This window comes from Haloferula sp. A504 (genome assembly GCF_044385805.1).
In the GTDB taxonomy this organism is placed as follows: Bacteria; Verrucomicrobiota; Verrucomicrobiia; order Verrucomicrobiales; family Akkermansiaceae; genus Haloferula.
Map to the genome: position 1 here is coordinate 1 of NZ_JBISBU010000030.1, position 57,671 is coordinate 57,671.

Below are 57,671 nucleotides of genomic sequence, written 5' to 3' on the forward strand. Positions count from 1 at the left end.
ACGGATTACGCAGATTTTCTGGACTCTTAAAATCTGCGTAATCCCCTTAATCTGCGGTTCCAAAAACTACCAATCTGTTGGACGGGCTACACTAGTGAATCCGCGTACGGCTGCTAGGCGGGCCCGGGCACGCCGGCATGGAACGCCCGCTGATTTACCGGACCGCACCCAGCTGCCATCGTCGTTATCCTGAGTCGCCGGGGCGGCGAATCTGTCGCGGCGCATTCCGGCCCCGCGCCTGCCCGCGGTCCCGACAAGGCCGGAACATCCCGTTCAATACCTCCCCACCATCCTATGTCCACACCCCACACCGTCACCATCGAGGAGATCGAATCGCTCACGCCGGACGTCGGACGCTTCGTGACCACGAAACCCGAAAACTTCGAGTTCAAGCCCGGCCAAGCCACGGAGGTCTCGATCCCGAAGGACCACTGGAAGGACGAAAAGCGCCCGTTCACCTTCTCCTCCCTCCCGGAGGATCCGAAGCTGGAGTTCACGATCAAGATCTACCCCGAACGCGACGGAGTCACCGACCGCCTCGCCGAGCTGGAAGTCGGCGAGGAGTTGGAAATTGGAGACCCGTGGGGCGCGATCACCTACCAGGGGCCCGGGGTCTTCATCGCGGGGGGCGCGGGAGTGACGCCCTTCCTGGCCATTCTGCGCGACCTCCACCATCGCGGCGAGCTCGACGGCAACCGGCTGATCTTCTCCAACGACACGGAAAGCGACATTATCCTCGCCGGAGAACTGAAGCGCTTGCTTGGAGACCGGGCGCTTTTCCTGGTGACCGACGAGAAGAGCGCCACCTACCCGACGCGCCGGATCGACAAGGAACTGCTGGCCGAGCAGATCGACGACTTCGAACAATATTTCTACGTCTGCGGTCCTCCGGACATGGTGGAAGACGTCACCACCGCGCTCCGCGAGCTCGGCGTGGAGGAAGAGCGGATCGTCACCGAGGAATGAGCCGTCCGAAACTCCGACGCCCGCTGAGCGCCAAGCGATCCGGCTTCGACTCTGGATCGGCGGACTGTCTCAGCGCGCGCGTCCGCGGCCGCTCGTGACCCGGGCTCAGAGGAGAAACGCCTGGCTGACATGCCCGAATGGTTCACCCAACTTTCTCCATGGGTCCAAGCGCTGCTGGCAGGAGGCTTTACGTGGGTGATGACCCTGCTGGGGGCCACCCTGGTTCTTTTCAAGCGCAGCCTCCCGCCCGCCCTCGACGACGCCATGCTGGGTTTCGCTGGAGGCGTGATGATCGCCGCCAGTTTTTGGTCGTTGCTCGCTCCGGGCATCGAGATTGCGAAAAGCTCGGCGGGCCCGCCCGCATGGCTGGTGGCGGCGGGTGGATTCCTGCTGGGGGCTGCGGTGCTGCGGGGACTGGACGCTCTGGTGCCCCATCTCCATCCGGCGCTGCAGCACTCCGAGGGACCGCGAAGCAAGCTCAAGCAGAGCACGCTCCTCTTTCTGGCGATGACCATCCACAACATCCCCGAGGGACTGGCGGTGGGCGTCGCGTTCGGTGCCGCAGCCGGCGGCGCGGATTTCGCGTTGGGAGGCAACTACGCCTCGGCCATCGCGCTGGCAGCCGGCATCGGGATCCAGAACCTCCCGGAAGGGATCTCGGTGGCGATGCCCATGCGACGGGCCGGACTGTCGCGATGGAAGTGCTTTCACGTCGGGCACCTGTCGGCGATCGTCGAGCCGGTGGCGGCGCTCCTGGGGGCATGGTTGGTGACGCAGGTCGGGATCATCCTGCCTTGGGCTTTGTGTTTTGCGGCCGGCGCGATGATTTTCGTCGTGATCGAGGAGCTGATCCCCGAATCCCAAGCGAACCGACGGATCGACCTCTCCACCCTGTCCTGCATCGTCGGCTTCACCTTGATGATGATTCTCGACGTGGCGCTGGGATGATTCCCACTGACAACAGGGCCCACATCCGCCCGGACAATGGGCCCGAGTTCGTGACCCGCAGACGGGGCGACTGGCTCGGTGAGCGGGACACTCAGACCGTCTACATCGTGCCGGGCAGTCCGTGGCACAACGGGGAATGTGGGTCCCTGAAACCGAACCACTGTGAAGGGTAGCTTCTTGGGCTGATCCAGTACCGGACGATGAAGAGAAAGAGAGGGTCTCCGCGGACCCTTGGGATCCTTGTCCGACCCACTGTGATGGTGCGCACGAGAGGAATCGAACCTCCACGTCCTTGCGGACACATGAACCTGAATCATGCGCGTCTACCAATTCCGCCACGTGCGCGTTTTGGGTCGAGTAGAACGACGGGCGGCGAAAACAGCATGCCGCCCCCCGTTTGGCAATAGGAATTCTCGGATCCAAAGCGGCCACGGAACGGGATTCGGCGTTGCCAGCCCCCCGCGCCCTCGTCACCGTCCGGCCATGAGGAATCCCGCTCCCATCGTCCTGACCCTGCTGCTGGCCGTCGCCGCGCTGGTCGTCATGATCACCCGGCCGGAAACCGAACCCGGCGAACCCAAGGAATCGCCGAAGGAGACACCCTCTTCCGAAGCGGCGGCCGGCACCAGGCAGCCCAGCCTTTCGGACCCCCAGAGCGTCGCCTGGCCTCACGACGAAAGCGACCTCCCGACCGACCCGAAGGCGGTCTTCGGCAATCTGGAGAACGGCATGCGCTACATCATTCTGCCCCATGGCGAGCCACCCGAGCGGGTCAGCATCCGGCTCCACATCAAGGCGGGCTCGCTGATGGAAAGGAAGGACCAGCGCGGACTGGCGCACTTCCTCGAGCACATGGTCTTCAACGGCTCGAAGAACTTCACCCCCGAAGAGCTGATCCCCCGCATGCAGCGGCTCGGCATCGCCTTCGGCGCGCACGTCAATGCCTACACGTCCTTCGATGAGACCGTCTACATGCTCGATCTTCCCGACCTCAGTGATGAGATGCTGGGCCTCGGCTTCACGGTGATGCGCGACTTCGCCGATGGCGCGCTGCTCAAGACCGACGAGATCGACAAGGAACGCGGTGTGATTCTCGCCGAGAAGACCTCGCGGGACTCGGTGGACTACCGTCTCATGCTGAAGCAGTTCGAGACCCTGATGCCCGACTCGCTGCTGACCAAACGCTTCCCGATCGGCGTCGAGGAGGTCATCCGCGACGCGCCACGGGAGCGCTTCGTCGAATTCTACGAAAGCTACTACGCGCCGGAGCGCATGACCTTCGTGGTGGTGGGAGACATCGATCCCGGGGACGCGAAACGGCGGATTGAAGAAGCCTTCGGATCGCTGACCAATCCGGAGAGCCCCGGCACCGATCCAAAGCTGGGTGAGATTCGCGAAGCCGAGGGCGTCGAGGCCTTTGTCTTCGCCGACAAGGAGGTCTCCGCCACCGAGCTCGGACTGCTGACCATCGAGGCCTACACGCCGCTGCCGGATCGCCGGGAGACACGGGTCGAAAAGCTCCGCCTGGCACTCGCCCACTCGATGCTCGGCACCCGCTTCGACCGGCTGGCCAAGAAGGAGGGCTCGCCCATCCTCGGCGGCTCCGCCTCCCGCTCGGACCTCTTCAACTACGTCACGCTGGGGAGCATCGATGTCGCCGTGGCGGATGATCGCTGGCCCGATGCCACGGCCGTGCTCGAGCAGGAGTTCCGCCGCGCGCTTGAACACGGCTTCACCGCCGCCGAGTTCGCGGAAGCCCGCGCGAACACCCTCAACCGCTACGAGCAGGCGGTCGAATCGAAGGACAGCCGCCAGTCGGGCGATCTCGCCACCGGCATTACCCGCTCGATCAATGACGGACGCGTCCTGACCGATCCGGCGACCGACCTCGAGGTCGTCGCCACCGCGCTCGATGAACTCACCGCGGCCGATTGTCACGCCGCCTTCCGCGGATTCTGGGCCGACAAGGGCGTCTATCTCATCCTGACCACGAAAGAGGAACCCGATGGTGCCCGGGAGGCCCTTCTCGAGGCCTACCGCGCGGCCGCGGAAGTCCCCGTCGAGGCACCCGAAGAAGCCGAGGTGAAGAGCTTCGCCTACACCGATTTCGGCGACGCCGGAAAGATCGCCTCGCAGCAGGAAATCGAGGGTCTCGGGATCACCCGGCTGGTGCTGGGCAACGGGGTCACGGTGAACTTCAAGCCGACCGACTTCGAGAAGAACCGGATCCAGTTGAAGGCCCGGATCGGTTACGGGCGCCTGACCGCCCCGAGCGACAAGCCCGGGCTTGCGGACTTCGCCACGGCGGTCGTGAACGAGGCCGGGGTCGGGGTCCATTCGGCGGACGAACTCCAGCAGATCTTCGCCGGCAGGAACGTCAGCGCCGGCTTCTCGGTGCAGGAGGACCACTTCTCGATCTCGGGCGGCACGACCCCCGACGACCTCGAAGCCCAGCTTCAGTTGATGACCGCCCGGCTGCTCCACCCGGCCTACCGCGACGAAGCCATCGAGCAATTTCGGAAGGCGGTCCCGATGCTTTTCCAGCAACTCAAGCACACCCCGAGCGGTCCGATGCAGGAAATGTCCTCATGGCTTCGTGGCGGAGATCCGCGATTCTCGTTTCCGGGGGAGCCGGAAGTTTTCCTCGCCTACGAGGCGTCCGATCTCGAGCCATGGCTGGGCAGCGACTTCACGCCCGCCTCCGTCGAACTCAACGTGGTGGGCGACTTCGATCCCGACTCCCTGATCCCGGCGATCCTCGCAACCTTCGGCGCCATCGAGCAGCGTCCCGATCGTTGGCAGGCCCCGGCCCTCGACCGGAGTGTGGAGTTTCCGGAAGCGCCCCAGACGAAGACCTTCACCTTCGAAAGCAAGATTCCGCAAGGCCAGGCGGCCATCGTCTGGAAGTGCCCCGGCCCGCGGGAGGATCGCCGCCGGTTCCGCCGGCTTCAGATCCTTGCCGACATTCTCGGCGATCGCCTTCGCGAGGAGATCCGGGAAGAACTAGGAGCATCGTACAGTCCGCAGGCCGGAGCCAGCGGGTCCACCGCACTTGAGGACTTCGGTTTCCTGATGGCCCTGAGCCGCGGCACTCCGGAAAACATCCCGCAACTCACCGCCGTGAGCGTGAACCTCGCCGACGAACTCGCCACGGGCGGGGCCACCGAGGACGAGCTCGACCGCGCACGCAACCCGGCGCTGGCCGACATCGAGAAGTCGCTTCGGGACAACAGCTACTGGCTCGGAAACGTGATGTCGGGAAGCACCATCGAAGCGGAGATGTTCGAACTCGCCCGCGATCGCGAGGAGGACATCGCCTCGATCACCCTGGAGGAGATCAATCAACTGGCCACGGACTACTTCGGGAAGGACCGGGCGATCCAGGTCCTGATCCGGCCGGATGCTCCCGAGGACGCCGGGGATGACGGAAAAGAGGAAGAGGACTGAGCCCGATGCGCTGCCCCTACTGCGACACCGCCCTTGAGGAGACCAGCCCGGACTGCCCCGGCTGCCGGCTCGATCTGCGGCGGGCGGCGCAACTGCTGGGGCCGGTGCCGAGGATCGAGCCGGAAGTGTGCGACAGCAGCGGGGCGCTCACTCCCGCTGAGAGCAAGCGGCTTCGCCGGCAGGTCGATGAGATCGCCCAACGTTTTCCGCAGGTCCGGGTTCAGCTGGTCTTCCGGCATTTCACCGACGGACATCCCATCCGGCTCCATGCCTTCTGGATGTTCAACCTCGGTGCCTTCGCCACCGAGACTGAAAAACTCGGTGGCAACCGGCGCATCCTGCTGCTGGTCGATCCGGTCGCCGCGAATGCCGCCCTCACGCTCGGCTACGGCCTCGAGCCATTCATCGCCGACGATGAACTCGATGACCTCCTCGAAATGGCCGAAGACCGGTGGCGCAACAAGGAATGGCATGCCGGGGCGATGACGCTCCTCGACGGACTCGACTCCCTTCTGGAACGCGCCGCCCTGCGGACCGCCGATGCTCTCGGCCGATCCGCCCGCGAGTTGCCGGGTGCCTCGTAGCTCTCCGCCGCAGACTCGGACTTCACGATAAGAAGGAAGCGGAAAGCCCGAACCATTCCCCCGTGAACAGCTTGAGTCCGATGGGGCCAGGCTCCTTGGTCCGGAGCTCCGAACCATTCTTAAAATTCCGGAATCTCAAAGACCACTTGAAACTTGGCCCGATCCCCGGCGTAACTATTCGATTGGACCTCTTCATTTGCCCATGAAACCCGATTGCCCCGGCAACCCCCTCGAAAACTACAGCTCCCGTCGCGAGTTCCTCTACGTCGGCCTGATGGGCGGACTCGGTCTGTCGCTGCCCGGCTTCCTCCGCCAGCAGGCGATGGGTGCCCAGAAGTTCTACGAGACGAAGGAGGGGCCGGCCAAGGGGATCATCCACATCTTCCTGCCGGGCGGCATGTCGCACCAGGAATCCTTCGACCCGAAACCCCACGCGCCCAGCGAGTACCGCGGCCCCTTCGGGGCGATCGACACCGCACTGCCGGGGGTTCAGTTCGGTGCCAGGATTCCGCAACTCGCGAAGCTGGCGGACCGGTTCACGGTGATCCGCTCCATGTCCCATGGCGAGGCCGCCCACGAGCGCGGCACCCACAACATGTTCACCGGCTACCGGCCTTCTCCGGCCCTCGAATACCCGTCGATCGGCTCGGTCATCTCCCACGAACTCGGGCCGCGCAACGACCTGCCCCCGTACGTATGCGTCCCCAACGTGCCCAACGAGTTCGCCAACTCCGGCTACCTTTCCTCCGCCTACGGACCGTTCGGACTGGGATCGGATCCCTCGAACGAAAACTTCCAGGTCCGCGACCTGAACCTGCCCGGCGACGTGTCGGAGGAGCGTTTCCATCGGAGGCGATCGATGCTGGAAACCGTCGACTCGCATTTCCGGGAGTTGGAGAAGTCCGACGCCCTGGACTCGATGGACGCCTTCTACCAGCACGCCTACAAGCTGATCTCGTCACAGACCGCCCGCGAGGCCTTCAACCTCGCAGCCGAGGATGACAAGACCAAGGATCGCTACGGGCGCGGCGAGGCGGGCCAGCGGATGCTGCTTGCCCGACGCCTGATCGAGGGCGGGGTGCGCTTCGTCTCGCTGACCGCCGGCCGCTGGGACCACCACGACAACATCCGCGGCGGCATCGACGGCAATCTTCCCCCCGTGGACAAGGCCGTCGCCGCCCTGATCACCGACCTCGAAGAACGCGGAATGCTCGACGAAACGCTGGTGTGCCTGACGTCCGAGTTCGGGCGGACCCCGAAGATCAACCCGACCGGGGGCCGCGATCACTGGCCGCGCGTGTTCTCGGTGATGCTCGCCGGGGGCGGGGTGAAACGCGGCCACGTTCACGGCTCGTCCGACGCGCTCGGCGGCGAAGTCGACACCGACGGGGTGACGGTCCAGGACCTCGCGACCACGATCTACCACCAGATCGGGATCACCGCCGACAAGGAGCTGATGGCCCCCGGCAACCGCCCGATCGAGATCGTCGATGGCGGCAAGGTGCTCGACTCGATTCTCGCCTGACCTTCCGCCATGAAAAAGATCGCCTTCGCCCTGGTCCTGCTCGTTGTCGTCTATTTCGGTGCCTACTTCCTGCTCATGGAGCCGGGCACGGCGCTGAACCCGGACACCATGCTTCCTGAATACAAATCGATCTCGAAGTTCGCCGAGGGGATCCGGATCAGCGGGCCGGTCGAGATCAAGGTCACCGAGTCGCACTGGATGAACCCGGTCTTCGAGCCGCTGGATCGCCTCTTCCGATGAAAGCCTTGCCGCTCTGGCTCGTCCTCGCCGCCGCGGCTTCCGCCGCCTTCACGCCGGATCTCCGCCACGTCCAGCCCCGCGGTGCCCAGCGCGGCGGCGAACTCGTGATCCGCCTCCATGGCGAACGTCTCCGCGAGCCTCGGGAACTTCTCCTGCAGAGGCCGGGAATCGAGGTTCTCTCGCTCGAAGAACGGGTCATCACCGAGGACAAAGAGGGAGGGAAGAAGCAGGTTCGCGATGGCAGGACCGTGCTCGCCCGCATCCGCATCTCCCCCAATGCCCCGCTCGGCGAGCATCCGCTGCGACTCCGCACCGATGGCGGGGTGAGCTACCTGCGCAGTTTCTGGATCGGCCCCTTCCCCACGCTGCCGGAAGTGGAGCCGAACAACGATTTCGACGACCCCCAGGAGATCAACCGCAACGTGACGGTGCACGGCGTGATCAAGACGGAGGACGAGGACATCTTCGCGGTGGCCTTGAAGAAGGAAGAGCCTCTTTCCGTCGAGGTCGAGGCGATGCGGCTCGGGCGCGTGTTCTTCGATGCCCGGGTGGCGATCCTCGATCCGGACGGCTTCGAAATCGCGTCCTGCGACGATGCCACGCTGCTCCGTACCGACGCCTTCGTCTCGATGCTCGCACCGAAGGACGGGCTCTACCGCATTTCGGTACGGGAAGCGGCGTACCAAGGGAGTGATGCCTCCCAGTACCGGCTCCATGTCGGCAGCTTCCCCCGCCCCTCGACCGTCGTTCCTCCGGCTGCGCGGCCCGGGGAAACCATCGACTTCCGCTTCCTCGGCGACCCTTTGGGCGAGATCACCCGGACAATCACGATCCCTGCCGATGCCTCGGGGCTTTTTCCCGTCTTCGCGGAACGCGATGGGATCCCCTCCCCGTCGCCGAATTGGATCGAGGTTTCATCCCTCCCCCATCTCGCCGAGACCGAACCCAACAACGGCCCTAAGCAGGCACCCGTGCCTCTGGTTCCGCCCTGTGCCGTCCACGGCGCGATCGGCACTCCGAAGGACACCGATTGGTTCCGCTTCGAAGCGAAGAAGAATCGCAACTACGAGATCCGGGTGCTGGCCCGCCATCTGCGCTCACCGCTGGATGCCGTCATCGGCCTCCGCGGACCCGACGGCAAGGGGATCGAAAGCAACGACGACCAGGACGGGCCCGACTCCGTGATCCGCTGGAAGTGCCCGGCGGACGGCATTTACGAACTGTATCTGCGCGACAAGCTCGCCCGTTCCGGTCCCGACTACGTCTATCGGCTCGAAGTGCGCCATCGGGCTCCGGCGATTTCCGCAGGCCTTCCCGTGGCCCGGCGCAACGACTCGCAGGCCCGAAAGATGGTCGTCATTCCCCGAGGCAACCTCTGCGCCACACCGGTCAACATCACCCGCACCAACCTCGGTTGCGCGGCGGAGTTCGAGGCGGTTTCGCTCCCTGTGGGCGTCAGCATCGAAGTGCCCGAAATCCCGCGCTCACTGAACAGCTTCCCGCTGCTGTTCCGCGCCGCGGCGGACGCCCCGATCGAAGGCGGCTTTCACCGCTTCCGCATCCGCTCGACCGGTGAGGGCACCCCGGAGGTGGACGGAGCCCTCGAAGAGACCATTCATCACATCGAGATCAACAACCAGGGCCCCTATCACAGCTGGCACTCCGGGGACATCGCCGTCGCGGTGATCAAGGAAGCCCCGTTTCACGTCCGCCTGGATCCGCCCGGTGCCCCCGTCGTTCCCCGCGGAACGGTGAAGCTCGGGGTCGGCATCGATCGCCATGGTTGCGACGGCAAGGTCACCCTGCGCCTGCTCTGGCGCCCGCCCGGGATCGGCGCTCCCGAAGTGGTGCCGCTTGCCGCCAAGGAAAACGGGGCGCTGTATGAGATCAACGCAACCGAAGACGCCCCGGTCGGCGAGTGGAAGCTTGCGGTGCTCGGTGAAGCCCCGACGCCAGAGGGGCCGGTCATCGTCTCGTCGGAATTCGTCACCCTGCGGGTCGTCGAACCGTGGCTGAGCGCCTCGATCGCACTGGGAGCCACCGAGCAGGGCAGAAACACCTCGGTGCTTTGCCAGTTGGAACACGCTCGGGAATTCGTCGGCGAGGCGCGGGCCGAACTCATCGGCCTGCCACACGGTGCCACCAGCGCCCCGCTGACCTTCACTCACGAGACCTCGAGCCTCACCTTCCCGGTCACCGTTTCGAAGGATGCGGTGGTGGGAAAGCACTCCGGCCTGTTTCTCCGGATCCACATTCCGCATGGCGATGGCGAGGTCCTTCACCAATGCGCCCAGGGCGGCGTGCTCCGCATCGACAAGCCCCGTCCCCAGGTCGCCGCGAAACCCGCGACGCCTGATCCGAAACCCGGGCCCGCCAAGCCCACCGCCAAACCACTCTCCCGGCTCGAACAACTCCGCAGGCAGGCCGAGGAGCAGTAGCCCGGATGCCTCACGGGAGGTGGGATTCGATGACATGCCCGGCGGCGCATGCCCGTAGAACTTCATCATCCCGGATCCGCCACTGGTCATCGAAAACTCCGAACCCATCCCACACGTCATGTCTGAATTGCCCGCCCGCACCCCGCGCCGCGATTTTCTCGCCACCGCCGGCCTCGCCACCGCCGCCGTCTCCCTTGGCGGCACGGCACAGGCGCAGTCATCCGGCGGCGCCAAGCTGCGCGTCGGCATCATTGGCTGCGGCGGACGCTGCAACACCGTGGCGAAGATGGCGGTCAAGGACGGCCGCTTCGAAATTGCCGCCCTGGCGGATTATTTCCAGGCGGCCGTGGATGATAAGGGCGAGCAGTTCGGGGTCCCGGCCGAGCGTCGCTTCACGGGTCTCGACTGCTTCAAGCGAATGCTCGATGCCGGAGGGATCGACATCGTCGCCGTGCTTTCGCCCCCCTACTTCCATCCCGAGCAGGTCGAGGCCGCGGTCGATGCCGGCCATCACGTCTGGCTGGCGAAGCCGATCGCGGTCGATGCCCCCGGCGTGGCACGCATCGAGGCGGCGGCCCGGAAGGCGGCCGAAAACAAGCGCTGCTTCCTGATCGACTTCCAGACCCGCGCTCTCGATCACTACCACGAGGCCGCCCGGCGCGTGGCCGCCGGAGATCTCGGCACCTTGGGCTATGGCGAGATCGAGGGCACCTGTCCGGCCTTCGAGATCCGGACGCCCACGGGGCCCAAGGAGGCCAAGCTCAAGAACTGGCTCCAGTGGAAGGAACTGTGCGGCGAATCCCTCATCGAGTTCAGCATTCACGCGATCGACATGGCGAGCCTGATGGTCGGGCGCCCGCCGGTCTCGGCCACCGGCCACACCGGCCGGGTGCTTCTCGACAAGCTCCCCGAACCACGCCCCGGGGACGTCCAGGACCGCTGGGTCGCCACCTACGACTACGGCGAAGGGTTCACGGTGGAACTCCGGGCCAAGCGCTTCGAGGGCCACGGCCTGCCGCAGCACCACGGCATCTGGGTCAAGCTCCACGGCAGCCGCGGCAGCCTGAGCGCCGACTACTCGGGCGAAGTCTTCATCCGCGGTGAGAAGTCCTTCAACGGCGACAGCTTCATGAAGGAAAAGATCCGGGGCCTCTACGAACGCGGCGTCGCCAACAACTGGAAGACCTTCCATGACGACATCACCAAGGGCAACTACGCCCAGGAGACCGTCGCGCCCAGCGTGCAGAGCCACTACCTCGCCCTGCTCGCCCGCGAGGCCTGCTACCGCGGTGGCGAGACGGTGACTTGGGACGAGGTCGTGAAGTCGACCCAGGCCTACGAGTTCGACACGACCGGACTAACCGTCTGATCCACCCGGTCGCTTCCATTCAGCCGAGGACTTCCTTCCATTCCGCTTCTCGAAAGCCGTTCACCGCCACGTCCTTCCCGATGAGGAAAGGCCGCTTCACCAGGTTGCCGGTTTCGTGGAGGATCGCGAAGGCCTCCTTCTCGCTCATGCCCTCGAGCCGGTCCTTCAGGCCAGCATCGCGATAGTCCTGGCTCGAGGTGTTGAAGAGCCGTCGCAGGTCCCCGCCCCGCGCCTTCAGCATCGTTCGGAGTTCGGTCGATGTCGGCGGTGTTTCCCGAATGGGCCGCTCCTCGAATTCGATGCCGCGTTCCTCCAGCCACTTGGTCGCCTTGCGGCAAGTGCTGCACTTTTTGTAGGTGTAGATCTTGAGCACCCCCCGATCTTGCCGCGCTCGCTTTTCCACGCAAGACTCCGCCTCGCCCATGGGAGCCAAATCGAAACTGCTGGATCTCGTCCGCCAGGAGCTGCGCAAGCATCTCGAGCGCTTGAGTGAGGCCGCCCAGGAGGCCCATGCGGCGGCCACCGATCCGGACAGCCGGGCCGAGGGCAAATACGACACGCGGAGCCTCGAAGCTTCCTACCTCGCCGAGGGTCAGGCCAGGCAGGTGGAAGGTCTTGCCGAGGCGATCCGACAGTTGGGCTCGTTCGAGGCTCATGACCTCGACCTGACCGAGCCCATCGTCTGCGGAGCACTGGTCGAGACCGAGCGGGACGGCGAAACGGAGTGGTTCCTCCTCCTGCCGGCCGGTGGCGGCCACGAAGTCGAGCACGAGGGACGCACCGTCACCTTGCTCGGCCCGGAGAGCCCGCTTTATCGGAACCTGATCGGGAAAACACTCGGGGACTCCGTGGGCGAGACCGGAATGACGGTCACCGAAATTGGCTGAAAGGACTCGTTCTTTTTATTTAACTAATCCGTAATAAAAGCCGCAACCAAGTCAATCCGCGGCCCGGCAAACGACAGGCCTGTCGACCGCAGCGCATCGGTCCCTCACCGTGAATGCCCGGCAGGCCGCCGTTTCGCGCAGTCTTTATTCGGCTTTACTTCTGTCATTTCCGGAAGCGAGGGTTGTCCATGAATCCGGACGCTCAGCAGCTGCACAAGAACGCTCGCAAGTTGCCCACTCCGCCGTCACCCGCCGCCTACTTCGAGGGATGTCGGCGGCATCACGCCTGTTCCCCCGACGACGTGCTGCTCTTTTCGCGGGTCGATGCCCACGAGCTCCGGCGTCGCAGCGCGGAATCCCACCTGCACCGGCGCTTCTGCCTGGTGAACTGCCTCGAAACCGCCGGGGCGGTGTCGGTCGACGGCATTCCCTTCGCGTTGAAGCCGGGTCAGGCCCATCTTGTCTTTCCCCAATCCTACCACCACTTCCTCGATCTCGCCGACCCGAGCATTCTGTGGCTTATGCTCACCTTCGAAACCGACGAACCCGAACGGCTCGCGCCGCTGCGCCAGCACACCCTGAATCTCGACGCTGCCGATCGTCGGGACCTCGGCCGCATGGTTTCGCGTTTCACCGATGCCGCCGACCAGGGGCGCGGAGACTTCCTCTCGCTCACCCTCTCGAAGATGCTCTGCCGGCTGTGCGAACGGGTGGAAGAACACGGCCGTTCCGACCTTCCGCCGAGGCCCTTCGCGGGCCTCTGGCCAAGGCTGCAGAAGGAGTTGGAGGCGCTTCCCCCCGAGGAGTTGCGGATCGCACCGCTGGCCGAGCGACTCCGGATCTCGGACCGCCACCTGCGCGAGAAGTTCAAGGCGCAGTTCGGCGTGCAATTGGGGACCTACCTTCGCAACTACCGGATCCGCCGGGCAATCGGTCTGCTCACCTCGACGAGCCTGTCGCTCGCGGAGATTTCGGACCGCTGCGGCTACCGGTCGGCCTCGAGTTTCCACCGGGCCTTCATCCGGCACACCGGCATGAAACCCGCCGACTTTCGCCGCTAGCCCGAAGGGTGCTTCGCGGACCTTCCCGGCCCCGGGCAGTGCGTGCCTCCCGGGTCAGCGCGGGATACCCGACTCACACATCATACTCCCAACCCTTCCGCACCGGCTCCTTGATCCAGGCATCCAGCTCCGGCTGGCCCTTGACCTTCATGTTCGCGGCATCCCACTCGATGGTCTTGCCGCTGCGCTGGGCGATCGCCCCGAGCAGCACCATTTCGGTCAGCGGCGCGGCGTAGTCGAAGGGCGAGCCCGGACGACCATTGCCCTTGATCGCTTCCAACCACTCCTCGATGGGGCCACCGGGTGCGCTCGGCAGGCGCTCGATCTTCGAAAGCTCGGCCCGCAGGTCCTTGAAGCGCGACGAAGGAACGATGCTCGGACTGTTCGGCCGCATTCCGGGGTGGAAGAGGATCTCCTTGCTCCCCTTCATGTACATGCCGCCCTCTTCCGGGAGTGGCTTGTCCTTCTCCCATCCGTCCGGTTTGGGCACCTCGAAACCGCGCTCGTACCAGGTCAGCTTCACCGGGGGCTTCTCACCGCGTGCCGGGAAATAGTACGTCACTTTCGAACTCATCGGGATGTACCCGGGGTCCGGCGGATCCTCGCGCTCGACTTCGACCTTCTCGGGCATCCCCAGGCCCAGGACCCAGAAAGGGGCATCGAAGGTGTGGCAACCGATGTCTCCAAGAGATCCGCAACCGTAGTCCCACCACCCGCGCCAGAGGGTCGGGACATACTCGGGGCTGAACTCGCGCGCCTCCGCCGGACCCTGCCAAAGGTCCCAGTCGAGCTTTTCGGGAACCGGCGCGGCCTTCGGCGGGAAGGACTTCGGCGGCACGAACCACGGACCAATCGGTCGATTCGTCCAGGTCACCACCTCCGGCACCTCGCCAACGATTCCGGCATCGTACCATTCCTTGATCCGGCGCATGCCATCCATCTGGTGGCCCTGGTTGCCCATCTGCGTCACCACCTTGTACTTCTCCGCGGCCTTCTGAAGCGTCCGGCACTGCCAGATGTTGTGGGCCAGCGGTTTCTGCACGAAGACATGCTTGCCCCGCTCCATCGCCGCCATCGCGATCGGAAAGTGCGTGTGGTCGGGTGTCGAGATGGCGACCGCATCGATCTGATCGCCCATCTTGTCGAGCATCACCCGGAAGTCCTTGAAGTGCGGGATGTCCGGGTGCTTGTTCAGAGCCCGCGATGCCCGGGCGAAATCGACGTCGCAGATCGCGACGAGATTCTCCCGCGACGCGGCGGTGCGGAAGGCGTAGCCGCCCATGCCGCCGGCCCCGACCACCGCCACGTTGATCTTGCCGTTGGCCGAAGCTCCCGGCTTGCCGATCGAGAACAGCGGAAATCCACCGAGGCTTGCAGCGGCTCCGGCGGCGGAACGGGTGATGAACTTGCGGCGATCGAGTAGCTTCGTCATGCAGCCGGATACACCGGACCGGCCGGCGATCTATCGAATCGCCATCACCCGCGCGCCCGCTTCTTCGCGAACAGCTCGCGCACGTCCTCGAGTATCAGGTAAATGCACGGGACCATCAGCAGGGTGATGAAGGTCGCAAAGAGGATTCCGAAACCGAGCGAGACCGCCATCGGGATCAGGAACCGCGCCTGCATGTCGGTTTCCAAGAGCATCGGCATCAGTCCGGCAAAGGTGGTGAGCGAGGTCAGAATGATCGCCCGGAACCGCCGCCCTCCGGCAATCACCGCCGCCTGGCGGATCGGTGCCTCGTCGCGGTGGCGGTTGACGTAGTCCACCAGCACCAGCGAGTCGTTCACCACCACCCCCGCCAGCGCCACCAGCCCGCACATCGACATGATCGAGAGGTTCATCCCGAGCAGCACGTGCCCGCCGATCGCGCCGATGATGCCGAAGGGAATCACCGACATGATGATGAGCGGCTGCCAGTAGGACTTCAGCGGAATCGCGATCAGGACATACATGATCACCAGCGCACCGAGAAAGCCGATGCCGATCTCGCGCACGCTGTCGGCCTGGTCCTTCTGCTCACCCTCGAAGGCATAACTGACGCCCGGATATCGGGACGACAACTGCGAGAGCGTGTCGGCCTCCAGCGCGCTGGAAACCTGCGTGCCATTCGTTTCGCCAACGGTATCCGCCGTGATCTGGATCGACCTCCGCCGGTCGGTGCGATTGATCACCGCCGGGCCGCGACCGAAGTCATACTCGACCACCTGGGCGAAGGGCAGCTCGTCGCCGAGCCGGGTCCGGATCTTCATCTGCTCGAGCGAGTTGAGCGTCCGGCGGTCGGGCTCCGGAAAGCGGATCATCACCTTCACCTCGTCGCGCCCGCGCTGCAGGCGCTGGGCCTCGTCGCCGTAGAAGGCCGCGCGAACCTGTGCCGCGACCTCCTGGAGGGTCAGACCCGCCGCCCGCCCGGCCGGCGTCAGCCGAAGCAGCCGCAGTTCGTCCTTGCCGACCCGGTCGGAGTCCGAGATTTCCACCACTCCCTCGAACTCCCCGAGGCGTTGCTTCACCCATTCGGTCGCCTTCCGCAACTGCTCCAGGTCCTGCCCTGTCAGGTTGAGGTCGATCGCGTTGCCGCCGCCCGCCGTTTCGGTCGTCACGGACAGCACCGCCAGCCCCGGAATCTCGCCCATCTTTTCGCGCCAGAGATCGATGAACTCGTCGGAACCCACCGTCCGCTCGGCCGAAGGCGTCAGCTCGAGGGTCACTTCACCCAGGTGCGTGGCGGTGGGCGGGCCGGACGGGGCAAAGCTGGTGATGAAGGGCTGGCTGCCGGCACTGGTCAGATAGTGTCGCAGGATCTCCCTGCCCTCCTTTTCCCGGAAGTGGGCTGCCGCCGCCTCGGCCGCCGCCTCGATCCGGCGGGCCACCCGCTCGGTGTCGGAAAACGGCGCCCCCAGCCCGAGCTCGAACTTGGCCGAAACCACGTCGCCCTCGACATCCGGGAAGAACTTGAACTTCATCCGGCCGCCCGCGACATAGCCGACGGTCGCGAAGAACAGGGCGACGAACGCGGCGACGGTCACGTAGCGCCACCGCAGGCAGCGTCCCAGGAACGGCTGGTAGATCTTGTGAACGAAGCGCTCGAGTCCGTTGGCCACCGAACGCTGCAGCCTGAAGATCGGATTGCGCGGTTCCTCGGCACGATGCGGCGCGAGCAGGGCGAGGTGGGCCGGCAGCACGAACTTCGACTGCAGCAGCGAGAAGGCGAGGGTGGGAATGACGACCAGCGGGATGTTCGGCCAGATTTTTCCGCTGACACCGCTCAGGCCGAGCATCGGCGTGAAGGCCACCATGGTGGTCAGAACCCCGAACACCACCACCGTGCCGACCTCGTGCGTGCCCTTCCAACTCGCGATCTGCGGGTGCTCGCCCCGCTGGATGCGGGAATACACGTTCTCGCCGGTGACGATGGCGTCATCGACCACGATCCCGAGCACCAGAATGAAGGAGAACAGGGAGATCATGTTGATCGAAATCCCGAGCATCGGCATCAGCCAAAGCCCGCCGGCGAACGACACCGGAATGCCGAGCGCCACGAGCAAGGCCAGCGACGGGCGGAGGAACAACGCCAGCACCAGCAGCACCAGGAGAAGCCCGAAGCCGGCGTTCTTGGCCAGCAGGTTCAGGCGTCCCTCCAGATACTCGCTCTGGTCGTTCCAGATGGACAGGACCACTCCCTCCGGCAGCCGGCTCGCCGAGTCTTCGATGTATTCATCGACCAGCTTGACCAGGCGCAGGGTGTCCTCGTTGCCGACGCGGAAGACGTTGACCAACACGGCGGGACGGCTGTCGAAGCGGGTGACCAGATCCACATCCTCGAAACCGTCCACCACCGTCGCCACCTCCTCGAGCAGGATCTGCGAGCCATCCGCCCGGGTGGCGACCGGCACGGTCCGGAACTCGTCCGCGGTGAAGCGCTTCCCGAGTGCCCGCAGGATGAGTTCGCCCCCCTCCGTCCGGATCGATCCGCCGGGCAGATCCACCGAGCTGCGGCGCACCGCATCCGCCACCTGGGCAAGGCTCAGCCCGAGCTCGCGCAGCTTCACGTCGGAGACCTCGATCGACAGCTCGTAATCCCGCGTGCCCGAGACCTCGACCTGCGAAAGCCCGGGTTTTCCCGCGAACAGATTCGCCAGGAAATCGAAGACGCCTTCCGGCGGCCGTGGTTCGTACACCAGCAGGTCGTCGCGGATCTGCTCGGCCAGGCGGCTCATCGTCATCTCGTCGGCCTCCCCCTCGGTGGTGATCGCGATCTTCAGCACCGGGTTCTTGACCACGATCTCCTCGATCACCGGCTTCTCCGCCTCCTCGGGGAAGTTGTCGATCGCGTCCACCCGGCTCTTCACGTTGTCGAGCAGGTCCCTCACATCGTAGCCGGTCTCGGCCTCGATGGTGACCGTGCCGATGTTCTGGGCGGCGGTGGAGCGGATCTTCTTGATCCCGGTCAGGTCCGCCACCGCCTCCTCGACCGGCACGTTGACCCCGCGCTCGGCTTCCACCGGGGTCGCGTTCGGATAGGGAATGGTGACCAGCACCGCGTCGATCGCCAGCTCGGGGAAGATCTCCTTGCGCAGTTGGTACCACGACGAGAACCCGGCGAGCAGGACCGCCAGCATCAGGAAGTTTCCTGCGACGTGGTTCCGGCTGAACCATTGGACGGCACCCTTCATGTGATCAGTCCGTCGAGGCTTCGGCCGACCCGTCGCCGTTCGGCGGCGCCACCTCCACCTTCATGCCCACCAGCGGCGCTGCCAGCCGTGTGAGCACGAGCTGGTCCCCCTCTTGAAAGTCCCCGCGGACGACCAATCGTTCGCGTTCGGCGCGCAGGATCGTCACCCGGCGTTTGACCAACCGACCATCCGCGACCACCCACACCTCGCCGGCCCCGCGCACCGCCGAGCGCGGCAACTCGACGACATCCTCCAGCATCGTCCCGGGCACTTCGGCGTCCACAAAAAGGCCCACCGGGGGAAGCTCCCCGGAGGCTTCGGGCATCACTTTCGCGATTCCGAACCCGGACAAGGTCGAGCGCTCGACCTCGCCTTCCACCCGGTCGAGCACCGCCGTCCACCGCTGCTCGCGGCCGCCGATCGATGCCGTCAGCACAATCTCCGGGGAACCCTCCGGCTCCAGATATCCGAAATCCTCCAGAGGAAAGGGAAGCCTCACCTCCAGTTCGGAAGCCGAGAACAATTCCGCCACCGGCGTGCCGGGCGCGACCACCGCGCCTTCCTCGACATGAGCCTTGCGGACCCGTGCGGCGAATGGAGCCTTGATCGTCGTCCGCTCAAGGTCCCGGCGCGCCCGCTCCACCTCCGCCTTCGCCGAGCCGATCCGGGCCTCCGCGGCGACGATCTGCGGTTTTCTCAGCACCAGGTCCCCGGGCTCGCCCCGACCGAGCTTCTTCCAGTCGAGCGCCGCCTGCTCGGCCAGCGCCTGCTCCTGCGCGAGCGCGAGCCGGGCATCGGCGAGCCCGGCCTCGGCCCGGGCCAGCGCCGCCTCGTAGTCGGCAGGATCGATCCGCACCAGCACCTGGTCCTTCTTCACCACGCCTCCTTCGATCAGCTCGGCATCGATCGACACCACCCGGCCGCCGACCTCGGCGGCGATCGACACCTCCCGCACGCTGCTGACCACGCCCTGGGTGCGGATGCTCACCCGGTGGCTGCCGCTCGACACCGGCCGTGCCACCACGGTGGGAACCAGCTCGACCTCGGCCTTCTTCTCGGCCTCGGGTTTGGTGAGGACGAACAGGATCACCGCCACCACCCCGAGCACCAGCAGCCCGAGCGCGATCACGAATGACAGCACCGCATGAATCGCGCCGCTCCGCCGCGTCTCGTCGACCACTTCGTGTTCTGATTCTTCCATGATGTTAGATGGTGTAATCCCCGCCGAGGGCAAGGTGAAGGTTGACCCGGTTCTCCAGCCGCAACCGGCGCAGGGTCAGCCGCTGGCTCGCCAGCTCGATCCTCCGGTTTTCCGAGGCCAGCAGCGTGAGCACGTCGCCGGTGCCCAGGGTGAAATCCCGCCGTGCGGACTCCGCCCCGTCCCTCGCCATTTCAAAGGCCGAGTCGATCGCCGTCACCCGCGCCGCCAGGTAGCGATCCGCCGCCAGCGCCGTCTCCACTTCTCCGAAACCCCTGAGCACGGTCTGCTGGAGGTCCGCCAGCGCTTCGCGCTCCTCCGCGCCGCGGGCCTCGAGCTGGGACTTCAGCCGCCCGCCCTGCAGAATGGGCTGGGCCGCCTGACCCGCGATGGACCACACCCCGTAGGCGCTGTCGAAAATGTTCCGCAGTTGGTCCGTGCTCTGGCCAGCCGTCGCGGTCAGCGAGAAGCTCGGAAAGAAGGCCAGGAAGGCCTCGTCGCGCCGGCGACCCGCCGCGGCTAGGCGTCGCTCGGCGGCGAGGATGTCCGGCCGCCGGAGCAGCAGCTCCGAGGGCAGCCCCGCAGGCGGCATGGACTTCACACCGGGCAGCGTCGAACGACCGACAAGCTCCGCCGAGGGATACCGCCCGAGCAGGATCTCCAACTGGCGGACCGCCTGATCCTTCTCCCCTTTCCTCGCCTCGAGCGCGGCCTTCGCCGTCTCGACATCGGTCTCGGCAAGCCGCAGTTGCGAGCCACTTGCCTGGCCCTCACCGGCGCCGCGTTCGAAACGCCCGCGGACCAACTCGGCCGTGTCCATTCGCGTCCGGAGCGCCTCCTCGGCCAGCACGATCTGCCCGTTGATCTCGCAGACCAGCAACCAGCTTCGCACGACCTGGGCGGCGAGCGAGGCACGGCTACCGCGGTAGAGGTTTCCCTGTGCCTGAAGATCGGCCAACGCCGCCTGCTCACCCGCTCTCACGCGCCCCCAGAGATCGATCTCCCACGACAGTGCGAGCTGCGCGCCGTAGGTGTTGTTGATCACGCGCTGGACCCCCTGACCCCCACCCGCGTTGCCGATCGGAAATCCGATGAAATTCCGGGCGTCGCGATTGGCGCTCCCGCCCGCCGTCAACTGCGGCCTCGCGGCGGCACCGGCCCCCTTGGCCACCGCCGCCGCCCGCTCCACCCGGGCCGCTGCCGCCCGTAGGTCGCCGTTCGCCGCGTAGGCCTCGGCGACGAGCTTCTTTACCTCCCGGCCACCGAACCGCCCCACCCAGTCATCGTCGATGCCGGCCTTCCCCTGCTTGGTCGCCGACCACGCCCCGGGTGCCTGCCCGGCCTCGTCGATGCGCGACGCAGGTGGCATGAGCATGCAGCCGGACATCAACAGCCCGGTCGCCAACCATACGATCGGCCTCAAAACAAGAACTCCTCGTTGGGTCCCGACTTCGGCGCCGGCGCCTCGATGCCCTGCCGCATCCCGGCAGCGGCGTAGCGGACGAATCTCGACAGCGTGCTCTCCATCGAGGGCTGGCCCGAGGCCCCTTCGCTGACCCGATACAAGGCCTCGCCATGGGCCATCGTGTGAATCATCGCCCCGACCGTGAAATGAATCCTCCACACCAGCTCCTCCTGGTCCAGCTCGGGGAGCGCCTTGGCGAACGCCTTGCGGAAGCGGGTCAGCATCTCTTCGAATCCGCGCTCGACGGTCTCCGGCAGCTTGGACGCATGGGCGCCGAAAATCCGCCCCATCAATTTGTAGAAAAGCTGCTCCGACAGCTCGCTGCGCCGGACCTGGGTGGCGAATGGCCGGATGAAGGCATCGAGCAACTCCTCGAGCGGCACGGCCTTGGAGCCGGTCTTGCGTTCGAGAACGTCGAGGCGCGCCACCCGCTCCTCGTTCACGGGATTGATGTAACGCGCCATCACCTGCTCGACCAGCGCCTCGCGGCTGCCGAAGTGGTAATTCACCGCCGCCACGTTGGCCCCGGCCCGCTCGGTGACGTCCCGCACCGACACCCGCTCAAAGCCTTTTTCGGAAAAAAGCTGCTCCGCCGCTTCAATCAACTTTCGCCGGGTCGCCGATCCCGCACTCTTTCCCGCCACTCTTCCGCTCATGGCGGCCATGTTAGGCGGGTCCTCCGACCTGTCAAACGATTGATTGAAAGGTCCATTGGATTCGAGGGGGAGGAGCATCGTCGGCCGATCCGACCCGCCGACTCTGCCACGGGATCTCCCGCACGGCGAACCCGGCCCGCTGCGGGCGGGCAACGAACGCCGAGCCATGATCCTTGCCCACGACGAGCACAAAGAAGGCTCCACAAGGGAACTACCTTTGGCACGGCCACCTCATCGACAGGCCATCAGTGCGTCGTAGATCGCCCGGGCGGCGGTTTCTTGGTACCACTGGGTCGAGCAGCGCATGCGCTCGCGTGAGTTACTGATGAAGCCGCACTCGACGAGCACCGCCGGGCAGCGGGTCTGGACCAGCACGGTAAAACCGTGGCGCCGGATCCCGCGGTTGCGAACCTGGCACCTGGCCGGCAGTCGCCGCTGGATCGCCCCGGCGATCATCCGGCCGGTATTGCCCCAGTAGTAGGTCTCCGCGCCCTTGATCGCGGTGTTGGTCGAGGCGTTGAAATGAATGCTGACGAAAACCGCATGGCGGTAACGGTTGGCGATCTGCGCCCGACGCGGGAGCGAGACGAAAACATCGCTGCGGCGCGTCATCACGGTGCGGATCCCCCGGCGCTTGAGCAGCGACTCCAGCTTGGTGGCGACCTTCAGGTTCAGATGCGACTCACGCACCCCGCCCCAGTAGGCCCCCTTGTCCTTGCCTCCGTGCCCGGGATCAATGATCACCGTCGAGAACCGCGCCGCGTGGGCCGGGGCCGTCAACACGAGCCCCACCACCACGATCAGCCACAGCCGCCAAAGTACCGTTGTCCCCCTCACAATGCCGAACGTAAATGATTAGGAAACCTTGATCAAAAACTTTTTAAAAGTTTTTCACTGGATTTCCTCTCCTTCGACGTCAGGGGGATTCACTTCTTCAATTTCTTTTCGAAGTTTCTTCGAAAGGAAGGGCCGCACCAGCAGCCCGTAGACGAGGTAGGCGCTGAAAAGCACCACCGGCATGATGTAGCGGTAGCGCACGGTGGCGACGATCACCACGGCGACGATGACGATGAGCATGGGGGTCGCCCGGGTCCGCCAGTCGACCTTTTTGAAACTCGGATACCGGACATCGCTGATCATCAGGAACGAAAGCCCGAGCATCGCGCCGGCGATCACGAATTTCCAGGCGCCCAGATCGCGGTCGGTGTCCTCGAGGTAGATGATGAGGAAGGTCAGCGAGGAGATGAAGCCGGCCGCCATCGGGATGGGAATCCCGCGGAAGTCGTGGTCTTCCGGATCCCTCTGCGGCATGGCGGCCAGGCAGTTGAAGCGGGCGAGCCGGATCGCCCCGCAGAGCACGTAGATGCAGGCCAGGACCCATCCCAGGCCCTCGACCACGGAGTCGAGCGGGAACAGCACCGCCTTGGCCATCAACAGCGAAGGCGCCATGCCGAAGGAGATGACGTCGGCCAACGAGTCGAACTCCCGACCAAAGGGAGACTCCTTGCCCCCGAGTCGCGCCAGGCGGCCGTCGAGCAGGTCGAAGATGCAGGAGCCGAAGATCAACAGAATGGCCCGTTCGTAGTACGGCTTGGCGAGGGCAAAGGCGTACCCCCCATCCTGCCCGGTCGCCTCGAGAATGCCGTTGAAGATGCTGAGCACCGCAAAGAACCCACACGCCAGATTTCCCGCCGTCATCAGGTTCGGCAGCAGGTAGATCTTCGGTTCGTCGGGTGACTTGGGCTTGAGCATCGTCGGGCCGACGGTATCGCCCACCCCGCCCCGGCGACAGACGAAAATCGATCCCGGCCTTTCTCCCTCTCCCGGGGATCGACGCGGTTCTTTTCATTTTCCGCAGCGTGTCGATACTTCCCGCCATGGATCCGACCACGCTCACCCCCGACACGCCGATGGGCGCGATCCTCGAGGCCCTTCCCGGTGCCCGGCGTGCGCTGTTCGCGCGCTATCACCTCGGTGGCTGCCAGAGCTGCGGGTTCCCGCCGGAAGAAACGCTGGCCCAACTCGCCCGCCGATCGGGGGAGCTGGATCCGGACGAAATGCTCGCGCACCTGCTGGAAAGCCACCGCCACGATCAGGCGATGCTGGTCTCCGCCGTCGAGGCCGACGAAGCCCTCCGCTCAGACGAACCGCCGCTGCTGGTCGACACCCGGACCCGCGAAGAGCACGAGGCCGTGGCCATTCCCGGCTCGGAGTTCATGACCGGGGAACTGCAGCAGAAGCTTTTCGCCGGCGATCCCGGGCGCGCCATCCTGCTTTACGACCACACCGGTCGACACGTGCTTGATCACTGTTCGTGGTTTCAGGGACACGGATTGAAGAACACCCGCGCCATCGAAGGCGGGATCGATGCCTGGTCCCGGCAGGTCGACCCCTCCCTCCGCCGCTACCGACTGGAAATCGAATGAAACGCCGCCACTTCCTCAGCACCGCCTCCCTCGCTGCGCTTCCACTTTCGGCCCGTGCCGAAGACGCGCCGCCCGCCGCCCGACCGCTGCGCTCCGCGAATCCGATCGGCGTTTCCTCGTATTCCTTCTGGGGCTTCCGGCGCGACGACTTCCGCGACCTGCACGTCTGTCTCGATCACGCGGCAAGGATGGGCTTCGACGGCTTCGAGATTCTCCAGCGGCAGCTTGTCGAGACCGACAACGCCACCCTGCAGAAGCTCAAGCGCCACGCCTTTGTCAACGGCCTCGACCTGATGGGCTACTCCACCCACCAGGGCTTCCTCTCGCCGGACAAGGACAAGCGGCAAAGCAACATCGACCACACCATCGAGTGCATCGAGCAGGCCCACGCCCTCGGCATTCCCACCATGCGGGTGAATTCCGGCACCTGGGGCACCTCGAAGGACTTCAACGACCTGATGGCCAAGCGGGGGGTCGAAGAACCGCTGGAGGGCAACACCGAGGAAGAGGCCTTCGGCTGGGTGATCGACGCCTACGAGAAGATCGTGCCGGTCGCCGAGAAATGCGGGGTCGTGCTCGGCCTCGAGAACCACTGGGGGCTCGGTGTGACTCCGGAAGGGGTCCAACGGGTGGTCGACGCGGTCGATTCGCCGTGGCTCCGGGTCACCCTCGACACCGGCAATTTCCTTGAGGACCCCTACGACCGCCTCGCCATGCTGGCACCGGAAACCGTCCTGCTGCAGGCCAAGACCTACTTTGGCGGTGGCGTCTGGTACACCCTCGATCTCGATTATCCTCGGATCGCGAAGATCCTCCGCGGGGCCGGCTTCTCGGGCTACGTGTCCCTGGAATTTGAAGGCAAGGAAGACCCGCTCACGGCGATCCCGAAGAGCCTCGAGCTTCTCCGCAAAGCCTTCGCCTGAGTCCCTGACGAGCTTAGAAAAGGCGTCCGCCCGCCCAAGCCATCAGGACCAGAAGGACCACGGCGGTCAGCCACCAGTACCACCGGATCGGCACCCGGCGGTGAGGAGCCTTCCCGAATTCCCTTTTCACGAAATCATCGTAGTCGAAGTCGTCGTCGGGCAGGTCGAGGCCGTCGTGGGCGGCTTCCTGCTCCCAGGACCGCCGGACTTTCGCCGCCTTCGGCTTGCGGCGGCGGGACGGCTTGCTGCAAGTCGGGCAACCCTTCACTCCCACGCGGAGTTCGGCGCCACACCCGGGACAAATCCACTTTTCTTCGGCCATGCCCGGACCTCAGGCGGAGAGTTTGACGGCCTTGCGGTCGGGTTCGAGGAAATGGCTCCAGCTCTCGTGCGGGGTTCCGTGATAGCCCCGGAGTCCGAACACCGGCCGCCAGCGGGGAGTCGCCGGCTTTCGCAGCGGATGCATGTTGGCATCCTTCGGGAGCTTGTTGGCCTTGCGCGTGTTGCAGCGGATGCACGAGGTGACGATGTTTTCCCAGGTCATCTCACCGCCGCGGGCCCGGGGCAGCACGTGATCCAGATTCAGCTCCGGCTCGGGAAATTCCTTCGCGCAATACTGACAGGTGAACTGATCCCGGAGAAAGACGTTGCGGCGGGTCAGGCGCACTTCCAGCCGCGGGTACTTGTCGAAGACGGAGAGGATCACGATCCGTGGAACCCCGAGCGCGATGCGGACCGAGCGGATCACTTCGCCGACTGCGCCGGTGGCCGAATACTCGAGCCAACTCTGGAAATCGTGGGTCTGGAATTTGGCCTCGCCCTCGGTCTGGAGCACCTGGGCGTGGCCCAGGCAGAGAAGCTTCAGCGCCCGCTTCGCGGAGCAGGTGGAAACCGGCTGCCAGAAGCGATTGAGAACCAGAACCGAACGATTCAGCGTGCTCTCCATCTCCTTTCCCAGATTGCCCGGGAAATTAGCAGACACCCCGGGGCTGCCAAGATTGAAATTCAGCTCTTGTCTGAAGTCCGGCCGCCTTCGGCGATCGGCTACAGGTCCGGATCCTCGTCCTGGATCTCGGCAGCCCGCTTTCTGGCGTAGCGGATGTCCTCGGCCCGGTCGAGGAACACGGCGTCCTCGCCAATGTTCACCGCCAGGTCGCCGACCCTTTCCAGGGAGCGCACGACGAAGATCAGGTGCAGGTAGGCCTCCGTCGTGTCCCCGCCCTGCTCGATGCGCTCGCTCAGGGTGCCGATGACCCGCTTGTGGGCCCGGTCCAGTTCCAGGTCCCGCTCGCGCAGCGACGCGCCGAGCGAGCCGTTGCGGTCGGTGTAGGCGAGGAAGGCGTCCTTGAGAATTCCGTCGGCAATCGTGTAGACCGGTTCGATCAACTGCGTTTCGGGCACTTCCTGCTTCTGCAGCATCTTCTTCGCCCGCTTGGAAATGTTCACCGCGTGGTCGGAGATTCGCTCGAGTGCGGCCGCGACCTTCATCGAGCTGATCACCTTCCGCAGGTCGGTCGCCACCGGATGAAAGCGCACGAGGATGTCGAGGCCCGCGGCGTCGATCTTGCGCTCCGCCTCGTCGACGTCGTCATCATCGGCGATGACCGCCCGGCACAGGTCGAGGTCGCGGGTCATGAGCCCGGAGACCGCCCGCTCGAGGTTGAGACGGGTCTGACCGGCCATCACGCTGACGGTGTTCCCCAGCGAGTTGAAGGCCGCGTCGAACTCGCGGATGATGTGGGGTGATTTCGATTCCATGTTAGGGTGTGTCTTCTGGTTCAGCCGAACCGGCCGGTGATGTAGTCTTCGGTCTCGACTCGCTCCGGGTTCGAGAAAATCCGCGAGGTCTCGCCGTATTCGATCAGCTTTCCGAGGTAGAAGAACGCCGTCTGGTCGGACACCCTTCTGGCCTGCTGCATGTTGTGCGTCACGATGACGATCGTGTAGTTCTTCTTCAACTCAAGGATCAACTCCTCGACCTTGGCGGTCGCCACCGGGTCGAGGGCCGAACAGGGTTCGTCCATCAGGACGATCTCCGGCTTCACCGCGATGGTGCGGGCGATGCAAAGGCGCTGCTGCTGTCCTCCGGAAAGGCCGAAGGCGCTCTCCTCGAGCCGGTCCTTGACCTCGTCCCAGAGGGCCGAGCCGCGAAGCGCGGACTCCACGATCCCGTCCAGCTCGCCCTTGTCCTTCACGCCGGTCAGTCGCGGTCCGTAGGCGACATTCTCGTAGATCGAGCGGGGAAAGGGGTTGCTCTTCTGGAAGACCATCCCGATGCGTCGGCGAAGCTCGACCGGATCGACCTCCGGGCTGTGGATCTCGACCCCGTCGATGTGAATCGTTCCGCGGGTCACCCGGGCGCCCGGGACCAGATCGTTCATCCGGTTGAAACAGCGCAACAGCGTCGATTTGCCGCAGCCCGAGGGACCGATGAAGGCGACGATCTGGCTGCTTGGAATGTCGAAAGAGATGTCTTCCAGCGCCAGCGAGGAGCCGTAGCAAAAGTCCACGTCCCTCACCTCGACGGCGGCTTGGCTCACCCTCTCGTCAATTCTGTCGGCAGTGGTCACCATCTCATGCATCAGCTGAATCTCCCCGAAATGTAGGCCTCGGTATCCTCCTCGCTGGGATTCTCAAAGAGTTGCTTGGTGGGGCCGTATTCAACCAGGCGCCCCATGTAAAGGAATGCCGTGCGATCCGAGCAGCGGGACGCCTGCTCCATGTTGTGGGTCACGATGACGATCGTGAACTGGGACTTCAGGTCCCGGATCAGCGATTCGATCTTGAGCGTCGCGGTCGGGTCCAGCGCCGCGCACGGCTCGTCCATCAACAGGATCTCCGGCTGGTTCGCGATCGCCCGCGCGATGCAGAGCCGCTGCTGCTGCCCGCCGGACAGCCCGAAGGCGCTGTCGTGGAGCCGGTCCTTCACCTCGTCCCACAGGGCGGCGGAGCGCAGCGAACGCTCGACCACCTCGTCGAGTTCCTTCTTCTTGTTGCGGCCCGCGACCCGGAGGCTGAAGATGACGTTCTCGTAGACCGTCTTGGCGAAGGGATTGTATTTCTGGAACACCATGCCGACCCGCTTGCGCAGGGAAATCACCTCGATCCTGGGGTCGTAGAGGCTCTTCCCGTTCAGCCGGATGTCGCCCCGGTGACGCACCCCCTCGATCAGGTCGTTCATCCGGTTCATGTTTCGCAGCAGGGTCGACTTGCCGCAGCCGGACGGCCCGATCAGCGCGGTCACCTCCTGCTGGGGAATCGCCATGTCGATGTCATGCAGCGCCTGCTTCTCCCCGTAGAAGAAGCTGAACTTGTCGACGGCGATGAAATCTTCGCGGGGCATCAGAAACTACTGGTGGCGTACTTCTTGCGGAGGCGGTTGCGGATGATGATGGCCGCCAGGTTCATTACCACCACGATGGTGATCAGGAGCAGGGTGGTCGCGAAGACCATCGGCTTCGCCGCCTCCGAATCGGGCGACTGAAAGCCGAGGTCGTAGATGTGGAAGCCGAGGTGCATGAACTGCCGCTCCGGATGGATGAAGGGCGCGGTCACGTCGATCGGAAGGTCGGGCGCGCTCTTGACCACGCCGACCAGCATCAGGGGCGCCACCTCCCCCGCCCCCCGGGCCATGGCGAGAATCACACCTGTGAGAATCCCGGGCAGCGAGGCCGGGAGCACCACCCGCTGGATGGCCTGCCATTTCGAGGCCCCGCAGGCCAGGGCCGCCTCGCGGACTCCGCGCGGCACGGCGGCCAGGGCTTCCTCGGTCGCGACGATGACCACCGGCACGGTGAGCAGGGCCAGAGTCAGCGATGCCCACAGGATCCCGCCACTCTTGTAAACCGGCTCCTCCGCGTTGGGGAAGAAGACGCCGTCGACGACGCCGCCGACGAAGTAGATGAAGAACGCCAGGCCGAAGACGCCGAAGACGATGGACGGCACCCCGGCCAGGTTGTTGACCGAGATCCGGACCGCGCGGACGAACGGACCCTGCTTGGCGTATTCGCGCAGGTAGATCGCCGCGATCACCCCGAAGGGCGTAACGAAGAGGCTCATGACGATGGTCATGATCACCGTTCCGAAAATGGCCGGATAGACGCCTCCCTCGGTGTTCGCCTCGCGGGGGTCCATGGTGAGGAAATTCCAGATCCGCCGAAGCATCTCGCCAAGGCGCCCGAAGAAACCCACCTCGTTCGGCCTCAGAACGTGCAGCAGGCTTTCTCCGGAGATGACGATCTCCCTTCCATCGACCGCCTCGATGTAGAGGTGCCGGGCCTTCATGAGTTCCTCGATCTTCACCTTCTCGGCGAACAGTTCCTCGTACTCCGCCTGGAGCTTCTCCAGCTCCGCATCGATCTCCGGAATGGATCCCCCAACCTTGCCATCCGCGATCAGCCGCTTCTTAAGCTCGAGTTCCTTGATCCGCTTCGAGTTCTTGCCGATCTGGAACTTCTCCACGTCCCGCAATTCGTCGCGGCGGTCCTCGTTGACTTCGATCAGGGCTTCAAGCTCGTCCTCGAAGGACGGATCCTCCGGGCCCATCCTGCTGCCGTCGGCCAGCTCGATCGCCTTGGCCCGGCCGATCACGTTGCCGCCTGCGAGACGCTCGACGAGCAGCAGGTCATCGGCCTGCTCGCGACTCACGATGCTGGACGAGTCGAGAAACACGAACTTCTCGCCGTACAACTCCACGTTCCCGCGAAACAGCTGCACTTCGTGATGGAGGTTTCCGTCGCCATCCCGGCGATCGCGGTCCAGCACCTCGTAGCCGGCCACCTTCTCGGTTCCCGAGTCGGTCTTCACCTCGAAGACCTGCAGCCGGTCGGGCCAGAAAGTCTGGCAACCCTTGTAAACCACGAGACCGAGCAGCCACAGGGTCATCAGCACACCCAGCGTGAGGCCGAGCGCGGTAAGCCACACCAGCGGCTCCCCCTTGCGGGAGCGCCCGGTCGTCGCGAATGCTTTGGGTGGTTTCGCCATGGTTGGTTCAGACGAGCTTGTTCTTCTCCCTCAGCCGCTGGCGCAGGATCTCGGCGACGGAGTTGAGCGTGAAGGTGAGGACGAAGAGGACAAGGGCACCGAGGAACAGGGTCCGGTAGTGGGTCGAGCCGGGTGCCGCTTCGGGGAGCTCGACGGCGATGTTCGCCGCCAGCGTGCGCATGCCATTCATGATGTTCCACTCGGTCACCGGCGTGTTTCCGGTCGCCATGACCATGATCATGGTCTCCCCGACCGCGCGGCCGAACCCGATCATGAGCGCGGAGAAGATGCCCGGCGAAGCCACCGGAATGATGATCGAGCGGACCACCTGCCAACGGCTGGCCCCGAGCGCCGACGACGCCGCGGTCAGGGTCTTGGGAACATTCGAGAGGGCATCCTCCGAAATGGTGAAAATGACGGGAATCACGGCGAAGCCCATCATGAAGCCGACCACGACGCAGTTCCTCTGGTCGTAGGAAAGACCGGTCGCCTGCGGCCACCAGAGCCGGAAATCGGCGATGGCACGCCCCGTCGCGGGGTCCTCGTAAACGAAGGCGAGCCTTTCGAGGAGGGGACCCAGCGACCAGGCCGCCCACGAAACCCCGAGAACGACCGGCACCATGACCATCCACTCCCGTCCCCCCTCCAGCCAGCGCCGGACCTGCATCGGCTGGCGGCACCAGATCACACCCATCAGGAGCGCCGCGACCGGCAAGGACAGGCAGACCAGAAGGATGGAGGGGATCTTGTCCTCGATGATGGGTGCCAGCCAGATGCCGGCGAGGAATCCCAGCACCACCGAAGGAAGAGAAGCCATGATCTCCATCGCCGGCTTGACCACCTTCTTCATGTCGTGGGGAAGGAACGACGCCGAGAACACCGCGGCGAGCAGGGCCACGGGAACCGAGAACAGCAGGGCGTAGAAGGTGCCCTTCAGCGAGCCGATGATCAGCGGGACCAGGGAAAGCTTGGGCTCGAAGTCGTCGGAGCCTCCGGTCGACTGCCACTGATAGACCGGTTCCGAGCCACCCTCGTACCAGACCTTTCCGAAGAACGCGGTCCAGCCGGACTCCGGGTGGGGGTCGTCGAAGGTGTAGCGCTGGATCTGTCCTTCGGCACCGGCGATGAAGAAGTGCTCGGTTTTTCCGTCGATGGCGGCCGCCACCGGCTCGAAGGATGCCTCGCCCTCCCAGCGGGTCTCGCCGGAGGTCAGGTGGCGCAGCGAGAGCCGTCCGCCGGCACCGGTGAGGAAGCTCTTGTTGCGCAGGCTCGGCGCGAAGATCGGCAGTCCGGCCCCCACTGGAGCAAACTCCTTGATCTGGCCGAACAGGCGGTCGACCGAGCCCTCGGGGCGGAACAGGCTGAAGATCTTCTGGTCACCACTGGCATCGGTCATGGCGACCGACACGCCGCCGAAGAGGTAATCCATCTGCACCGGCGGATCGCCATCGAAGGGCTTGAAGGTCTGCTTCAGGACGGCCTCGCCGCCGTCGATCAAAAAGTAATAAACCGCCCCCGACTGCGTCGCGATCAGCGCCTCCTTGCCGTTGTTGGAAGCCACCACCGAACTCACGTCCGAGCCGAGTTGATCCCCAACCGCGGTCTCTCCGGCGCGGGTCAGCTTTTCACCACCGATGAGCCCCCGCTTCTGCCGGAGTTCGATGAGACTCGTGCCCAGATCCCGGGCGACCACCACGATGCGCCGGCTTCCGCCTTCACCGTAGGCAAGCTCCCTGACCGGTCCGGCACCCTCCTCCACCTCGAACCACGGCTCCTCCTCCACCGACGGGACCACCGTGCGCCGCCCTTCCTCATCGAACTCCGCGCCGTAGGTGACGACGAACGATCCCACCCGGCCATCCGCCGTGCCGACGGCAATGCGCCGCTTCACCGGATCGGACGAGACCGCCGTGACTTCGACGCCCTCGAGCATTGGGACCGGCAGTATCTCGCGAGCGCCGGTCTCGACATCGACAATCGTGATTGCCGACCCGCCCTGATAGAGAAAGGGCTTCTCTCCCCACTCATCCACACCCAGGGCCAGCGAGTTGCTGTTGGAGTTCTCCGGCCCCGGGGCCTCCATCAAGGCCTCAACCTCGACTTCGGCCTTCGAGAACAGCGGGATGATCTCCTTGAGAATGAAGAAGAAGATTCCGAAGACTGCCAGAATCACCGCCAGACCGCCCACCCGGATCAGGTGGGTCATCGCCCGATCGAGCAGCAGGGTGCCCTTGGACACCTCGAATCGCTGGGGATCGGGCTCTGGAGACTTGGTCGGACTCATCGCGGGTCGCGGCAATCAAGGGAAGAGCCCGCCGCGGGGCAATCCCACCCAGGTGACAACCTGGTCGCGGTCTTGCTGCCCACGGACGGGCTCGGGGTCAATCCGTGATTATTTCGAGAGGGAGGTGACGACCTCCTCGGCCAGCTCCGCCGGCATCGGGAAGTAGCCGTCCTTCTCCACGATCGCCTGGCCTTCCTTGGAAAGGACGAACTTGAGGAACTCGAGCGGGGCCTTTGGCAGCGGCTCGCCCGGCTTCTTGTTCACATACACGAGGAGGAAGCGCGCCAGCGGGTAGTCACCGGAAAGCGCGTGTTCGTAGGTCGCGTCGTAGAACTCACCGCCCTCGGTGGAAAGCGGCACGGTGCGCACCCCCGAGGTCTTGTAGCCGATGCCCGAGTAGCCGAGCGCGTAGAGGTCGCCACCCACGCCCTGGACCACCGCCGAGGATCCCGGCTGCTCCTTCACGGTCGCCTTGTAGTCGCCCTTGCCGAGCACGTGCTCCTGAAAGAATCCGTAGGTGCCGGAGGCGGAATTGCGGCCATAGAGGGAGATCGAGCGTCCCTTCCAGGCATCGAGGCCGAGCTGGCCCCACTCCTTGATGTCCTCGCCGCCCAGCTTGCGGGTGCTCGAGAAGATGCCGTCGACCTGCTTGAGGCTGAGACCCTTGATCGGGTTGTCCTTGTGGGCGAACACCGCGAGCGCGTCGATGGCGACCCTCACCTCGGTCGGCTTGTAGCCGAACTTCTTTTCGAAGGCATCGATCTCCTCCGCCTTCATCGGGCGGCTCATCGGACCGAACTGCGAGGTGCCTTCCATCAAGGCCGGGGGCGCCGTGGATGAACCCTTGCCCTCGATCGAGATCGTGACGTTCGGGTAGGCCTTTTTGAAGCCCTCGGCCCAGAAGGTCATCAGGTTGTTGAGCGTGTCAGACCCGACCGATGTCAGACTGCCGGCCACGCCCGACACGGGCTCGTAGACGGCGAGATCGGGGTCGAGATGCGACTCCGCGGCGGTGGCGGTGGCGGTGGCGAGACTTGCGGCGAGGATGCCGGTAGCAATGGATTTCATGTGCTTGTGGTAACTAGTGATGTCGTGTTTGAGGTGCGCGGGTAGGCGCGGAAGAGAGATGGGAAATGATGCTGCTCTTGCCCACCCGCGCTTGGTGACGGAGCCGTCACTCAGAGGGCGGGCGGACCCTGTCGAACCCGTCACCCGGCGGTTCCGCGCGATGCGCGGCGCGGCCGCCGGGATGGGGCTCGCAGGCGGGATCAGAAATAGCTGCGGAAGGCGAACCATGCCGTGAGAGCATCGGCCTCGCCGGTCGTACCCACTTGCGGGGCATTCAGCCAGTCATACTCAAGTCCGGCCTGGACCTTGAGATTGTGACCGCAGAGCAACCAGTTGACTCCGGCGTAGAGCGTCTGGTGCGTGTCGCCACGACCGCCGGCAACGTTGACGGTCGGTCCGTGGTTGCGGCGGAAGTAGCGGCTGTAGGTGCGGATGCCCTGCCGCTCCGAAGAACCCTGGTATTGGTAGCGGACCACGAACTGGACCTTGTCCTCGACCACCCAGTAGTAGGGCATGATGACCGCCCCCCAGAAGTTCCCCTGGCGATTCCGGTTCCCCTGGCCGTTCCGCAAGTCCCCGTTGTCGCCCAGGTAGTAGTCGGTATTGACCCCCCACCGGCCCTGTGAGTAGGCGGCGGTGAAGACGGTGGCCCAGTTGTAGGCAAACAAGCTGTCCTCCCCGCTGGTCACGTCCGCATCATTGTAGATGAAGTCCCAGTAAAAGGACCACTCATCGGTGGGCGAGTATCCAAGGCCGAGATAAAAGGCCAGGCCATCGTTCCATCCACCCAGCATCTCGACATTGCCACCGGTCACGCTGGCATCGGTGCTGTAGATCCGGGCCACCATCTCCCACGGACCGCGTGTCGCCTCGAGGCCAAGGCCGGTCACCCGGTAGCTGTTGAAGACCTTGTTGGCGATGCTGGACCGCTCGACCGTCAGCAATTTCTTGGAAGACTCCCGGGCCTCGGATCCGAGCACGAACTTGAAGCGGCCGTAGGCGATGTCGAGCGAGTCCAATCCGTCGATACCGAAGGCCTTCTTGGCATTGAAGATCAGAAGGGCCTCGTCGAAGTCCTCGTAACCCCACCCGAGCGAACCGCCCGAGGGGCGTTGGTCGCTCACCACGTTCACGTTCGCCTTCAACTGGAAATACTGCAGAAACTTCAGCGACGCTCCGAGTCGGGCACGCCGGAACTCCGTGTAGTCGTCTCCGAACTCGTAGCCATTGACATCATCACCCCAGATGTAGGCCGCCTGCCATTGAAGCCGACCGAAGACGCCGAACTCCTGGATGAACGGATTCTCCGGATTTTTGTAGAGTGTGCCGGGCTTGTTCGAAAGCCACTCGCACCAGTCCCCCTGATTGATGGATTCCAAAATCGAGGACTCGGACTGCGCGGTCTCAGCGTGAGCGGTTCCGATCATCACGACCGGAAGGGCGATCCGCAGGGCATGGGTCAGTTGTTTCATGTTGGTTTCAGGTTTGGTCCCCAAAAAGGACGAGGCGGATCTATCTGACGGTTCCGTCACCCGGAATTCCCGATATGTGACATTCCCGTCACATTCTCAGGATTCCGCCGCCTCCCCTCGAACCCATTGGTTTTGAGGGCCTCAGGCGCGGCGCGTCCCGGAGGTCCTGGGGCCATTGTGACAGAGTCTTCACACAGGCGAGCCAGTGTGCCGGAGGCGATCCGAGAAGTCGCCCAAGCCGGGAGAAACCTTGGCCTTCCCCGGCGTGCGTGTGGGCCGCGCCGAACCCACATCATGAAACGCCCCGCAGCCCTTGAATCTCCGGGAACCGAAAGAATTTGTCGGCCGACTGGAACTCGGTGGACAACTCGGGTCGATTCACAAAAGCTCCCAGCGCGTCTCATGAGTTCCTTCCGTCTCAAGCTCCGGTTCACCGCGTCCCCCGCCCTCGCCCTGCTGATGACCAGCTGCATGCTCGTCGGCCGCAACTACACCTCGCCGTCTGCCATCACGCCGGACTCCTGGAATCAGAGTCTGAGCGCGGACCTGAACTCCGGATCGTCCAGCCTGGAGAAATGGTGGACGCGCTTCAACGACCCGACCCTCAACCGCCTTATCAAGACGGCCAGGGAATCGAACCGGGATCTCGCCATCGCCTACGAGCGGATCAACCAGGCCAGGGCCGCCCGCGGAGTCGCCCGCAGCCAGCTGTTTCCCCAACTCGATTTCAATGGCGGGGTCAGCCGCAACCGGATCAGCGAGAACATCGGCAACCCGGGCGGCGGGAAGACCAGCGACTTCTGGACGACGGGCATCGATGCCGGATGGGAGCTCGACTTCTTCGGCGGGGTCCGCCGCGCCGTCGAGTCGGCCGACGCCTCGGTGGAGGGAACCGAGGAACTCTACCGCGACACCATGGTCAGCCTCTTGGCCGAGGTCGCCTTCGCCTACATCCAGATCCGGACCCTCGACGAGCGGATCCGCCTCGCGAGCCGCAACATCAAGAATCAGGCCGACTCGGTGCAGCTCACGCAGGACCGGGCCGATGCCGGCCTCGCCCCGGATCTCGACGTCTCCCAGGCCCAGACCAACCTGGCCACCACCGAGGCGGCCATTCCATCCCTTCGAAATCAACGCGACATCGCCCTCAACCGGCTCGCGGTGCTCATCGGGCGGTATCCCAGCGCCGCCGAGTCCTTCATCGGCAGCGCGAAGGGCATCCCCACGCCCAACAAGTCCGCCAGCGTCGGCATTCCGTCCGACCTCGTGCGCTCGCGCCCGGACATCCGCGCCGCCGAGCGCAACCTCGCCGCGCAGACGGCCCGGATCGGCGTCGCCGAGGCCGATCTATTCCCGCGCTTCACGCTCTCGGGAACTTTCCAGCTCCAGTCGCTCGCTTTTTCCAGCCTGCCCGAGTCCAACTCCCGAAACTACGCCTTCGGGCCGACCTTTCGCTGGAACATCTTCAACGCCGGACGCATCAAGAGCCAGATTGCCATCGAGGAGTCACTCACCAAGCAAGCCTACCTGAACTACGAAAACACGGTCCTCAAGGGCGTCGCCGAGGTCGAGGACGCCCTCTCGTCGGTCCGCAACGAGCGCGACCGCTACGACGCCCTCGACAAGGCCGTCACCGCCACGGAAAAGACCGTCGAACTGGTGAAGTCGAACTACAAGGAGGGCCTGACGGACTTCCAGAACGTGCTCGACGCCGAGCGCACGATTTTCGCCAACGAGGACGCGCTCGCCGTTTCGCAGGGCCAGATTGCGGCCGCCTACGTGTCGCTGTTCAAGGCGCTCGGCGGTGGCACCCGCATGCGATCCGCCAAGTCCGCCGAAACCCCGTAAGCCCCGGCTCCGCGTCGAAGGTCCGAAAGTCAAAGGCCTGAAAGCCCGAACTGACAAAGCGCCCTTTCCCGCAACCACCCGGCCCGAACCAAGAGACCTTCGACCTTCCGACTTTCAGACTTTCCGACCGCCTTTCCCACCATGAAACGCCTCGTCCTCATCCTTCCCCTGCTCCTGCTCGCCGGCTGCGGCAAGAAAGCCGAAGCCCCGACCCCGCAACCGCTCCCGGTCACCGTCGCCCCGCCGTCGAAGCGCGAGGTGGTCGTTTACCGCGAGTTTCCATCGACCCTCGTCGGTGCCCAGGAAATCGAGATCCGGGCCCGGGTCCGCGGGACGCTTTCGCTGGCTGCCGATGTGCCGGACTTCGCCGGCAAGCGTGTCCAGAAGGGCGCCCCGCTCTTCGTCATCGAGCCCGAGCCGTACGAGCAGCAGTCGCTCGCCGCCCAGGCTGCCGTCGACCGGGCCGTGGCGGCCCGCGACCTCGCCAGGAAACGCTACGAGAGGGTCCAGCGCGCGGCACAGACCAATGCCGTGTCGGAGATCGACGTCGAGATCGCAGCCGCTGAACTCGCCGAGACGGAGGCCGCCATTTCCCAGGCCGAGGCCTCCCTCGAGGAAGCCAAGATCAACGAAGGCTACACCGCCATCGAAGCGCCCATCTCGGGTCGCATGTCCCGACTTATGGTCGACCCGGGCAACCTGGTCGGTGCCACCGATTCGACCCTCCTCGCCACCATCATCGACGACTCCGAGATCCTCGCCTACTTCGAGGTGCCGGAGCGGGAGGCCCTCCGCTACTTCGAACTGCGGGACAGCGGGGCTGCGGAAAAGGTCTATCAGAAAGAAATCCGGCTGAAGCTCGCCGACGGCAGCATCCACGCCCAAACCGGTCGCATCGACTACATCGAGAACAAGGTCGATCCCGCGACCCGCACGGTGAAGGTCCGCGCGGTCTTTCCCAATGAATCGGGCGCCCTCAACTCGGGAATCTACGGGTTGATCGGCTATCCGGCCGGCCCTGATCCGACCAATCCCACCGCCACGGAAGCCCTGCTCGTTCCCTCCGCCGCCATTCTCCGCGATCTTGGCGGCAACTACGTCTGGGTCGTCGATGAAGACAACATCGTCCGCCGACGCCCGGTCGACGCTGGCGATGCCGTGGAGAAACCGGTGACCGACCCCAACATGCCGCGGACCCTGGAAACCGTGGTGACCAAGGGCCTCGATGGGACCGAGAAGGTCATCATCTCCGGCCTCCAACGAGCCCGAGAAGGCGCCCCGGTGACCCCGGTCCCGGCGGAACCCATCCCGAAGGCCGAACCGCCGTCCACCGATCGCTGATCACTGCTCATTTCCTCCCGATGTTCAGTCACGAAAGACTCGACGTGTATCGGAAAGCGCTGGAGTTCATCGAGTGGCTCGCCCCACTGCTTTCTCGACTCGCAGAGGCACCCACACCGACGGGCGAACTAAGGAGCCAGCTTGACCGCGCAAGCCTTTCCATCCTGCTCAACATTGCCGAGGGAAACGGAAAGCGTAAGCCAGCACTCCGGGCGAGGTTCTTCGATGATGCCCGGGGCTCCGGCACCGAGTGCGCTGCGTGTCTTGATGCCGCCGTTGCCAAAGGGCTCTGCAATCCCTCCGAAGTGCGTCCGGGAAAGTCCCATCTCGACCGAATCGTGGCAATGCTGACCAAGCTCATCGCCCTGAACGACTCCGTTTCCGCTCCTCCAAAATCCCCATCGTAATCCCCATCGTAATCCCCATCGAAATCCGATACCCGCCTCAATAGCCCGCACTTCCTTTCACCGTCTTCGATTGCGATCCCGATTGCGATTGCGAGTGAATCGCCATTTGTCACCCCATGTTCAGCCTCTTCTTCATCAAGCGACCGGTCTTTGCCGCGGTCATCTCGATCGTCATCACGGTGATCGGCGCGGTGTCCCTGCTCAACCTGCCGGTTTCCCGCTACCCGAATCTCGCGCCGCCGACGATCTCGATCTCCGCCTTCTACCCCGGTGCCGACGCCCGGACGGTTTCCGACACGGTCGCCGCGACCATCGAGAAGGAGGTCAACGGCGTCGAGGGCATGATCTACATGTCCTCGGTTTGCGGCAACGACGGCAGCATGAGCCTGACCGTCACCTTCGAACCCGGCACCGATCTCGACACCGCCAACGTGCTCGTCCAGAACCGCGTCGCCAAGGCCGAGCCACGCCTGCCGGAGGAGGTCAAGCGCACCGGCGTGACCGTGCGCAAGCGCTCGACCGACACGGTGATGTTCATCGGGCTGACCTCGCCCAGCGGCGTTTACGACGCCGCCTATCTCTCCAACTACGCCAACCTGCGAATGCGAGACGAACTGTCGCGCGTTCCCGGCGTCGGCGACGTCACCGTGTTCGGCGTCGGTGAGTTCAGCATGCGGGTGTGGCTCGACCCCGACCTCCTGCGCGCGCGGAACCTCGCCGCCACCGACGTGCTCGCGGCGATCCGCGAGCAGAACATTCAGGTCGCCGCCGGCCGCATCGGCGGTGCGCCGACCACCCCCGGCACCGCCTTCGAGTACATCCTCTCGACCCAGGGCCGGCTCTCCGAGGTCGAGGAGTTTGAGAACATCATCGTCCGCACCGGCGACGAGGGCGGCACGATCCGCCTGCGCGACGTCGCCCGCGTCGAACTCGGCTCCGACACCTACTCCTTCAGCTCCAAGCTCAACGGCGTGCCCGGCACCACCTTCGCCATCTATCAGATTCCCGGTACCAACCTGATCGACGTCGCCGCCGGCGTGCGGGAGAAGCTCGCCGAGTTGGCGAAAAGCTTCCCCGGCGACCCCGAAGCAGAGGTTCGCGATGTCGAGGCCAAGGTCGTTTACGACGCCACCGATGTGATCACGGCCTCGATCAAGGAGGTGGTGATCACCCTCTTCGCCACCCTCATCCTTGTCGTCCTCACCGTCTTCCTCTTCCTCCAGAACGCCCGCGCGACCCTGATTCCCACCATCACCATCCCGGTGGCTCTCATCGGCACCTTCGCGGTGCTGCTGGCGATGGGATTCTCGCTCAACATCCTCACCCTCTTCGGCTTGGTGCTGGTGATCGGCATCGTCGTCGACGACGCGATCATCGTCGTCGAGAACACCTTCGTGCACCTCGAAAAGGGGCTTTCCGGCAAGGAAGCCGCCGCCGCCGCGATGAAGGAGGTTTCGGGTCCGGTCGTCGCCACCACCCTGGTGCTGCTCGCCGTCTTCGTGCCGACCGCCACCATGACCGGGATCACCGGCACGATGTTCAAGCAGTTCGCCGCCACCATCGCCATCGCCACCGTCTTCAGCTCGATCAACGCGCTCACGCTCAGCCCCGCCCTGTGCGGCATTCTGCTCAAGCCGGGCAACAAGGAGCCCCGCGGCCTCTTCAAGGCCTTCAACCGCTCGATCGAGGCGTCCAACTCGGGCTACCGCAAGGTCGTCCGCCTCGCGCTGCGCTTCGCACCGATCGGTGTGGCCGCCTTCATCGCCATGACCGGTGGCTCGATCCTCGGGCTCGGCAGCCTGCCCACCGGCTTCGTCCCGCAGGAGGACGAGGGCTACTGCATGGTGGCGGTGCAGCTTCCCGACGGTGCCACGCTCGACCGGACCCTGGACGTGATGGCGAAGGTCGAGAAGATCGTCGCCGACACCGAGGGGACCGTCGACTGCCTCTCGATCGCCGGCTACTCGGTCATCGACGGCGCCGCCGGGGCCAACAACGGCTTCTGCGTGGTGACCTTCAAAAACTGGAGCGAACGCGGCGATCCCGAACTCCACCAATCCGCCATCCTCCAGAAGCTCCAGCAGAAGCTGTTCTCGATCCAGGAGGCCGGGGCCTTCGCCTTCGCCATGCCCTCGCTCCCCGGCGTCGGCGTCTCGGGTGGCTTCACCTTCATGCTCCAGGACAAGGAGGGCGCGGGTCTCGACCAGCTGCAGGCGGTCGCCGGCGAACTCATTGCCACCGGCAACGCCGACCCGGGCCTGGCCGGCGTGCGCACCACCTTCCGGGCCAGCGTGCCGCAGATCTACGTCGATATCGACCGCGAGCAGGTCAAGCGCTCCGGCGCTTCCATGACCGAGGTTTTCAACACGATGCAGGTCCACCTCGGCTCGGCCTATGTCAACGACTTCACCCTCTTCGGCCGGGTGTTCAAGGTCACCGCCCAGGCCGACGCGCCCTTCCGCGACCAGCCCGACGACATCGATGCGCTGCAGGTGCGGGGGAAAGACGGTCGCATGATCCCGCTCGGTGCCGTCGCCGAACTGAGGGACACGCTCGGTCCGCAGAGCGTGACCCGCTTCAACATGCTGCCCGCTGTGAAGATCCTCGGGGATCCCGCGCCCGGCTTCAGCTCCGGTGAGGCGATGAACCGGATGGAGACCATCGCCAACACCACCCTGCCACCCTCGATGACCTTCTCGTGGTCGGAACTCTCGTTTCAGCAAAAGCAGGCGGCGGCCGGTCTCGCAGCCATCTTCGGCTTCGCCATCCTCATGGTCTATCTGGTCCTCGCCGCGCAGTATGAGAGCTGGACGCTGCCGATCTCGGTGTGCCTTTCCGTCCCGACCGCTCTGCTGGGGGCCGTGGTCGCGATCAAGATGCGCGGCATGGAGAACAACGTCTATACCCAGATCGGGATCATTCTCTTGATCGCGATGGCGACAAAGACCGCCATCCTGCTGACCGAGTTCGCCAAGGTGAAGCGCGACGAGGGCCTCAGCATCTTCGACTCCGCCGTCGAATCGGTCCGGTTGCGCTTCCGCGCGGTCATGATGACCGCCCTCTCCTTCGTCCTCGGCGTCATTCCCCTGCTCATCGCCTCGGGTGCCGGTGCGGAGTCGCGCAAGGTGCTCGGCACCGCCGTCTTCGGCGGCATGCTCGCCGCCACCGCCGTCTCCCTCGCCGCGGTGCCGATGCTCTACTACGTCGTCCAGAGCATCAGCGAGCGCCTCGGCAGGAAGAAGGAATCGTGATGCAGCGCGTCTCCGGTCGCCCCCCGGCATGCCGGGAAGATCCGGACAGACAACCCGTCCCGGCCCCACCCGCGGCCCGGTCCCGAAGGGACCACCCATCCCAGCCGGGGCGCTTCAGCCCCCGTGAACACGGCCTCGCACCGGATTTTCGTCGCGATGCGACGACCCAACTCTGTATGCTTCTCCATGGCTTCAACCCTCACGCAGCTTCTCTATCATGGCATCTGGTCAACCAAGGACCGTGCACCTCTCATCACCCGGGCAATCGAAGAGAATGTGTGGAAGATCCTCGCATCCGTCGCCACCCACAACGAGATACATGTCATCCGCGCCGGAGGCATCGACGACCACGTCCATGTCTTGATGCGAATCCCGAAGACGATGTCCGTGGCGGACGCGATGCGCCGGATCAAGGGAGGCTCTGCAAAGTACATCAACGAAGAACGCCTGTGCCAGGGCCGGTTCGGGTGGCAGGATGGATACGGCGCGTTCAGCGTCAGCGCATCGTCGGTTCCAGCGGTGACTGCCTACATCGCCAGCCAACGCGATCACCACAGAATGCGGGGATTTCAGGACGAGTTCCTCGACTTCCTCGAGAAGCACGGCGTCGAATACGATGAACGCTACGTTTGGGGCTGAGCCGGATTGCCACGGATGTCTCGTCGGTTCCCGACGAAAATGCCTCTACCGACTCGACCGGGGGCTGAAGCGCCCCGGCTTGGATGAACGGTCCCTTCGGGACCACCTCGGCTTGGAGCGCCGAGGCACCAAGGATCCCTCAAGGCATCAGATCGCCTCGGCCCGCTCACACCCTGACGGCTCCTCCCCCACTCACGCGGGAAGGCCGATCTTGAGGTCCGGACCCACCCTGCGTTCCTCCCGACTCCCCTCCCGTGCCTCCCTCGCCAACTCCTCAATGAAGTCCTCGTAGCGAAGGAGCTCGAGGCGCCCGTCGTGGTGCTCGACGATGGCGGTGAGACTTTCGACCCAGTCGCCCGAGTTCAGGTAGCGCACCCCCTCGATCTCCTTGTCCTCGGGCGTGTGGATGTGTCCGCAGATGATCCCATCGCACTGTCGCCGCCGCGCATACTGCTGGAGCTGCTGCTCGTAGTTGTCGACGAAGCTCACCGCCGACTTCACCCGCGCCTTCACCTTCTTGCTGAGCGAGAAGTAGTCCTTCCCCATCCAGGCCCGGTAGCGATTGTAGCCCCGGTTGATCTTGAGCAGCGTGTCGTAGCCGATCGCTCCGAGCCACGCCAGCCAGCGGTGGTTGGTCGAGACGCTGTCGAAGCCATCCCCGTGGACCACCAGATAGCGTTTCCCGTCCGGTCCCTGGTGGATGTGCTCCTTGACGAACTGGATCCGCCCGAAACCCAGCGGCAAAAAGCGGTCGAGGATGTCGTCGTGATTGCCGCGGCAGTAGATCACCTGGGTCTCGTCCTTTTCCATCTTCTTCAGCACCTTACGGATGAAGCGGCTGTGGCGCTTGCGCCATTTCGACCCGCGGCGCAGGGCCCAGCCGTCGATGATGTCGCCGTTCAGGACCAGCTTGTCGCAGCGGGTGTGCTTGAGGAAATCGGTGACCTCGTGGACCTTGGAGTCGGGCGTGCCGAGGTGGATGTCCGATAGGAAGATCGTGCGGTAGTCGCGACGCTTGAAGCGACGCTTCAGCTTCCGTGTGACCGGGGATGGACCCGCCGCTTCGGAAATCTCCCGGAGCTTGCCTTCGAAGACATCGATCACCTGGTCCCAACCGAGCGACAGGACCGAGTCCCGCGCACCCGCCCGCATCTCACCCCGCCAGTGCCTCAGGGCATCCACCGCGAGCTCGGCATACTGGGTCGAATCACCCTTCACGGCCTTGAGCCCGTTGCTGCCGTGCGCGACATACTTTGCCGCTGCGGCATAGTCGTAGCTGACGGTCACGAGACCCGACGCCATGCCCTCGAGCAGGACATTTCCGAAGGTCTCGGTCTCACTCGGAAAGAGCAGGATGTCGGCCGAAGCGTAGTGCCGCGCCAGGTCCTCACCCGTGCGCACACCCGCGAAATGGACGTGCCGGTTCCGCGCCTCGAGTGCCTCGCGACTCGGGCCGTCGCCGACGCAGACGCAGCGGAGATCGGGGACCTTCGCCCGCATGCGACGGAAGCACTCCATCGCCAGCGAAAGATTCTTCTCCGGAGCCAGCCGTCCGACGACGATGGCCACCGGCGATCCCTCCCGCACACCCCATTGCGCGCGCAGGGCCGCGCAGCGTTTGGAGGGAGCATAAAGTTTGGTGTCCACTCCCCGACCGAGAAGCGTCACGTTGTTGAAACCCTCGTGGTCGAGCATTTCGACCACATCAGCGGTCGGAGCCATGGTGACCGCCGCCCGACGATGGACCCGCTTGAGGTAGCTCATGGTCGCCGGTTGGAGACCGCCGAGGCGATACTGCTCCATGTACTGGTGGAAGTTGGTGTGAAAGCCGGCGGCAACGGGAATGCCGAGCAGGTTGGCCGCCTTGATCGCCGACATTCCCAGCGGACTCTCGGTCGCCACGTAGATGGCATCCGGACGCCGCTTCAGCCACCGGCGGCGCAGCTTGAAGGGCCCCGGCAGTCCGATTCGCACCTCCTTGTATCCCGGCAGGCGAATCGACCGCGCCCGGGTCTCGCCCTGTCTGCCCTCCCCGCCGGTGCGGATGATGTGGACCAAGTGGCCCCGGCTCCGCAGCCCCTCGCAAAGCCTGCCAAGGGTCATCGCGACTCCATTGACGTCGGGAGCGAAGGTGTCCGTGACGATGTCGATTCTCATCTGATTACTTAAGATTGCTTAACCAACGGATTCGTTTATCTCCCCAAGCACCCGTGCGTCGCATCCCAAAGCGGGGGCGATTTCGTCACATCCGGAATTTCGTGCCGGCCCGGACTCCCGTCGTTTCGGGCGGCGCGGATGGAATTCGCACTTCGCAGATTCAGCACCCCGCCTACACTACGCGCCATGTCCTCCAGCTTCGGTCAGCTCTTCCGCATCCATACCTTCGGAGAATCCCACGGAGGCGGTGTGGGCGTGATCATCGACGGCTGCCCGCCCCGGGTGCCGCTCAGCGTCGAGGACATTCAGCGGGAGCTCGATCGGCGCCGGCCCGGCCAATCGGAGATCGTCACCCCGCGCGACGAGGCCGACTCGGCAACCATCCTCTCCGGCGTGCAGGACGGCATCACCCTGGGCACCCCGATCGCGGTGGTCGTGGCCAACAAGGACCAGCGCCCGGGCTCCTACGATGAGATGGCCGTCAAATACCGCCCGTCGCACGCCGACTACACCTACGACGCCAAATACGGAGTCCGCTCCATCTCCGGTGGCGGGCGCGCCTCGGCACGGGAAACGATTGGCCGCGTCGCGGCGGCGGCGGTTGCCCGCAAGGTGATCGCGAGTCTCGTGCCCGAGTTGGAAATTCTCGCCTGGGTCAGCCGGATCCACGACATCGAGGCCCGGGTCGATGCCTCGTCCGTGACCCTCGACCAGATCGAGTCGAACATCGTCCGCACCGGCGACCCCGAGGCCGCCGAACGGATGATCGAGCGGATCAAGCAAGTCCGGTCGGAGGGAAATTCGATCGGCGGTGTGGTCGAGTGCGTCGTGCGCCACTGTCCGCCGGGCCTCGGTGAACCGGTCTTCGACAAGCTCGAGGCTGAATTGGCCCGGGCGATGATGTCCCTCCCGGCGACCAAGGGTTTCGAGATCGGTTCGGGTTTCGCCGGAACCTACATGACCGGCAGCGAGCACAACGATCCGTTCCGAATCGTCGACGGCAGGGTCCGCACCACCAGCAACCGCTCCGGGGGCATCCAGGGCGGCATCTCCAACGGCGAGGACATCGTGTTCCGCGTCGGCTTCAAGCCCACCGCCACCATCATGACGCATCAGGACACCGTCACCAGCGGGGGTGAAAACACCGAACTCAAGGGCAAGGGCCGCCACGATGCCTGCGTGCTGCCCCGCGCCGTCCCGATGGTCGACAACATGGCCGCCCTCGTGATCTGCGACCACCTGCTCCGCCAGCGCGGCCAATGCGGGCTCTGACCTCTGTCTTCTCCGCGTGGACTCCATTCCGCAAATCAGCCTCGGGACCGCCGCCCTGATCATCTTCGGCGCGATCGCCAGCCTCGCCATGCTGCGCGGACTCCTGCGGATCCTGTGGGGCACCTTGGTCCTGTGTCTCGCCGGCCTCGCCGCCTTCCTGTCATGGAAGTACGCGCCGGCGATCTCGCGCGAGGTTCTCGGGCACGAGGTGTCCGCGCTTTCATGGGTGCTGCCGCTGGCGGCGTTCGTTCTGTCGGCCGTGCTCCTGCGCTTGCTGGCGCAGGGTCTCTTCGCCCCCTTGCGAAAGCCCAACAAGGAGGTCGCCGAAAAGAACCGCCGGTCCCCGATCCGCTGGGCGTTCACCCTCCTCCTCAGTCTGATCCCCACCGCCCTCCTGTGGTTTGGTGGCGCCACGATCCTGCGGCACGCGGGTTCGGTCGCCGAGATCCGCACCTTCGTCGAGTCGGGCGACATGCCGGACCACACCGCCTTTCTCGCCGAGTTGAAGAAGAGCATCGATGTCGCCGTCCCCGCCGAATGGTTCTCGCGTCTCGACCCCCTCGCCGACGAAGCCCGGCTGAACCTTGCCAAGCTGATCTCCGTCGCCGATTACCCGCCACCCAAGGCGATCCCCGTCCTTGAGGAAACCCAGATCCGTGAACTGATCCTCGCCGATCCCGACCTCCGCCAGCTCGCGAAGGATGGCCGCTATTCGGAGATCCTGCGCGACCCCCGCCTCGACCGCCTGCTCGAGAACGACAACCTCCGCCAGATCCTCTCCAACGCCGACCTCTAGCACCCACCCAATTGTCCCCTTTCCCGAATTTCAGCGTTTCAGTCTTTCAGCGTTTCAGCATTTTCTCCCCATGAGCTTCCTCGTCACCATCGGTCTCGAAGTCCACTGCCAGGTCAAGACGAACACCAAGATGTTCTGCGCCTGCCAGACCTCCTTCGCCGACGAACCGAACACCCACACCTGCCCCGTCTGCCTCGGTCTCCCCGGCGCGCTCCCCGTGCTCAACCGCCACGCGATCGAGAAAACCCTGCTCGCGGGACTCCTGCTCGACTGCGGGTCACCCGAGATCTCGAAGTGGGACCGGAAGAACTATTTCTATCCGGACATGCCGAAGAATTACCAGACCACGCAGATGGACCTGCCGCTGTGCCTTGCCGGAGAGGTCCCGGTGTATGAGTTCAACTACCCGACCGACGTGCGCAAGAAGATCGCCCGTCCCGACCTCAAGGTCCGCCTCAACCGCATCCACCTCGAGGAGGATGTCGCCAAGTCGACCCACCTCGGCAATTCATCGATCATCGACTACAACCGGGCCGGCACGCCGCTGATGGAGATCGTCACCGAGCCCGACATCGAGTCGTCGGCCGAGGCCTTCGCCTTTCTTCGGTCGTTGCAGATGATCCTCCAGCAGGGCGGCATTTCCGACGCCGACATGGAGAAGGGTCAGCTCCGCTGCGACGTGAACATCTCCATCCGCCGCAAGGAAGACGACCCGCTCGGCAACCGCATCGAACTCAAGAACCTCAACTCGATCTCGGCCGTCCGCCGTGCCATCGACTACGAGATCGACCGCCAGTGGGAGGATTTGCAGCAGGGCGTCGAACAGGTCCAATCGACCCGGCGCTGGGATGACGACCGCGGCGAATCCCAGCTGCTCCGGACCAAGGAGGATGCCCACGACTACCGCTATTTTCCCTGCCCCGACCTTCTCCCCATCCACACCGCACCGCTGCTGGAAAAGGTCCGCCCGCTTCTCACCGAGCGCCCGCATGAACGCGCCGAGCGCTACGAAAAGGACTACCAGATCACCAAATACGACGCCTCGGTGCTCGCCGCGGACGTGCCCCTCGCCAACTACTTCGAGGCGCTGGCCTCAAACGAGAAGGTTCCCGGCAAGAAGGCGGCCAATTTCCTGCTCAATGTTTTCCTCGGCCTGCTCAACGAGCGTGAGACCGCGATCGACCAATCTCCGGTGAGCGCCGGGAAAACCGGCAGCCTTCTCGAGCTGGTCGAGTCCGGCCAACTGGCCTTGAACCAGGCCAAGGAAGTTCTGCTCAAACTGCTCGAATCACCCGATGGCGAACCGGCGGCGATCGCCAGGGAAATGGGCTTCGAACCCGCCGACGCCGGCGAGCTCGAAGCCTTCTGCGACGAGGCCATCGCGGCCAATCCCCAGCAGGTCGCCGAGATCCGGGCCGGGAACGAGAAGTTGGTGAACTTCCTGACCGGCCAGGTGATGAAGCGATCGAAAGGCAAGGCCAACCCGAAGCAGGTCACCGAGATCCTGCGGAGCAAGCTGCTGTAGGCAGGCGCCGGCTTCGGGCGGCAGCGACCACCCAGTGAAGCCTCCTCCCGCGGAGCATGGGCGGGCAATCTGAGGAAGCGGGTTCCACACTTCGTTCCTGTGCCGTCCTCCCTGCCCACCCACTCCAGAGTTGGCGCGGCACCACGAGGACCTCATTCTCTCCGGGTGTCCGACGCCTATCTCAGTCGCTTCTCCGGCATCGCCCGCCTGTATGGCGAGGCGGCTCTCCACCGTTTCCGCACCGCCCATGTTGCGGTGGTGGGGCTCGGCGGGGTCGGGTCCTGGGCCGCGGAAAGCCTCGTCCGCTCGGGCATCGGCCGGCTGACGCTGATGGACGCCGACGACCTTTGCGTCACCAACACCAACCGGCAGCTCCACGCCGTCGAGGGCAATATCGGGAGACAGAAGACATCCACCCTCGCCGAGCGCCTTCGCACCATCAATCCGGGGGTCGAGCTGGAGGAAATCCACGCCTTCTACTCGCCATCAACCGCCGGCGACTTCTTCTCCACTCCTCCCGATGCGGTCGTCGATGCGATCGATGCACTTCGCGCCAAGTGCCACCTCCTCGCCGGCTGCCATGCACGCAATGTCCTGGTCGTCGCGTCGGGAGCGGCCGGTGGACGTCGCGATGCCACCTGCATCCGCATCGCCGACCTCGCGCAAACCAGCCGCGACCCGCTGCTCGCCGCGGTTCGCAAACGCCTGCGCACCGAATTTGGCTTTCCCAAGGCCCCGGAGAGGGGTGCCGTGCCCGACTTCGGCATCGACGCTGTTTTTTCCGATGAACCCCCGGTCTTTCCGACCTGCGACGGCGGGATCAGCTCCGAGCGCCCCGAGGACCTCCCGGGCAGCATCGGCTGCGATGCCGGCTATGGATCGGTCACCCACGTCACCGCCACCTTCGGCCTCGCCGCGGCCGGCCGCATCCTGGAACGGCTGGCCTCCGGCTGACCCACCGCGCCCCCCCGGGAAACCGAAAAAGCCGGCCTGCAAAACGACGAACAGCCCTGATCCTCAGCCCATGATAGCGGATGCGATTCTGCAAAGGAGCGTGCGGAATCACAGGGGCGGCAAGCCGCTTGAAGTGGTTTCACGAGTGTCCGGGGACCAAAAAAGGCTCCAAGAGATCTCTGGACGGATGCGTTGATGAAGCGTTCCTTGGTCGTGATGAAACTTCCGTTGCAATGGCTGTGGATCGCCATGGCCTCCGCCACCCTGATGGCGGAGGAGTCAACCGGGCGTGCCCCGGTGGAACCCGATCGGCTTCCGGCCCCCGACCAGGAGGTGGCGGAGGTCACTCCGGCGATCGAGAAACTCGAGGACGGGCAGATGAAGATCGGTCAGGTCACCTTCGATCCCAGGAGCCGGCGGATCCGTTTTCCCGCCGCCATCAACCAGACCGAGGGTCTGCTCGAGTTCCTGATCGTTCACCAGAACGGCAAGATCCACGAGTCGCTGCTGGTCACCGACATTTCGGCGACGAACCTGAACCTCGCCTTCAAGCTGCTCCGCTACAAGGCGTCCCGCGAGCTCTACTACAAGCTCGAGGCGGACGGCACCCACACGAGCGAGTTCCAGGAGGCGACTCCGGAGGAAAAGCGGGAATCCCGGATCCGGATCCTGGTCGAACGGGAAGTCGACGGCCGGACGGAGTCCATTCCGGTCCGGGAATGGATCAACCACGCCACAACCGAGCAGTCCATGCCCGATTCGCCGTGGGTTTATGGAGGTTCATTCCTTTACAACGGTCGATTCGTGGCCGAAAGCACTGGAGATCTGGCCGCAATTTTTCTCAGCAACACCGCATTGATCAATTTTTCCGGAAAAGACAACGAACTCGACGAAGTATGGCTTCCTCATCCAACCCGTGTTCCTCCCGAGGGAACTCCCGTCACCGTCATCATCGAACCCTACAAGTCATGAAAAGCAGAACACTCCTTCCCCTTGTGACCCTGGGCCTCGCCGGCTTGGTTCCGGCCCAGGATCTTCCGCCCAATCCCTACCTTTCGCTGCAGAACGAAATGAAGCAGGCGATCGCCCGCGGCAACGCCTACCTGGTCGGCCAGCAGCATGAGGATGGCTACTGGGGCGATCCGGAGCTTCCCGCCCTCACCGCCCTCGCGCTCACCTCGGTGGTGCGCGATCCCAGCTTCGACATCGGCAGGCCGTTCCCCGACAACATCAAGAAGGGCTTCGAATGGCTGGTGGCCCAGCAGAAGGAGGACGGTGGCATCTACAACCGCGGACTCGCCACCTACAACACCGCGACGGCCGTGACCGCCCTGGTCGCCTCCGGCCGGGACATCTACGAGCCCGCCATCGTCCGGGCCCGCAAGTTCCTGATCGGCGAGCAGTGGGACATCGGCAGCGAGGGCGAAGCCGACAACAAGAACGACGGCGGGATCGGCTACGGCTCCAAGAACGACCACACCGACCTATCCAACACCTACCTGGCCATCGAGGCCCTGGCCCTTTCCAAAAAGGTGATCGAGGACGGGAAGTTCGGCGACCAGCCCGAGCTCGACTGGGACGCGGCGATCACCTTCCTCTCGCGCTGCCAGAACCTCCCCGGAACCAACGACCAGGACTGGGCTTCGGACAATCCGGAGGATGTCGGTGGGTTCATCTACACCCCCGGCAGCTCCAAGGCGGGTGAGCGGGACCTCGGCGACGGCCGCGTCGCGCTGCGCTCCTACGGCTCGATTTCCTACGCCGGACTGCTCTCGCTCATCTATGCGGAACTCAAGCCGGACGACCCGCGTGTCGTCGCCGTGAAGAAGTGGCTCGGGAAGAACTTCACCCTCGATGAGAATCCGGGCATGGGTGCCGAGGGCCTCTATTACTACTATCAGGCCATGTCGAAGGCCCTCTCGGTCGCCGGCATCGACCGCCTCGTGCTCGAAGACGGCTCCACCGTCGACTGGCGCAGCAAGCTCGCCTCCCGCCTGCTCACGCTGCAACGCGAGAACGGTTCGTGGGTGAACGACAACGGCCGCTGGATGGAGTCGAATGCGATCCTCGTCAGCTCCTACACCATCATGGCCCTCGAGCAGGTTTACTACTCGATTCCGGGCCGCCCCTGAGAGGGCTTCCGGGCTGAGAACTCAGGCCGCCGTCGCGGGGATCGTTCACTCCTCGCCACGGCGGTCATTTTTTGATATGGGTCGGCCATGACCCTCGCCAGCAAGATCACGCTGGGCCGGATCTTCCTGGTGCCGGTGTTCGCGGTACTGGCGATCTACTACGGAATCAGCATCGAGGCGGGACACCCCGAGGAGTGGCTTCGCTGGTCGGCCCTCGCCGTGTTCATCGTCGCCTCGGCCAGCGACGGCGTCGACGGCTGGATCGCGCGGCGCTTCAATCAACGCTCCCGCTTCGGGGCGATCATCGATCCCATCGCCGACAAGTCGCTGCTGCTGACCGCGCTGATCACCCTGAGCCTGGTCGACTGGGGCCCGGATGGCTGGCGCATCCCACTGTGGTTCACCGCCGTGGTGATCGTCCGCGACATCATCATCGTCGGAGGCATTGCCTTCATTCATTTCATGAACGGCCACGCCGAGGTCCGGGCCCAGTGGAGTGGCAAGGTCTGCACCTTCGCCCAGATGTTCGCCCTCGGCTGGGTCATGCTGCGGGTCGTCCCCTTCTCGCCGATCTACCCCTGCCTGTTCGCCACCTTCTTCTGCGTCTGGTCGGGAATCGCCTACTTCCGGGCAGGCCTCCGCCAACTCGGCGATGCCCACCACGAACCGGGATCCGACTCCTGAGCACCGCTGGAATTTCGGGTTTTCGGTTTTTCAGCATTTCAGCATTTTGGTTTTTCAGCGTTTACTCCCCCATGCCAACCGTCGCCATCGTCGGACGTCCGAACGTCGGGAAGTCCGCCATCTTCAACCGCCTCGCGGGACGGAGGATTGCGATTGTCCACGATCAGCCCGGGGTCACCCGCGACCGCCTCTCCGCCCCGTGCCACGCCACCCAGCACCCCTGCACCATCATCGACACCGGCGGGATCGGCGCGACGCTGGACGACGGCTTCGCCGCGCAGGTGACGCTGGAGGCCGACATTGCCATCCAGACGGCGGACCTCATTCTTTTCGTGGTGGATGCCCATGAAGGGCTCACTCCCATCGATCAGTCCCTCGCCGAGAAACTGCGCAAGGCCGGCGTTCCGGTGGTGCTCGTGATCAACAAGGTCGACGACAAGAAGCACGAGAACGCCTTCGCCGAGATGAGCCGGCTCGGACTGGGTGACGGGATCGGCGTTTCCGCCGAGCACGGCAAGGGCTTCGGCAAGCTCACCGCCGAAATGGACCGGCGGATCGAACCGCTTGCCAGCGAAATCGAGGAAGCGGTGGAGGAAGCCGTTGAGAGCGGCATCCGCCTTGCGATCGTCGGCAAACCGAATGCCGGCAAGTCCTCGCTCGTGAACGCCATTCTCAAGGACGAGCGCACCATCGTTTCCGAAATCGCCGGCACCACCCGGGATGCCGTCGACCTTCCGTACGAAGTGGACGGGCAGCTCTTCACGCTCATCGACACCGCCGGGCTCCGGCCCCGCTCGCGCCGCGACTCATCGGTCGAGGTTTTTTCCGCCATGCGCTCCGAAAAGGCGATCCGCCGGGCCGACCTCTGCCTCCTGGTCATCGACCTCGCCTCGGGGATCAGCGCCCAGGACCGGAAAATCGCCCGGCTCATCCTCGACGCGAAGAAGCCTTGCCTGATCGTGCTCAACAAGTTCGATCTGTTTCATCCGGACGGACGGATGAACGACCGCCGGAAGGAAGCCGAGGAGCAGGTCAAGCGGGAGCTGTTCTTCCTGCACTACGCGCCCTTCGTCAGCGTCTCCGCCAAGGAGGGCACCGCCGTGGAGCAGATTTTCAAGAAGACGCTGTGGATCCAGAAGGGAGCCCGGAACGTCCCCACCACCGGAACCCTCAACCGCTTCCTCCAGCACGCCTTCGAGGCCAACCCGCCACCGACCGTCGGTCGCGGCACGCGCCGGCTCAAGCTCTACTACGCGACCTGCGCGGTGAACGAGCGCTACTCGACCATCCCGGTCCCGACCATCGTGCTTTTCGTGAATGACAAGACCCTGATGAACTCCAGCTACGAACAGTATCTGGCCAACCGTTTCCGGGAGTCCCACCCTTCTCCCGGGATCCCGGTTATCTTCTCCGTCCGCTCCCGCCGCCGCACCGAGCGCGAGCCCAACCACGGATGAACGCGGATGGACACGGATGATTCTCCAACCATGGCAGCCGACGAATCCAACCTGCTTTTTGCAGACGAGACCCGGAGCATCATTGGAGCGGCAATGGCCGTCCACAACGAGATCGGACACGGCTTTCGAGAGAAAGCCTACGAAAACGCACTGGTCGTGGCCTTCAAAGACTCTGCCATTCCGTGGAAGCAGCAAGCTCGATTCCCCATCCATTTCCGTGAAGTGAAGGTCGACGAGTTCGTACCGGACCTCATCGCCTTCGATAAAATCATCGTCGATACCAAGACCATCCAACGGATCGGATCCGTTGAAGTCGGCCAGATGCTCAACTACCTGCGTGTCACCGGACTCCAACTTGCCATCATTTTGAACGTCAAGAACCCCAAGCTCGAATTTCGCAGAGTGATGCTGTGATGCCCGAGGGCAGAAAAAATCCGTGTCCATCCACGTTCATCCGTGGTTTCCATTCCAAAGACCATGCCGCTTCTCGACGTTCAGAATCTCACCACCCGTTTCCACACCCGGAACGGAATCGTCCATGCCGTGGAAGACGTGTCGTTCCAGGTCGAGGCCGGACAGACGCTCGGCATCGTCGGCGAATCCGGCTCGGGAAAATCCGTCACCTGCTATTCGCTGCTCGGACTCATTCCCCAGCCCCCGGGGCGCATCCATGGCGGCAAGGCCATCTTCGACGGCACCGACCTCCTGTCATGCAGCGCCCGCGAGCTGCGCCGGATCCGCGGCAAGCGGATCTCGATGATCTTCCAGGACCCGATGACCTCGCTGAATCCCTACATGCGGATCCGTGACCAGCTGGTCGAACCCCTCGAAATTCATGAGGGGTTGCGGGGAGCGAAGGCCCTCGACCGGGCGGTCGAAGCCCTCGCCGAAGTCGGGATTCCGGAGCCGGAAAAGCGGATCGACGCCTACCCCCACGAGTTCTCCGGCGGCATGCGCCAGCGGGTGATGATCGCCATGGCTCTGATCACCCGGCCCGAACTGCTGATCTGCGACGAGCCGACCACCGCACTCGACGTGACGGTTCAGAAACAGGTGCTCGACCTCATCCGCGACCGCCAGCGGGATCTCGGCACGGCGGTCATCTTCATCACCCACGACCTCGAGGTCGTCTCGCAGGTCTGCGACCACGTCAACGTGATTTATGCCGGGCGCATTGTCGAAGCAGCCACGCGCTCCGAGCTCTTCCGCGAACCGCTCCATGCCTACACCCGCTCGCTCCTGCAGAGCATCCCGGCGCGGCATTCGCGGGACGAGGAACTCTACACGATCCCGGGCCTTCCGCCCGACATGTCCAAGCCGCCCGCCGGCTGTGCCTTCCAGCCGCGCAACCGCCTCGGCGATGCCGCGAGATGCGTGACCGATCGCCAGCCCGAGCTCACCGAGGTCAAGCCCGGTCATTGGGTGCAGGATTGCCCCGGGTGCCTGGCGTGATGGCAGAGCGCGGGTAGGAAACACCGCATTCACCGCGGACGGCTCCCGCCGCCATTCGTCAACTCGTCACGCGCATCGGCATGATGACGTAGAGGAAGCTGCCGTCGATCCGCACGACCCCGGGGCTCATCTCATCGATCAGGTCGAGATAGACGGTTGCTTCATCGAGATTCTGAAGCGGGGCCTTGAGGAACTCGGGATTGAAGGCGATCTGCAGGTTCTTCCCTTCGTAGGGAACCTCGAGGGTTTCCTGGGCTTCCCCGACGTCCGGACTGTTGGCGGTCACCTCCACCTTGTTGCCGCCGAAAACCAGCTTCACCGAGTTCGATTTGTCCGAAGACAGCAGCGAAACACGGCGGACCGTCTCGAGCATCGCCTCGCGCGGCAGCTCGACCCGTTCGCTGGAATCGCCGGGAATGACCTGGCGGTAGTTCGGGTAGTTGCCCTCGATCAGCTTGCTGACGAGCAGGTGGTCGCCGATCGTGAACGAAATCTGGCTGTCGCTGAGCTGCACCAGCACCTCACCCTCGGTGCCGAGCAGACGCTGCAGCTCCTGCACGGCCTTGGTCGGCACGATCACATCGACCTCCTGGCTCGCCGGAAACTCGAGGTCGTTCTCGACCATCGCCAGGCGCCGCCCGTCGGTCGCCACCAGGGTCAGCTTGCCCTCGCGGAACGAGGTGTAGATGCCGTTGAGCACGTAGCGGGTCTCGTCGGTGGAAATCGCGTAGGCCGTCTTCTTGAGACCGTCCCGCAGCATCTGCTGGGGAATCCGGTACTCCTTGGCGCCGTCGAAGTCCGGCAGCGGCGGAAAGTCGTCCTGACCGAGGCCGATGATCTTGAAAAACGAGGGGCCGCAGGAGATCGAAGCCACGTTCTTCGCGTCGACCGAGATCTCGACCTCGCTGGCGGGCAGCTCGCGGATGATGTTCACCAGCCGCTTGGCCGGGAGCGTGGTCGCCCCGTCCTTGCTCACATTCGCGTCGACCGCGCCCGTGATCCCGACATCGAGGTCGGTGGTCGTCAACTGCAGGCGGCCGTTCTCCGCCACCAGCAGCACATTGGAGAGGATCGGCAGGGTCGTGCGGGTGCTGACCACGTGCTGGACTTTCTGCAGACCGTCGAGAAGGGCCTCTTTGGATACCGTGAACTTCATTGCGAAAGCGGGCGCGGTTGAATCGTGCGCCACGGGCATGCTCGACTCTTTCGCAAAGACTTGGCAAGCCTTCGTTTGGGGCTTGTTGATGGTTTGTCCAATCCGCAGCGCTCACTGAATTTCAAAAACTTTCGCAAGTTATTGAGGCTGTGAGGCCGTCGTTCGCAGGTCCGGAGCCGGGGCCCGGACGCACCGCCGATCTGGCGGTGAATTTTTCCTGAAGGAAACCTTTCTTATTCAGCGGTTGCCCGACCGACAGCGAACTCATAGGTTCACGCATCGATGCCCACGCTGTCCGAACGCCCCGCCGGCAAGAAGGTGCTCCTGATGGCCACCTGTCTCTGCGATGCCTTCTACGACGATGTCGCCAAAGCCACCGTCGAAGTTCTCGAACACCTCGGCGTTGAAGTCGGATTTCCCGAGAACCAGACCTGCTGCGGCCAGCCCGCCTTCAATTCCGGCGACTGGAAGGCCTCGAGAAAGGTGGCGCGTTTCACCGCCGATGTCTTCAAGGGCGAACTGCCGGTCATCGTCCCCAGCGGCTCCTGCGCCGCCATGCACTTCCACGGCAACCGCCTGCAGTTCGAGGACTGCCCCGACCCCGCCATCGACTCGCTGGCGGACCGCACCTGGGAGCTGATCGATTTCATCGTCAATGGACTCGGCGTCCGCGAATGGCCGGGTCGCTTCGAGAAGCCCACGCGCATCGCCTTCCACCGCTCCTGCCACCTTCGGGGCTCGAATTCGGGGGAGGCAATCCATTCGCTGCTCTCGAGCATCGGGAACGCCGAGGTCGTCCCCTTCGGCCAGGACGAGCAATGCTGCGGCTTCGGCGGGACCTTCTCGGTGACCTTTCCCCACATCTCGGGCCGCATGGGCTCGCTGAAGCTCGACCACATCCTCGATGCCCAACCGGACCTCCTGGTATCCGGCGACATGTCGTGTCTGATGCACCTCACCGGCCTGGCCCGGGTCCAGGGCCGCCCGATCGACCACCGGCACGCCGTGCAGGTCCTGCGCGACACGCTGATCCCCTCCTGAACACCCGCCAACTTTCATTGCCACCATGGTCAATCGCCAGCCCATCGACGTTTACGCGCACGACATCGGCGAGGAGAAGCAGGCTTCCGTCCTGAGCGGTTCCGCCTCCAGCACCGAGAAGCGCCTGTCCGCCCTGTTCAACGACTACGACGACCCCAACGCGCTCCGAAAGCTTGCCGGGGGGATCAAGGACCACACCCTCCATCACCTCGACCGGTATCTCGAGCAGACCGAGGCGAGCCTCAAACGGAACGGCGGCCACGTTCACTTCGCCGACACCGCCGACGACGCCCGCGAGGCCGTGCTTTCCATCCTCAAGGAACGCGAGCTCACCCGGCTCACGAAGTCGAAGTCGATGGCCTCCGAGGAAATCCACCTCAACGACTACCTCACCGAACAGGGCATCGAAGTCCTCGAGAGCGACCTCGGGGAGTTCATCATCCAGCTCGATGGCGACACTCCCTCGCACATCGTCCGGCCGATCATTCACAAGAACCGACGCGAGATCGCCCGAAGCTTCCAGCGTGGCGGCATCGCCACCGACTACAACGACGACCCGGAGACGATCACCCGCCGGGCCCGCGTCCATCTGCGTGAGAAGTACATGCAGGCCGAGGCCGTCATCACCGGCGGCAACTTCATCAGCGCGGAGTCGGGGCGCGTCGTGCTCGTCACCAACGAAGGAAACTCACGCTTCGGCATGGCGCCCTCGCGGGTCCACATCGCGCTGGTCGGAATCGAAAAGCTGGTCCCGACCGACCGGGATCTGGCGGTATTCCTGAACCTTCTCGGGCGCTCGGCCACCGGCCAGCAACTGACCGTTTACACCGAGTTCATCAGCGGTCCGAAGGACGAGGGCCAGCCGAGCGGACCGGAGGAAATGCACGTCGTTCTGATGAACAATGGCCGGACCGACGTGCTGGCCTCCAACTGCCGGGAAATCCTCCG

General features: G+C 64.6%; 48 protein-coding genes and 1 tRNA gene (1 of these 49 running past the window's edge). 29 read left to right on the forward strand and 20 right to left on the reverse strand.

Annotated features, from left to right (window positions below; all coding sequences use genetic code 11):
* Nucleotides 1-294 precede the first annotated feature (294 nt).
* Both ACG2LG_RS14050 and ACG2LG_RS14055 read left to right on the forward strand, forming a co-directional pair.
* Nucleotides 295-966, forward strand: a complete 672-nt coding sequence (locus ACG2LG_RS14050; protein ID WP_396259969.1) for an FAD-binding oxidoreductase — start codon at nt 295-297, stop codon at nt 964-966.
* 129 nt (nt 967-1,095) lie between these two features.
* Nucleotides 1,096-1,914, forward strand: a complete 819-nt coding sequence (locus tag ACG2LG_RS14055; RefSeq protein WP_396259971.1) for a ZIP family metal transporter — start codon at nt 1,096-1,098, stop codon at nt 1,912-1,914.
* Between the two features lie 258 nt (nt 1,915-2,172).
* Here the strand turns inward: ACG2LG_RS14055 and ACG2LG_RS14060 are convergent.
* A tRNA-Leu gene (locus ACG2LG_RS14060) sits at nt 2,173-2,259 on the reverse strand.
* A 138-nt stretch (nt 2,260-2,397) separates the two neighbouring features.
* On the opposite strand from ACG2LG_RS14060, the gene ACG2LG_RS14065 reads away from it, so the two are divergent.
* From ACG2LG_RS14065 to ACG2LG_RS14090, 6 genes are all read left to right on the forward strand, one after another.
* Nucleotides 2,398-5,361, forward strand: a complete 2,964-nt coding sequence (locus ACG2LG_RS14065) for a M16 family metallopeptidase (RefSeq protein ID WP_396259972.1) — start codon at nt 2,398-2,400, stop codon at nt 5,359-5,361.
* A gap of 5 nt (nt 5,362-5,366) precedes the next feature.
* Entirely contained in the window at nt 5,367-5,945 is a 579-nt protein-coding gene (locus tag ACG2LG_RS14070; RefSeq protein ID WP_396259974.1) for a TPM domain-containing protein, read from the forward strand.
* Between the two features lie 202 nt (nt 5,946-6,147).
* Nucleotides 6,148-7,470: a DUF1501 domain-containing protein gene (locus ACG2LG_RS14075; RefSeq protein WP_396259976.1), complete on the forward strand. Its 1,323-nt coding sequence runs from the start codon at nt 6,148-6,150 to the stop codon at nt 7,468-7,470.
* Between the two features lie 9 nt (nt 7,471-7,479).
* Complete coding sequence (locus ACG2LG_RS14080) at nt 7,480-7,710, forward strand: hypothetical protein (protein WP_396259978.1); 231 nt, start codon at nt 7,480-7,482, stop codon at nt 7,708-7,710.
* Entirely contained in the window at nt 7,707-10,148 is a 2,442-nt protein-coding gene (locus ACG2LG_RS14085; protein WP_396259980.1) for a PPC domain-containing protein, read from the forward strand. Before ACG2LG_RS14080 ends, ACG2LG_RS14085 begins: the two co-directional genes overlap by 4 nt.
* A gap of 118 nt (nt 10,149-10,266) precedes the next feature.
* Nucleotides 10,267-11,517 (forward strand): Gfo/Idh/MocA family protein, encoded by a 1,251-nt coding sequence (locus ACG2LG_RS14090; RefSeq protein WP_396259982.1) that lies wholly within the window; start codon nt 10,267-10,269, stop codon nt 11,515-11,517.
* A 19-nt stretch (nt 11,518-11,536) separates the two neighbouring features.
* Here ACG2LG_RS14090 and ACG2LG_RS14095 read toward each other — a convergent pair whose 3' ends face one another.
* Nucleotides 11,537-11,890, reverse strand: a complete 354-nt coding sequence (locus tag ACG2LG_RS14095) for an arsenate reductase family protein (protein ID WP_396259984.1) — start codon at nt 11,888-11,890, stop codon at nt 11,537-11,539.
* Nucleotides 11,891-11,939: 49 nt separating this feature from the next.
* On the opposite strand from ACG2LG_RS14095, the gene ACG2LG_RS14100 reads away from it, so the two are divergent.
* Both ACG2LG_RS14100 and ACG2LG_RS14105 read left to right on the forward strand, forming a co-directional pair.
* A complete protein-coding gene (locus tag ACG2LG_RS14100) occupies nt 11,940-12,404 on the forward strand; it encodes a transcription elongation factor GreAB (RefSeq protein ID WP_396259985.1) in 465 nt (154 codons plus the stop codon).
* Between the two features lie 188 nt (nt 12,405-12,592).
* A complete protein-coding gene (locus ACG2LG_RS14105) occupies nt 12,593-13,465 on the forward strand; it encodes a helix-turn-helix transcriptional regulator (RefSeq protein ID WP_396259986.1) in 873 nt (290 codons plus the stop codon).
* Nucleotides 13,466-13,538: 73 nt separating this feature from the next.
* Here ACG2LG_RS14105 and ACG2LG_RS14110 read toward each other — a convergent pair whose 3' ends face one another.
* The 7 genes from ACG2LG_RS14110 to pssA form a co-directional block, all read right to left on the reverse strand.
* Nucleotides 13,539-14,897 carry a Gfo/Idh/MocA family protein gene (locus ACG2LG_RS14110; RefSeq protein WP_396259988.1) on the reverse strand — a complete coding sequence of 453 codons (1,359 nt, stop codon included), beginning with the start codon at nt 14,895-14,897 and terminating at the stop codon, nt 13,539-13,541.
* Between the two features lie 44 nt (nt 14,898-14,941).
* Nucleotides 14,942-18,136 carry an efflux RND transporter permease subunit gene (locus ACG2LG_RS14115; RefSeq protein WP_396259990.1) on the reverse strand — a complete coding sequence of 1,065 codons (3,195 nt, stop codon included), beginning with the start codon at nt 18,134-18,136 and terminating at the stop codon, nt 14,942-14,944.
* A gap of 4 nt (nt 18,137-18,140) precedes the next feature.
* On the reverse strand, nt 18,141-19,337 hold the full coding sequence (locus ACG2LG_RS14120; protein WP_396259992.1) for an efflux RND transporter periplasmic adaptor subunit: 1,197 nt from the start codon (nt 19,335-19,337) through the stop codon (nt 18,141-18,143).
* A gap of 4 nt (nt 19,338-19,341) precedes the next feature.
* Nucleotides 19,342-20,757 carry an efflux transporter outer membrane subunit gene (locus ACG2LG_RS14125; protein WP_396259993.1) on the reverse strand — a complete coding sequence of 472 codons (1,416 nt, stop codon included), beginning with the start codon at nt 20,755-20,757 and terminating at the stop codon, nt 19,342-19,344.
* Nucleotides 20,754-21,455 (reverse strand): TetR/AcrR family transcriptional regulator, encoded by a 702-nt coding sequence (locus ACG2LG_RS14130; RefSeq protein WP_396259995.1) that lies wholly within the window; start codon nt 21,453-21,455, stop codon nt 20,754-20,756. The genes ACG2LG_RS14125 and ACG2LG_RS14130 overlap by 4 nt, the downstream gene beginning before the upstream one ends.
* A gap of 231 nt (nt 21,456-21,686) precedes the next feature.
* Nucleotides 21,687-22,292 (reverse strand): N-acetylmuramoyl-L-alanine amidase, encoded by a 606-nt coding sequence (locus tag ACG2LG_RS14135; protein WP_396259996.1) that lies wholly within the window; start codon nt 22,290-22,292, stop codon nt 21,687-21,689.
* A gap of 54 nt (nt 22,293-22,346) precedes the next feature.
* Entirely contained in the window at nt 22,347-23,207 is an 861-nt protein-coding gene (gene pssA, locus ACG2LG_RS14140; protein WP_396259998.1) for a CDP-diacylglycerol--serine O-phosphatidyltransferase, read from the reverse strand.
* 125 nt (nt 23,208-23,332) lie between these two features.
* Between pssA and ACG2LG_RS14145 the strand changes: the two genes are divergently transcribed.
* Together ACG2LG_RS14145 and ACG2LG_RS14150 are read left to right on the forward strand one after the other, a co-directional pair.
* Nucleotides 23,333-23,881, forward strand: coding sequence for a rhodanese-like domain-containing protein (locus tag ACG2LG_RS14145; protein WP_396259999.1), 549 nt, complete (start codon nt 23,333-23,335; stop codon nt 23,879-23,881).
* Nucleotides 23,878-24,804 (forward strand): sugar phosphate isomerase/epimerase family protein, encoded by a 927-nt coding sequence (locus ACG2LG_RS14150; RefSeq protein ID WP_396260001.1) that lies wholly within the window; start codon nt 23,878-23,880, stop codon nt 24,802-24,804. Before ACG2LG_RS14145 ends, ACG2LG_RS14150 begins: the two co-directional genes overlap by 4 nt.
* A 13-nt stretch (nt 24,805-24,817) precedes the next feature.
* On the opposite strand, the gene ACG2LG_RS14155 is transcribed toward ACG2LG_RS14150, so the two are convergent.
* The 9 genes from ACG2LG_RS14155 to ACG2LG_RS14195 all read right to left on the reverse strand — a co-directional run bounded on the left by ACG2LG_RS14155 (nt 24,818) and on the right by ACG2LG_RS14195 (nt 34,611).
* Nucleotides 24,818-25,126: a hypothetical protein gene (locus ACG2LG_RS14155; protein ID WP_396260003.1), complete on the reverse strand. Its 309-nt coding sequence runs from the start codon at nt 25,124-25,126 to the stop codon at nt 24,818-24,820.
* A 9-nt stretch (nt 25,127-25,135) separates the two neighbouring features.
* Nucleotides 25,136-25,750 (reverse strand): HNH endonuclease, encoded by a 615-nt coding sequence (locus tag ACG2LG_RS14160; protein ID WP_396260004.1) that lies wholly within the window; start codon nt 25,748-25,750, stop codon nt 25,136-25,138.
* Nucleotides 25,751-25,848: 98 nt separating this feature from the next.
* On the reverse strand, nt 25,849-26,562 hold the full coding sequence (phoU, locus tag ACG2LG_RS14165; protein WP_396260005.1) for a phosphate signaling complex protein PhoU: 714 nt from the start codon (nt 26,560-26,562) through the stop codon (nt 25,849-25,851).
* A gap of 20 nt (nt 26,563-26,582) precedes the next feature.
* Complete coding sequence (gene pstB / locus ACG2LG_RS14170; RefSeq protein WP_396260051.1) at nt 26,583-27,377, reverse strand: phosphate ABC transporter ATP-binding protein PstB; 795 nt, start codon at nt 27,375-27,377, stop codon at nt 26,583-26,585.
* A gap of 8 nt (nt 27,378-27,385) precedes the next feature.
* Nucleotides 27,386-28,147 (reverse strand): phosphate ABC transporter ATP-binding protein PstB, encoded by a 762-nt coding sequence (pstB, locus tag ACG2LG_RS14175; RefSeq protein WP_396260007.1) that lies wholly within the window; start codon nt 28,145-28,147, stop codon nt 27,386-27,388.
* Nucleotides 28,147-29,787, reverse strand: coding sequence for a phosphate ABC transporter permease PstA (gene pstA / locus ACG2LG_RS14180; protein WP_396260009.1), 1,641 nt, complete (start codon nt 29,785-29,787; stop codon nt 28,147-28,149). Before pstA ends, pstB (ACG2LG_RS14175) begins: the two co-directional genes overlap by 1 nt.
* A gap of 7 nt (nt 29,788-29,794) precedes the next feature.
* A complete protein-coding gene (locus tag ACG2LG_RS14185) occupies nt 29,795-32,071 on the reverse strand; it encodes an ABC transporter permease subunit (RefSeq protein ID WP_396260010.1) in 2,277 nt (758 codons plus the stop codon).
* 108 nt (nt 32,072-32,179) lie between these two features.
* Complete coding sequence (locus tag ACG2LG_RS14190) at nt 32,180-33,139, reverse strand: PstS family phosphate ABC transporter substrate-binding protein (RefSeq protein ID WP_396260011.1); 960 nt, start codon at nt 33,137-33,139, stop codon at nt 32,180-32,182.
* A 200-nt stretch (nt 33,140-33,339) separates the two neighbouring features.
* Entirely contained in the window at nt 33,340-34,611 is a 1,272-nt protein-coding gene (locus ACG2LG_RS14195; protein ID WP_396260013.1) for a porin, read from the reverse strand.
* Between the two features lie 402 nt (nt 34,612-35,013).
* Between ACG2LG_RS14195 and ACG2LG_RS14200 the strand changes: the two genes are divergently transcribed.
* From ACG2LG_RS14200 to tnpA, 5 genes are all read left to right on the forward strand, one after another.
* Nucleotides 35,014-36,459 (forward strand): efflux transporter outer membrane subunit, encoded by a 1,446-nt coding sequence (locus tag ACG2LG_RS14200; protein WP_396260015.1) that lies wholly within the window; start codon nt 35,014-35,016, stop codon nt 36,457-36,459.
* Nucleotides 36,460-36,600: 141 nt separating this feature from the next.
* Nucleotides 36,601-37,800: an efflux RND transporter periplasmic adaptor subunit gene (locus tag ACG2LG_RS14205; protein ID WP_396260017.1), complete on the forward strand. Its 1,200-nt coding sequence runs from the start codon at nt 36,601-36,603 to the stop codon at nt 37,798-37,800.
* Between the two features lie 20 nt (nt 37,801-37,820).
* Entirely contained in the window at nt 37,821-38,207 is a 387-nt protein-coding gene (locus tag ACG2LG_RS14210; RefSeq protein ID WP_396260018.1) for a four helix bundle protein, read from the forward strand.
* Nucleotides 38,208-38,323: 116 nt separating this feature from the next.
* Nucleotides 38,324-41,458, forward strand: a complete 3,135-nt coding sequence (locus tag ACG2LG_RS14215; protein ID WP_396260020.1) for an efflux RND transporter permease subunit — start codon at nt 38,324-38,326, stop codon at nt 41,456-41,458.
* A 186-nt stretch (nt 41,459-41,644) separates the two neighbouring features.
* Nucleotides 41,645-42,097 carry an IS200/IS605 family transposase gene (tnpA, locus tag ACG2LG_RS14220; RefSeq protein WP_396260022.1) on the forward strand — a complete coding sequence of 151 codons (453 nt, stop codon included), beginning with the start codon at nt 41,645-41,647 and terminating at the stop codon, nt 42,095-42,097.
* Nucleotides 42,098-42,289: 192 nt separating this feature from the next.
* Here the strand turns inward: tnpA and ACG2LG_RS14225 are convergent, their stop codons facing one another.
* Complete coding sequence (locus ACG2LG_RS14225) at nt 42,290-44,254, reverse strand: glycosyltransferase (protein ID WP_396260024.1); 1,965 nt, start codon at nt 44,252-44,254, stop codon at nt 42,290-42,292.
* Between the two features lie 186 nt (nt 44,255-44,440).
* Here ACG2LG_RS14225 and aroC point away from each other — a divergent pair, with 186 nt between their 5' ends.
* The 10 genes from aroC to ACG2LG_RS14275 all read left to right on the forward strand — a co-directional run bounded on the left by aroC (nt 44,441) and on the right by ACG2LG_RS14275 (nt 54,526).
* Complete coding sequence (gene aroC / locus ACG2LG_RS14230; RefSeq protein ID WP_396260025.1) at nt 44,441-45,526, forward strand: chorismate synthase; 1,086 nt, start codon at nt 44,441-44,443, stop codon at nt 45,524-45,526.
* Between the two features lie 16 nt (nt 45,527-45,542).
* Nucleotides 45,543-46,322: a hypothetical protein gene (locus ACG2LG_RS14235; protein ID WP_396260027.1), complete on the forward strand. Its 780-nt coding sequence runs from the start codon at nt 45,543-45,545 to the stop codon at nt 46,320-46,322.
* 70 nt (nt 46,323-46,392) lie between these two features.
* Nucleotides 46,393-47,847 (forward strand): Asp-tRNA(Asn)/Glu-tRNA(Gln) amidotransferase subunit GatB, encoded by a 1,455-nt coding sequence (gene gatB / locus ACG2LG_RS14240; RefSeq protein ID WP_396260029.1) that lies wholly within the window; start codon nt 46,393-46,395, stop codon nt 47,845-47,847.
* 165 nt (nt 47,848-48,012) lie between these two features.
* Nucleotides 48,013-48,801: a ThiF family adenylyltransferase gene (locus tag ACG2LG_RS14245; protein ID WP_396260031.1), complete on the forward strand. Its 789-nt coding sequence runs from the start codon at nt 48,013-48,015 to the stop codon at nt 48,799-48,801.
* A 216-nt stretch (nt 48,802-49,017) separates the two neighbouring features.
* A complete protein-coding gene (locus ACG2LG_RS14250; protein WP_396260032.1) occupies nt 49,018-49,773 on the forward strand; it encodes a YdjY domain-containing protein in 756 nt (251 codons plus the stop codon).
* Nucleotides 49,770-50,933 (forward strand): prenyltransferase/squalene oxidase repeat-containing protein, encoded by a 1,164-nt coding sequence (locus tag ACG2LG_RS14255; protein WP_396260034.1) that lies wholly within the window; start codon nt 49,770-49,772, stop codon nt 50,931-50,933. The genes ACG2LG_RS14250 and ACG2LG_RS14255 overlap by 4 nt, the downstream gene beginning before the upstream one ends.
* Nucleotides 50,934-51,020: 87 nt before the next feature.
* Nucleotides 51,021-51,617, forward strand: coding sequence for a CDP-diacylglycerol--glycerol-3-phosphate 3-phosphatidyltransferase (pgsA, locus tag ACG2LG_RS14260; protein ID WP_396260035.1), 597 nt, complete (start codon nt 51,021-51,023; stop codon nt 51,615-51,617).
* Nucleotides 51,618-51,688: 71 nt separating this feature from the next.
* A complete protein-coding gene (der, locus tag ACG2LG_RS14265; RefSeq protein WP_396260037.1) occupies nt 51,689-53,074 on the forward strand; it encodes a ribosome biogenesis GTPase Der in 1,386 nt (461 codons plus the stop codon).
* Nucleotides 53,075-53,104: 30 nt separating this feature from the next.
* Entirely contained in the window at nt 53,105-53,488 is a 384-nt protein-coding gene (locus ACG2LG_RS14270) for a GxxExxY protein (RefSeq protein ID WP_396260038.1), read from the forward strand.
* A gap of 63 nt (nt 53,489-53,551) precedes the next feature.
* The gene (locus ACG2LG_RS14275; RefSeq protein ID WP_396260053.1) at nt 53,552-54,526 is read left to right on the forward strand and encodes an ABC transporter ATP-binding protein; all 975 of its coding nucleotides are present in this window, start codon (nt 53,552-53,554) and stop codon (nt 54,524-54,526) included.
* A 58-nt stretch (nt 54,527-54,584) separates the two neighbouring features.
* Here ACG2LG_RS14275 and dnaN read toward each other — a convergent pair whose 3' ends face one another.
* The gene (gene dnaN / locus ACG2LG_RS14280; protein WP_396260040.1) at nt 54,585-55,682 is read right to left on the reverse strand and encodes a DNA polymerase III subunit beta; all 1,098 of its coding nucleotides are present in this window, start codon (nt 55,680-55,682) and stop codon (nt 54,585-54,587) included.
* Between the two features lie 282 nt (nt 55,683-55,964).
* Between dnaN and ACG2LG_RS14285 the strand changes: the two genes are divergently transcribed.
* Both ACG2LG_RS14285 and ACG2LG_RS14290 read left to right on the forward strand, forming a co-directional pair.
* Nucleotides 55,965-56,723, forward strand: coding sequence for a (Fe-S)-binding protein (locus tag ACG2LG_RS14285; RefSeq protein WP_396260042.1), 759 nt, complete (start codon nt 55,965-55,967; stop codon nt 56,721-56,723).
* Nucleotides 56,724-56,748: 25 nt separating this feature from the next.
* Nucleotides 56,749-57,671, forward strand: the 5' portion of a protein-coding gene (locus ACG2LG_RS14290; protein ID WP_396260043.1) for a LutB/LldF family L-lactate oxidation iron-sulfur protein. It continues 472 nt past the right edge of the window; the window shows 923 of its 1,395 coding nt (coding positions 1-923); it begins with the start codon at nt 56,749-56,751; its stop codon lies beyond the right edge, outside the window.

Bases quoted from the DNA above. Each gene is read 5' to 3' on its own strand.
- pssA (WP_396259998.1), bottom strand. From the start codon at position 23,207: ATGCTCAAGCCCAAGTCACCCGACGAACCGAAGATCTACCTGCTGCCG.
- ACG2LG_RS14195 (WP_396260013.1), bottom strand. From the start codon at position 34,611: ATGAAACAACTGACCCATGCCCTGCGGATCGCCCTTCCGGTCGTGATG.
- ACG2LG_RS14225 (WP_396260024.1), bottom strand. From the start codon at position 44,254: ATGAGAATCGACATCGTCACGGACACCTTCGCTCCCGACGTCAATGGA.
- ACG2LG_RS14100 (WP_396259985.1), top strand. From the start codon at position 11,940: ATGGGAGCCAAATCGAAACTGCTGGATCTCGTCCGCCAGGAGCTGCGC.
- dnaN (WP_396260040.1), bottom strand. From the start codon at position 55,682: ATGAAGTTCACGGTATCCAAAGAGGCCCTTCTCGACGGTCTGCAGAAA.
- ACG2LG_RS14150 (WP_396260001.1), top strand. From the start codon at position 23,878: ATGAAACGCCGCCACTTCCTCAGCACCGCCTCCCTCGCTGCGCTTCCA.
- ACG2LG_RS14185 (WP_396260010.1), bottom strand. From the start codon at position 32,071: ATGAGTCCGACCAAGTCTCCAGAGCCCGATCCCCAGCGATTCGAGGTG.
- phoU (WP_396260005.1), bottom strand. From the start codon at position 26,562: ATGGAATCGAAATCACCCCACATCATCCGCGAGTTCGACGCGGCCTTC.
- pstB (WP_396260007.1), bottom strand. From the start codon at position 28,147: ATGCCCCGCGAAGATTTCATCGCCGTCGACAAGTTCAGCTTCTTCTAC.
- ACG2LG_RS14110 (WP_396259988.1), bottom strand. From the start codon at position 14,897: ATGACGAAGCTACTCGATCGCCGCAAGTTCATCACCCGTTCCGCCGCC.
- ACG2LG_RS14055 (WP_396259971.1), top strand. From the start codon at position 1,096: ATGCCCGAATGGTTCACCCAACTTTCTCCATGGGTCCAAGCGCTGCTG.
- ACG2LG_RS14200 (WP_396260015.1), top strand. From the start codon at position 35,014: ATGAGTTCCTTCCGTCTCAAGCTCCGGTTCACCGCGTCCCCCGCCCTC.
- ACG2LG_RS14255 (WP_396260034.1), top strand. From the start codon at position 49,770: ATGAAAAGCAGAACACTCCTTCCCCTTGTGACCCTGGGCCTCGCCGGC.
- ACG2LG_RS14145 (WP_396259999.1), top strand. From the start codon at position 23,333: ATGGATCCGACCACGCTCACCCCCGACACGCCGATGGGCGCGATCCTC.
- ACG2LG_RS14120 (WP_396259992.1), bottom strand. From the start codon at position 19,337: ATGGAAGAATCAGAACACGAAGTGGTCGACGAGACGCGGCGGAGCGGC.
- ACG2LG_RS14085 (WP_396259980.1), top strand. From the start codon at position 7,707: ATGAAAGCCTTGCCGCTCTGGCTCGTCCTCGCCGCCGCGGCTTCCGCC.
- ACG2LG_RS14070 (WP_396259974.1), top strand. From the start codon at position 5,367: ATGCGCTGCCCCTACTGCGACACCGCCCTTGAGGAGACCAGCCCGGAC.
- ACG2LG_RS14190 (WP_396260011.1), bottom strand. From the start codon at position 33,139: ATGAAATCCATTGCTACCGGCATCCTCGCCGCAAGTCTCGCCACCGCC.
- der (WP_396260037.1), top strand. From the start codon at position 51,689: ATGCCAACCGTCGCCATCGTCGGACGTCCGAACGTCGGGAAGTCCGCC.
- ACG2LG_RS14155 (WP_396260003.1), bottom strand. From the start codon at position 25,126: ATGGCCGAAGAAAAGTGGATTTGTCCCGGGTGTGGCGCCGAACTCCGC.
- tnpA (WP_396260022.1), top strand. From the start codon at position 41,645: ATGGCTTCAACCCTCACGCAGCTTCTCTATCATGGCATCTGGTCAACC.
- ACG2LG_RS14250 (WP_396260032.1), top strand. From the start codon at position 49,018: ATGAAACTTCCGTTGCAATGGCTGTGGATCGCCATGGCCTCCGCCACC.
- ACG2LG_RS14115 (WP_396259990.1), bottom strand. From the start codon at position 18,136: ATGAAGGGTGCCGTCCAATGGTTCAGCCGGAACCACGTCGCAGGAAAC.
- ACG2LG_RS14090 (WP_396259982.1), top strand. From the start codon at position 10,267: ATGTCTGAATTGCCCGCCCGCACCCCGCGCCGCGATTTTCTCGCCACC.
- pstA (WP_396260009.1), bottom strand. From the start codon at position 29,787: ATGGCGAAACCACCCAAAGCATTCGCGACGACCGGGCGCTCCCGCAAG.
- ACG2LG_RS14080 (WP_396259978.1), top strand. From the start codon at position 7,480: ATGAAAAAGATCGCCTTCGCCCTGGTCCTGCTCGTTGTCGTCTATTTC.
- aroC (WP_396260025.1), top strand. From the start codon at position 44,441: ATGTCCTCCAGCTTCGGTCAGCTCTTCCGCATCCATACCTTCGGAGAA.
- ACG2LG_RS14160 (WP_396260004.1), bottom strand. From the start codon at position 25,750: ATGGAGAGCACGCTGAATCGTTCGGTTCTGGTTCTCAATCGCTTCTGG.
- ACG2LG_RS14210 (WP_396260018.1), top strand. From the start codon at position 37,821: ATGTTCAGTCACGAAAGACTCGACGTGTATCGGAAAGCGCTGGAGTTC.
- ACG2LG_RS14075 (WP_396259976.1), top strand. From the start codon at position 6,148: ATGAAACCCGATTGCCCCGGCAACCCCCTCGAAAACTACAGCTCCCGT.
- ACG2LG_RS14270 (WP_396260038.1), top strand. From the start codon at position 53,105: ATGGCAGCCGACGAATCCAACCTGCTTTTTGCAGACGAGACCCGGAGC.
- ACG2LG_RS14215 (WP_396260020.1), top strand. From the start codon at position 38,324: ATGTTCAGCCTCTTCTTCATCAAGCGACCGGTCTTTGCCGCGGTCATC.
- ACG2LG_RS14105 (WP_396259986.1), top strand. From the start codon at position 12,593: ATGAATCCGGACGCTCAGCAGCTGCACAAGAACGCTCGCAAGTTGCCC.
- ACG2LG_RS14205 (WP_396260017.1), top strand. From the start codon at position 36,601: ATGAAACGCCTCGTCCTCATCCTTCCCCTGCTCCTGCTCGCCGGCTGC.
- pgsA (WP_396260035.1), top strand. From the start codon at position 51,021: ATGACCCTCGCCAGCAAGATCACGCTGGGCCGGATCTTCCTGGTGCCG.
- ACG2LG_RS14050 (WP_396259969.1), top strand. From the start codon at position 295: ATGTCCACACCCCACACCGTCACCATCGAGGAGATCGAATCGCTCACG.
- ACG2LG_RS14275 (WP_396260053.1), top strand. From the start codon at position 53,552: ATGCCGCTTCTCGACGTTCAGAATCTCACCACCCGTTTCCACACCCGG.
- ACG2LG_RS14130 (WP_396259995.1), bottom strand. From the start codon at position 21,455: ATGAGCGGAAGAGTGGCGGGAAAGAGTGCGGGATCGGCGACCCGGCGA.
- gatB (WP_396260029.1), top strand. From the start codon at position 46,393: ATGAGCTTCCTCGTCACCATCGGTCTCGAAGTCCACTGCCAGGTCAAG.
- ACG2LG_RS14065 (WP_396259972.1), top strand. From the start codon at position 2,398: ATGAGGAATCCCGCTCCCATCGTCCTGACCCTGCTGCTGGCCGTCGCC.
- ACG2LG_RS14285 (WP_396260042.1), top strand. From the start codon at position 55,965: ATGCCCACGCTGTCCGAACGCCCCGCCGGCAAGAAGGTGCTCCTGATG.
- pstB (WP_396260051.1), bottom strand. From the start codon at position 27,377: ATGGTGACCACTGCCGACAGAATTGACGAGAGGGTGAGCCAAGCCGCC.